This window comes from Mycobacterium sp. 852002-30065_SCH5024008 (genome assembly GCF_001665645.1).
GTDB lineage: Bacteria > Actinomycetota > Actinomycetes > Mycobacteriales > Mycobacteriaceae > Mycobacterium > Mycobacterium paraffinicum.
Window position 1 is genome coordinate 1 of the sequence record NZ_LZSZ01000039.1, and the last position, 55069, is coordinate 55069.

A 55069-nucleotide genomic window follows, 5' to 3' on the forward strand; every position below is an offset into this window, starting at 1 on the left:
CCCCCCCCCCCCCCCCCCCCCCCCCCCCCCCCCCCCCCCCCCCCCCCTTTTTTTTTTCAAGCAGATGACGGCATACGAGATGTAGCTCCGTCTCGTGGGCTCGGAGATGTGTATAAGAGACAGCTTCCTGCGCGACCCGCTCTCCGTGGTGCTGGTCTGCATCATCGTGGTTTGCCTGGTGATCGCCGCGCTGGTCGGGGGCGAGCTGTACGTCCGTCACGTCGCCAACAGCAAGGTCGCCGAGGCGGTGGCGTGCGAGGTCAAGGACCAGGCCACCGCGTCGTTCGGGGTGGCGCCGCTGATGCTGTGGCAGCAGCTCACCAAGCACTACACCAACATCTCGGTGTCGACCGCGGGCAACCAGGTGCGTGACGCCAAGGGCATGAAGATCGACATCAACATCCGCGACGTCCAACTCAGGGACACGCAGGACTCCAAGGGCACCATCGGGTCGCTCGACGCGACCGTCACCTGGACGTCCGACGGCATCAAGGAATCCGTCCAGAACGCGATTCCGGTGCTGGGCCCGTTCGTCACCAACACGGTGACCACGCACCCCAACGACGGCACGATCGAGCTGAAGGGCATGTTGGACAACCTGACCACCAAGCCGGTGGTGTCGGGCACCGGCCTGCAGCTGCAGATCGTTAGCTTCAACGCGCTCGGCTTCACGATGCCGAAGGAGTCGGTGCAGTCGACCCTGGACGACTTCACCTCGCAGTTCACCAAGAACTACCCGCTGGGCATCCACGCGGACAGCGTTCAGGTCACCTCTAGCGGTGTGACGAGCCACTTCTCGACGCGGAACGCGAGCATCCCCACCGGCAACAACAACGACCCCTGCTTCGCCAACCTCTGACGCCAGCTCAGTCGAGCCCGTCGAGCACCGCCCGCGTGCCGGACAGGCCGAGCCGCGTGGCACCGGCGTCCAGCATCGCCAGCGCGGCGGTGGCGTCGCGGATTCCGCCGCTGGCCTTGACGCCCAACCTGCCGCCGACGGTCTGGCTCATCAGGGCGACCGCGCGCACCGAGGCGCCGCCGGCGGGGTGAAACCCGGTCGAGGTCTTGACGTAGTCGGCGCCGGCGTCCTCGGCAGCGCGACACACCTGCACCAGCCCGCGCTCGTCCGGTCCCGATAACAGCACCGCCGACTCCACGATCACCTTGAGCACGGCGCCGGGGACGGCGGCGCGCACGGCCGCGATATCGGCCCGCACCGCCTCGATGTCTCCGGCCAGCGCGGCGCCGATGTCGATGACCATGTCGACCTCGGTGGCGCCGGACGCCACGGCCTGTTCGGCCTCGTGGGCCTTGACCGCCGAAATGTGCTTGCCCGACGGGAAGCCCGCTACGCTCGCCACCGCGACGCCCCCTTCAGCTCGCACCGCGGCAGGAACCATCGACGGCGAGACGCACACGGCGTAGACGCCCAATTCGGCGGCCTCGGCGACCAGGGCGGCCACGTCCGCCTCGGTAGCTTCGGGTTTGAGCAGGGTGTGGTCAACCATGGCCGCCAGCAGAGCCCGGGTGGGTTTGCTCGCCACTAGAACCTTTCCTCGGGTCCGCCCGGATTGCATCCGGACGCGACCATGTCGCTGTCGTCGACGACCGGGCGCCACGGCTCCAGGTTCCAGCTGCTCTTGCCGGGCTCGGCCAGTTCGGCGAACTGCCAATGACAGATGAACTGCGCACGCATCCCGGCGGTGTCGGCGTCCGGCGACAGCGCCAGCACCTCGGCCCACGCCTCGTCGGCGAGGGCCGCGTTGCCGGACTGCATGGCGGCCAACCGCCCCGACGGAGTCGGGAAAACCCGCAGACTGCTCAAGCCGTGCCACTGCGCCCACTCGGTGTGGTCGATGAACGGCGGGGACATCGTGGCCGGGTCCGCTGCGGCGGCGCCCGCTGGGCCCCACAGCGCGACGAGCACCGCGGCGGGCGCCGTCAGCAGGGCCTTCATCCCGCTAGCGCGACTTACCTTGGACTTCAAGAAGTTTCGGCCGCACGTCGACCAGATACACGCCCGCCGCGCACGCGGCGATCGCCATCCCGAGTACCCCGAAAACAAAACTCAGGATGGATGTCAGGGCGACAGCCAGACCGAGGATCACCAGCCACACCGGCTTGGTCAGCTTGTCGGCGGCGGTGTAAGCGTCGGGCCGCTGAAGTGCTGCATGCACGAACGCGTATACCGCCGTTACCAAAACGGCGATCTGCAAGACCAACATGACGGTACCCACGAGGTGGCTCACGCCTTAAGGGTATGCGGGCACCGTCCAAAACGTCGACTCAGAGTGGCCCGAAGGACAACTCCGAGTCGACGTCTTGACTTACTTCTGGGTGACCTTCTTGGCGGACGCCTTCTTGGCGGGAGCCTTCTTGGCCGGGGCCTTCTTGGCGGGCGCCTTCTTGGCGACAGCCTTCTGAGCCTTCTTGGCAGTCTCGTCGGACTTCTTAGGCAGCTCGATGCCGACCAGCTTGGCCGCGCGCTCGCCGACCGCGCGGGTCTGCGATGCGACGGTACCCAGCGCCTCCTGCGTCAGCTCGACGGCCTGGTCCACGTAGCCCTCGGCGCGCGCGGAGGCGTCGTCGATGCCCGTCTGGCTGCGCAGGCGCTGCAGGGCGGCCTCGCCCCGCTCGACCAGCTCGTTGTAGCGGTTGGTCGCCGCGTCCAGGTAGCCCTCGGCAGCCTTACGCAGTTCCTCGCTGGTGAACCGCTCGCGCAGCTCGTCCAGCTGCTCGGGCAGGTCCTCCTGCAGCCGGGTCAGCCGGGCACGGCTCTCCTCCACCCGGGTGCGGGTGTCGGCGCGAGTCTCCTCGGCGCGCTCACGCAGGCTCGCGATCAAGTCATTGACAGTGGCCAGGGCCAGGTCGGCCGCGCCCAGGGCCGCGAGCAGGGGTGCCCGCAAATCTTCGATGTTCGAATTGTCCGCCATGGTTATTCCTTTCATGGTTTTCCGTTATTGGCGTTCTTGGGTGTTGGTTGTGAAAGCTAAGGCGAGCGTCTCCTTCTCCGTGGCGACCGCCGGATTCACGCTCCTGGGTAACCCGTGCGGTCGGTGGTTGATACATCACCACCCACTAGCGTGACGCGGAAGTCCCGACGGCCGGAAGGGCCATTGATCACTCGTCGCCATTGGGTTCGGTGGAACACTCCTCGTCGCTTGATTCGATTGATTCGTTTTGTTGGGTGAACGATGCGTAGACGTCGAGCAGAACCTGCTTCTGGCGCTCGGTAATCGCGGTATCGGTGATGATGGCGTCGCGCACTTGACTCTTGTCGCTGGGCTCGAGGATCCCGGCCCGCACATAAAGGACCTCGGCGGAAACTCGCAGCGCCTTCGCGATTTGATTGAGCACATCGGCGGACGGCTTACGCAATCCACGCTCCACCTGGCTCAGATACGGATTGCTGACCCCGGATCTCTCGGCGAGTTGGCGCACCGAGACCTGCGCGAGTTCGCGCTGGCTGCGGATGAAGCTACCGATGTCCGAGGCCATGTCGGAGGCGGCGTTGGACACCTTGGCGGAGAGCTTCTCCTCGGGTGCCATGGCGTGCTCCTGGTCGGCTGATCGATGTTGACGGCCACCAGATTACTACAAGTGCTTGCTTTTGCAAGCACTTGTTAGCACTACTAGAAAAATAGTTGGGCGACGGCGTAGATCACCAGACCGGCCAGGGAGCCGACCACGGTTCCGTTGATCCGGATGAACTGCAGATCACGGCCCACGTGCAGCTCGATGCGCCGGCTGGCCTCCTCGGCGTCCCAGCGCTCGATGGTGTCGGTGATGATGGCGGTGATCTCCACGCCGTACTGCGAAACCAGGTGCTGGGCCGCCCGCACGATCCAGTTGTCCACCTTGTCGCGCAGGTCGGCGTCGTCGCGCAGCGATTCCCCGATGCGTACGACGGTGTCGGTGATGCGGGTGCGCAGCGTGCTGGAGGGGTCGTCCACGCCCTCGAGCACCAGGCGCTTCAGCGTCTTCCAGGCCGTGGCGGCGGCGTTGGCGATCTCGTCGCGCGCCATCAGCTGCTCCTTGATCGCATCGGCGCGCGCGATGGTGTCCGCGTCGTTTTGCAGGTCGTCGGCGAATTCGAACAGAAAGCGCGTCGCCGACCGGCGCAGCTCGTGGTCGGGATTGCGCCGCACCTTGTCGGTGAAGTCCATCAGCTCGCGGTGGATGCGGTCGCCGACCAGATGGTCGATGAAGCGTGGCGACCACGTCGGGGAGTCACGCTCGACCACCCGCTGGATCACCTCGCCGGCGTTCAGCGACCACTGGAAGGCCCGATCGGCCAGCAACTGGATCAGCGCCTCCTGCCGGTTCTCGGCCAGCAGCGTCGCCAACACCCGCCCGACCGGCGGCCCCCACTGCGGTTCGGCGATGCGGCGCACGATCATCCGGTCGATCACCTGCTGGACGTCGTCGTCGCGCAGTAGCTCCACCAGCACCCGCAGCACCGTGGCCGTCTCGCTGGCCACGCGTTCGGCGTGTGCGGCCTCCGACAACCATTTGCCGAGCCGTCCGGGCACCTCGGCGTCCCGCAGCTTCGTCTCCACCACCGGTGGCGACAGGAAGTTCTCCCGCACGAAGGTTCCCAGCCCCTCGCCGAGCTGATCCTTCTTGCGCTTGATGATCGCGGTGTGCGGGATGGGGATGCCAAGCGGATGCCTGAACAGCGCCGTCACCGCGAACCAGTCGGCCAGCGCGCCCACCATTCCCGCCTCCGCGGCGGCACCAACGTAGCCGACCCAGGCACCCAGGTGGGCGTGGGCCTGGGCCCACCGGCAGGCGAGGAACAGGCCGGTGGCGCCGATCAGGAAGCCCAGCGCCACCGCCTTCATCCGGCGCAGCGCCACCCGGCGCTCCGCATCGGCCTGCGGATCGGCACCCGCGAACGATTCGGCCAACGACGCGTGCGGTCGCCCGGTTCCGGTCGAAGGTGTCATCGAGTCCGGCCCCGCCGCTCGCGGGCCCGGCGCTGCGCCTCGAGGCGAGGCTCTGTGTACCACCACTCCATCATTCATCGTCCCGGCCGATTGGTGTGACGGCACTGCTCGGGAGGCCCGTGGCGGGGTGCGGCCAAAGCCCGGAACAGGCCCGCACACCGTAGTATCGAGTGCGTCTAGTGAATGGGAAATCGGCGACAGTGACAGAGCAAATGTTGGCTGTGACGGCCAAGACGGACGGTCGCAAGCGGCGCTGGCATCAACACAAGGTGGAGCGCCGCAACGAGTTGGTCGACGGGACCATCGACGCGATCCGGCGGCGCGGCGGCACGTTGAGCATGGACGAGATCGCCGCGGAGATCGGCGTCTCCAAGACGGTGTTGTATCGCTACTTCGTCGACAAGAACGACCTGACGACCGCCGTCATGATGCGGTTCACCCAAACCACCCTGATTCCAAATATGGCGTCGGCGCTGACATCCAATCTCGACGGCTTCGACCTGACCCGGGAGGTCATCCGGGTGTACGTCGAAACCGTCGCCAACGAACCCGAGCCGTATCGCTTCGTGATGTCCAACAGCTCGGCCAGCAAGAGCAAGGTGATCGCCGACTCCGAGCGGATCATCGCCCGCATGCTGGCGGTGCTGATGCGCCGCCGCATGCAACAGGCGGGGATGGACACCCGCGGCGCGGAACCGTGGGCCTACCTGATCGTCGGCGGCGTGCAGCTGGCCACGCACTCCTGGATGTCGGATCCGCGGATGAGTCGCGACGAGTTGATCGACTACCTGACGATGCTGAGCTGGAACGCGCTGAAGGGCATCGTCGAGGTGGGCGGATCGCTGGATAAGTTCCGCGAAGAGCCCCATCCGTCGCCCATCGTGCCGCCCCGCGCGCGTGAGGATGAGGAACCGCTTTAGACGCCTTCCGGACCCGGCGCGGCCGGCCGTCTTTTGTCAATTCCAACCGTCCCGTGTGACGCTTATGACTCGCTCGGCCGGACGACTCGCATAGCCGCAGCGACTAGCATGCAGGGATGCATGGGGGGTGACGCGAGGGTGCGTCGCGCTGGTCCAGCCGCCCCTGGCAACGCATAACGAAAGGCTCTACTCGACATGTCCGTGCAGCTCACGCCGCATTTCGGAAACGTGCAAGCCCACTACGACCTGTCCGATGACTTCTTCCGGCTGTTCCTGGACCCCACCCAGACGTACAGCTGCGCCTACTTCGAGCGTGACGACATGACCCTGGAAGAGGCGCAGCTCGCCAAGATCGACCTGGCGCTGGGCAAGCTGAGGCTCGAGCCGGGGATGACGTTGCTGGACATCGGCTGCGGCTGGGGCGCCACGATGCGGCGGGCGATCGAGAAGTACGACGTCAATGTCGTGGGCCTGACGTTGTCGGAGAACCAGGCCAAGCACGTGCAAGCCATGTTCGACGAGCTCGACACCCCCCGCACCCGACGGGTCCTGCTGGAGGGGTGGGAAAAGTTTCACGAGCCCGTCGACCGCATCGTCTCCATCGGCGCCTTCGAGCACTTCGGCCGCCAGCGCTACGGCCGCTTCTTCAAGATGGCGTATCAGGCGCTGCCGTCCGACGGAGCGATGTTGCTGCACACCATCGTTCGCCCGTCCTTCAAGGACGCCCGGGCGCGGGGCATGACACTGACCCACGAGATCGTGCACTTCTCGCAGTTCATCCTGACCGAGATCTTCCCGGGGGGCTGGCTGCCGACACCGCAGACCGTCGGAGAGTACGCGGTCACCGCCGGCTTCGAACTGACCCGGGTCCACTCGCTGCAGCTGCACTACGCGAGGACCCTGGAGACGTGGGCGGCCGCACTGGCGGCCAATCGCGAGGAGGCCATCGCCATCCAGTCCAGAGAGGTCTACGACCGGTATATGAAGTACCTGACCGGCTGCGCGAAGCTGTTCCGCCAGGGCTACACCGACGTCGACCAGTTCACCCTGGAGAAGAAGACGTAGCCCATAGTCGGCTCAGCCGTCAGTACGTGTAGAAGCCCCGGCCGGTCTTCTTGCCGAGCCGGCCCGCCTCCACCATGCGCAGCAACAGCGGCGGCGGGCCGTACTGCGGTTCCTTGAATTCCTCGAACATCTTGTCCGCGATCAGTTTCAGGGTGTCCAGGCCCACCAGGTCGGACAGCCGCAGCGGGCCCATCGGGTGCGACAGCCCGGCGACAACCGCTTTGTCGACGTCCTCGATGGTGGCAAAGCCGGCCTCCACCATGCGAATTGCCGACAACAGATAGGGAACCAGCAGCGCGTTCACGACAAAGCCGGACCGGTCGGAGCAACGCACCACCTGCTTACCCAGGACCGCGCTCGCGAACTCCTCGGTGCGCGCGGCGGCGGCTTCGTCGGTGACCAACGTGCTGACCAACTCGACCAATGGCAGCACCGGCACGGGGTTGAAGAAGTGCAGGCCCAGCACTCGCTGCGGGTTCTTGGTGGCCGCGGCGATCTTCATGATCGGGATGCTGGACGTATTGGATGCGAGCACCGCGTCGGGATCGCTGATGGCGCGGTCGAGTTCGGCGAAGATGTCCGCCTTGACGGCCTCGTCCTCGATGATCGCCTCGATGACCAGCTGGCGGTCGGCGAGGTCCTTCAGATCGGTGGTGAAGGTGAGCTTGCTCAGCGCGCGGTCACGCTCCCGCTCGGTGACCTTGCCCGCGCTGACGCCGCGCTCCAGCGACTTGACGATGCGGTTGCGTCCGGCCGTGATCAGGGCCTCGGTGGTTTCGAACACTGTCACGTCGACACCGGCGCGGACCGAGACTTCGGCGATGCCGGATCCCATCTGGCCGGCCCCGACAACCCCTACCCGTTGAATCGCTGCGTCGCTCACTGTCATCTCTTTCGGTTTCGTATCGTCTTGCACCGCAATAGGCCCCGCCCAGGATCGCTGGGCGGGGCCAATGCTACTTCACGGTGAACAGGGGCAGATTCGCACAATCTGGATCGCAGCCGCGCTGATCCGCTCTGCTCAGCTCGCGGGCCAAGGCCCGCTCGTCCTCAGTGAAACTGACCCTCTTCGGTGGAGCCGGTCAGCGCTGTGGTCGACGAGGTGGGGTCAACCGTGGTGGCGATGCGGTCGAAGTAACCGGCACCGACCTCGCGCTGGTGCTTGGTCGCGGTGTAACCGCGCTCCTCGGCGGCGAACTCGCGCTCCTGCAGCTCCACGTACGCGCTCATCTGGTTGCGGGCGTAGCCGTAGGCCAGATCGAACATCGAGTAGTTCAGCGCGTGGAAGCCGGCCAGCGTGATGAACTGGAACTTGAATCCCATTGCGGCAAGCTCCTTTTGGAACTTCGCGATGGTGGCGTCATCCAGGTGCTTCTTCCAGTTGAACGACGGCGAGCAGTTGTAGGCCAGCATCTGGTCGGGGAACTCGGACTTGACGCCCTCGGCGAACTTGGCGGCCAGGTCGAGGTCCGGCGTGCCGGTCTCCATCCAGATCAGGTCGGCGTACGGCGCGTAGGCCTTGGCCCGGGCGATGCAGGGCTCCAGGCCATTTTGCACCCGGTAGAAGCCTTCCTTGGTCCGCTCACCGGTGATGAACGGCTGGTCACGCTCGTCGACGTCCGACGTGATCAGGGTCGCCGCCTCGGCATCGGTCCGGGCGATGACCACGGTCGGCACGTCGCAGACGTCGGCCGCCAGGCGGGCCGAGGTCAGCGTCCGGATGTGCTGCTGGGTCGGGATGAGCACCTTGCCGCCGAGGTGACCGCACTTCTTCTCCGACGCGAGCTGGTCCTCCCAGTGCGAGCCGGCGACACCCGCCGCGATCATCGCCTTCTGCAGCTCGTAGACGTTCAGCGCACCGCCGAAGCCCGCCTCACCGTCGGCCACGATCGGGGCCAGCCAGTTCTCCACCGAGGTGTCGCCCTCGACCCGGGCGATCTCGTCGGCGCGCAGCAGCGCGTTGTTGATGCGACGCACCACCTGCGGCACCGAGTTGGCCGGGTACAGGCTCTGGTCGGGGTAGGTGTGGCCGGACAGGTTGGCGTCACCGGCGACCTGCCAACCCGACAGGTAGATCGCCTTCAGGCCGGCGCGGACCTGTTGGACGGCCATGTTGCCGGTCAGGGCGCCGAGCGCGTTGATCCACTCCAGGTCGTGCAGCTGCTCCCACAGCACCTCGGCGCCGCGGCGAGCCAGTGTGTGCTCCTCGACCACGGTGCCCTGCAGGGCGACGACGTCCTCGGCGCTGTAGGTGCGGGCGACACCCTTCCAACGCGGGTTGGTGTCCCAGTCCTTCTGGATCTGTTCCGGGCTCTTGGGGGTGCCAACGACAGACATTGGGCATGCTCCTTAACGAATCTTCACTACTGGGTGGATGAAACGCTTCACCGGCGGCAGCTAGAGGCTCAACTTCGCTGGTGTGCTAACTCGAAGATGGCACAGCTATTGACGCAGGTCCAGCCGTTTCATTTGCCAATTTCGGCAACGACTCGGCCCCGATTAGCAAATCTTGCGAAGATGAACGGGAACTTAACCGTTTCAGAAACTACCGGTCAGTAACTCAATATCCGCAGGTCAGCGGCAATTTAGCGGGACGCTTGTCCGGTTTAGCGGTTGAAGAGCGCGGCGACCGCTTTGGTCTCGTCGCCGACCGCATATGTGAGCGTTGTAACAGGGCGGTCGACCAGTCCGGGACCGAACTGGTCGGTCGAACCGGCCGGATGGATGTGCGAGATGATTTCCAGCTTGTCGCCCAGCGCCACCGGCGCCTCGTGCTCGATCGTGATGCGTAGCGGCCGCGCCATCAGTGCCAGGTGCGACGCCAGGTAGTCCTCGACGACGCTCCAGTACACGGAGTTGTTCATGTGGTCGAACAGGTCGATGTCGGTGACGCGGACGGGAAACTCGTGGATCTCCTGCGCGTCATCGCGACTGCCCGGCTTCAGGTAACCCTTCCACCGCAGGCGGTCAACGGAGGTGGTCTTGTGCAAGCCCGCCAGGAAGTCGTCGGAGATGCGCGACGGCATCTGGGTTTCCCGGTTGATGTTGATCCAGAAGGCCTCGGACTCGATCAGTCCGCCCTTGCGCCCGTCGACGCGAACCCGCATCTCGCACCACCGGTTCGAGGTGCCCGAACACCACCGGCGACAGCGCAGCATGTCCTGGAATTCGATCGGACGGATCAGGTCGAGCATCGTGCGGCGAACGATCCACAGCGGGTGGGTTTCCTCGAAACCCATCTCGCGCAGCTGGTCCTGGCCGATGTCCTGGATGTGCCGGCACGCCGCGTCCAGCCGCAGCCGGCCCGTGCGGTCGATGTCGGCCACCCGCAGCGGCCATTCGCGATCGAACACATCGGGGTGGCCGTCGGGAACCGGCATCATTTCTTTGTCCAGGCTCACGGCTGTGGTCCCCGTTTCCTCCTCGTGGGCACCCCAGGCTAACCCTGGGACCTCCGTTGCGAATCATGCCAACGCCCCGGGTCAAAAACCAATCGCGACGCGACCCGAGCCGCTGCGAACTCTGCCAACTTCCGCTTAGCAACCCCGGTACCCTGGGTGAAGTGTCCAAGACCTTCGTCGGCTCCCGGGTCCGTCAGCTGCGCCACGAGCGCGGCTTCTCCCAAGCCGCCCTGGCCCAGGTGCTGGAGATCTCCCCGAGCTACCTGAACCAGATCGAGCACGACGTGCGTCCCCTGACGGTGGCGGTGCTGCTGCGGATCACCGAGGTGTTCGGCGTGGATGCGACGTTCTTCGCCTCGCAGGACGACACCCGGCTGGTCGCCGAGCTGCGCGAGGTGACCATGGACCGCGACCTGGACATCGACGTCGATCCGACCGAGGTGGCCGAGATGGTCAGCGCCCACCCCACCCTGGCCCGCGCGGTGGTCAACCTGCACCGGCGCTACCGGATCACCACGGCGCAGCTCGCCGCCGCGACCGAGGAGCGGTTCTCCGACGGCAGCGGCAGCGGCTCGATCACCATGCCGCACGAGGAGGTGCGCGACTACTTCTACCAACGCCAGAACTATCTGCACGAGCTGGACACCGCAGCCGAAGATCTCACGATCCAGATGCGGATGCACCACGGCGATCTGGCCCGCGAGCTCAACCGCCGGCTGACCGAGGTGCACGGCGTGCACATCAACAGGCGGATCGATCTCGGCGACACCGTGTTGCACCGGTACGACCCTGGGACCAAGACGCTGGAGATCAGCAACCACCTCTCGCTCGGTCAGCAGGTGTTCAAGATGGCCGCCGAATTGGCCTACCTCGAGTACGGCGATCTCATCGATCACCTGGTGGAGGAGGGCAAATTCACCAGCGACGAGTCGCACACGCTGGCCCGGCTGGGGTTGGCCAACTACTTCGCCGCGGCCGCGGTGCTTCCCTACCGCCAATTCCACGACGTCTCGGAGAATTTCCGCTACGACGTCGAGCGGTTGTCCTCCTTCTACTCGGTGAGCTACGAGACCATCGCGCACCGGCTTTCGACGCTGCAACGGCCGTCGATGCGCGGCGTACCGTTCTCGTTCGTCCGCGTCGACCGTGCCGGCAACATGTCAAAACGCCAGTCCGCCACCGGGTTTCACTTCTCGTCCAGCGGCGGGACCTGCCCGCTGTGGAACGTGTACGAAACGTTCGCCAACCCGGGCAAGATCCTGGTCCAGATCGCCCAGATGCCCGACGGCCGCAACTACATGTGGGTGGCCCGGACCGTGGAGCGGCGGGCCGCCCGGTATGGTCAGCCGGGTAAAACCTTCGCGATCGGGCTGGGCTGCGAGCTGCGCCATGCGCACCGGCTCGTCTACTCGGAAGGACTCGACGTCTCGGGAGATTCAGGAACAGTGGCCACACCGATCGGCGCGGGCTGCCGGGTCTGCGAACGCGACAACTGCCCGCAGCGCGCGTTCCCGGCCTTGGGGCGCGCCCTGGATCTCGACGAGCACCGCAGCACGGTCTCCCCGTACCTGGTGAAGCAACCGTGACCGGCGCTCCGAACGGCCGCATCCCGTCGGGGCGGTTCCGCGAACTGGGCCCGGTCAACTGGGTTCTCGCGAAGCTGGCCGCGCGCACGGTCCGGGCGCCCGAGATGCATCTGTTCACCACGCTGGGTCAGCACCGCCTGCTGTTTCTGGCGTGGAGCATTTACAGCGGCCGCGTGCTGCGGGGCCGGCTGCCGGCGATCGATACCGAGCTGGTGATCCTGCGGGTCGCGCATGTGCGCGGTTGCGAATACGAACTGCAGCACCATCGACGGATGGCCGCCAAGCAGGGCCTCGACTCCGACCTGCAGGCCGCCATCTTCGCGTGGCCCGAGCGGCTGGACCGCGTCGAGGCGCGACTGACCGTGCGGCAGCAGGCACTGCTGACGGCCACCGACGAGTTCGTCCAGGACCGCACCATCACCGACGCCACGTGGCAGCAGCTCGCGGAGCACCTGGACCGGCGTCAGCTGATCGAATTCTGCTTGCTGGCAAGCCAATACGACGGACTGGCCGCGACGATGGCGGCCCTGGACATCCCGCTGGACAACCCGCGCTAGACCCGCGCCCGTCAGAGGTAGACGCTGGCGAGCACGGCCAGCGTCAGCAGCAGCGGCGGCACGGAGAGTCCGAACCCGAACCCCGACCAGGCGTATTTCCTGCGCCTGCGCAGCAATGACGCCCACATCGTGGCGCAGACCGCCAGCGCAAGCGACAGCAGCAACACCGTCGGGGCCCACTGCCCCACCGCCGCGTTGTCGTCGGCGATCGAAAAGGCCGCCAACCACAGGACATAACCCGCGGCGAGGCCGCCGACGGCCCCCAGAACGATGTCGCTGCGCATGTGGCCTTAGAAGTTGATCATGTGGCCGACCAGGCCGTGGAAGCACTCCTGCAGCGCCTCCGACAGGGTCGGATGGGTGTGCACGTTGCGCGCCAGCTCGTTGGCGGTCAGGTCCCACTTCTGCGCCAGCGTCAGCTCGGGCAGCAGCTCGGACACGTCGTGGCCGATCAGGTGCCCGCCGAGCAGCTCGAGATGCTTCGCGTCGGCGACCAGCTTGACGAAGCCGCTGGGGTCGCCCAGACCGTGCGCCTTGCCGTTGGCCGTGAAGGGGAACTTGGCCACCACGACGTCGTGCCCTTCGTCGCGCGCCTGCTGCTCGGTCAGCCCGAAGCTGGCCACCTGGGGTTGGCAGAACGTGGCCCGCGGCAACATCCGGTAGTCGCCCAGCGCCAAAGTCTCTGCGCCGGCGATGGTTTCGGCCGCCACCACGCCCATGGCCTCGGCGACGTGGGCGAGCATCAGCTTCCCGGTGACGTCACCGATGGCGTAGATGTGCGGAACGCTGGTGATCATGTAGTCGTTGATCCCGATGGCCTTGCGGTCGGTCAGCGCGACCCCGGTCTTCTCCAGGCCAAAGCCCTCGACATTGGGTGCAAAACCGATGGCCTGCAACACTTTCGCGGCCTTGAGCTCCTGCGCGCTACCGTCCTTGCTGACCACGACGGTAACCTCGGTGCCGTTGTCGGAGATCGACTCGACCTTGGTCCCGGTGAGGATCTTGATGCCCAGCTTCTTGAACTGCTTCTCGATCTCCTTGGAGATGTCGGCGTCCTCGTTGGGCAGCGCGCGCGGCAGGAACTCCACGATGGTCACGTCCACGCCGTAGTTCTGCATGACGTAGCCGAACTCCATGCCGATCGCGCCGGCGCCGGCGATGACGATCGACTCGGGCAGCTCGCGGGAGAGGATCTGTTCCTCGTAGGTCACCACGTTGGCCGACAGCGACGTCCCCGGCACCAGCCGGGTGCTGCTGCCGGTGGCGATGATGGCGTTGTCGAACGTAACGGTCTCGGTCCCGCCGTCGTTGAGGTCGACGGACAACGTGTTGGCGTCGGTGAATCTGCCGTACCCGTTGATCTCGGTGATCTTGTTCTTCTTCATCAGGAAGTGCACGCCCGCGACCCGGCCCTCGGCCACCTTGCGGCTGCGATCGAAGGCGGCGCCGTAATCGAACGTCGCCTCGCCGTTCATCCCGAAAGTCTTGGCTTCTTTGGTGAAGATCTGCACCAGCTCGGCGTTGCGCAGCAACGCCTTGGACGGAATGCAGCCGACGTTGAGGCAGACTCCGCCCCAGTACTTCGGTTCCACGACTGCGGTGTTCAGGCCGAGCTGTGCGGCGCGAATGGCTGCGACATATCCGCCGGGACCGGCCCCGAGGACGACGACGTCAAAATGGGTCACGGCCCCTACCCTAGTGGCCGCCCGGGCCGGGCGTTAATACGGAATGAGGCCGAGCAGGCAGGGGCCCACCCGCGCGCAGTGGTAATAGCCGTGCAGGGGCGCCGCGGCGGCCAGCGAGGCGAACGGCCCCGACATCACCGCGAGCGACAGCGCCGAGACCAGCGGCTTGCCCTCGACCATCGCGAGCAGCACGCCACCGACGGCGCACGCCACGACGTACACCAGGACCGCGAAGAGCGCCGCGGTCTGGTCGATCGAGTGATACCACCAATAGAACAGGCCGAACCCGACGACGGCCGCCACACACCACACGCCGAGGATCACCAGCAGCAGCTTCCACCACTTCAGGTAGAGGTAGCGCCCGGGAACGGTGACGGGTTGCACCGGCGCGACAGCGGATTCGGCGTCGGCGGCCTGTTCGGACGCGGCGGGTTCTGAGGCCTCGGGTTCGTCCTTCGCGGCGGCGGGCTGCTCGCCGCCGTCCTCGGAGTCGTCCGAGAAGTCCGGCACCCACGATTGGGTGCCGGTGTCCTCGCCGGAATCGGAGAAGTCGGGCACCCAGGACTGGGTGCCCGGGCTCGACGGGGTGTCGTCGTCAGCCATGGGAGGTCACCTGGAGGCCGACGAGCACACCGAACCAGCCCGGCGCCACCGCCAGGATGAACGCGCCGAGCATCGTCACCCACCGACGTCCGGAAAAGAGGATCGTCAGCAGCCCGGCCACGCTGGGGATCCCGGCCACCGCGGCGATGGCGAAAGCCGGGCGGAGGCTCGGATGGACGGCCACGGCGAATCCCACCCCCGCCAGTAACCCGACCGCGGCGCCGATCAGCATGGCGCCGGCCAACAACCGCGGACGCGGGAGGGGGATCACGATTTCGACATTACTGCGGTCACCGACCGGGAGGACACGTTCGGAATGCCGCGTCAGTCACCACCTGACCGCGCGCGCAAGGGCGTTCGCCACGTTCGTAGTCGGCGCCGGTGATGACCCGGGCGTCCCGCAACCCGGCCTGTTCGTCGTCGCTGAAGACGCGGCCGCGGGACAGGAACCGCACCCCTTCGGGCGCCTCCAGGCTGAACCCGCCGCCCCGGCCCGGGACCACGTCGATGACGAGCTGGGTGTGCTTCCAGGTCTGATACTGCGGGCCCGAGATCCACACCGGCACCCCGTCCGTTCCGACGTCGAGCACCCCCAGCAACACGTCGCGGTCGCCGACGAGGAAGTCACCGAGTGGGTAGCACATCGGCGACGACCCGTCGCAGCAGCCGCCGGACTGGTGGAACATCACCGGACCGTGCCGGTCCTGCAGTCGCTCCAACAGTTCGGCGGCGTCCGCGGTGATGACGACACCCGCTGGAGGGCCCGGGACCATCAGAAGAAGCCCTGCGCCTTATCGGAGTAAGACACCATCAGGTTCTTGGTCTGCTGGTAGTGGTCCAGCATCATCTTGTGGTTCTCGCGGCCGATGCCCGATTGCTTGTAGCCGCCGAACGCGGCGTGGGCGGGATACACGTGGTAGCAGTTGACCCACACCCGACCGGCCTGGATGTCACGCCCGGCCCGGTAGGCGGTGTTGCCGTCGCGGCTCCACACCCCGGCGCCCAGACCGTAGAGGGTGTCGTTTGCGATCGAGATCGCGTCGTCGTAGTCGGAGAACGACGTCACCGCCACTACGGGGCCGAAGATCTCCTCCTGGAAGATCCGCATCTTGTTGTTGCCGGCGAAGATCGTCGGCTGCATGTAGTAACCGCCGGACAGGTCGCCGCCCAGCTCGGCGCGCTCCCCGCCGGTGATGACCTTGGCGCCCTCGTCCTTGCCGATCTCGATGTAGGACAACACCTTTTCCAGCTGGTCGTTGGATGCCTGCGAACCCAGCATCGTCTCGGTGTCCAGCGGATCGCCCTGCCGCACCGCCTTGGTCCGGATGGCGGCCAGCTCCAGGAACTCGTCGTAGATGTCGGACTGGACCAGGCTGCGCGACGGGCAGGTGCACACCTCGCCCTGGTTGAGGGCGAACATGGTGAAGCCCTCGAGCGCCTTGTCCTGGAAGTCGTCACCCTTGGCCATCACGTCGGAGAAGAAGATGTTGGGGCTCTTGCCGCCGAGCTCCAGCGTGACCGGGATCAGGTTCTGCGACGCGTACTGCATGATCAGCCGTCCGGTGGTGGTCTCCCCGGTGAACGCGATCTTGGCGATCCGGTTGCTCGAAGCCAGCGGCTTGCCCGCCTCGGCGCCGAACCCGTTGACGACGTTGACCACGCCCGCCGGTAGCAGATCACCGATCAGCGACATCAGGTAGAGCACCGAAACCGGAGTCTGCTCGGCGGGTTTGAGCACCACCGCGTTGCCGGCCGCCAGCGCGGGCGCCAGCTTCCAGGTGGCCATCAGGATCGGGAAGTTCCACGGAATGATCTGCCCGACCACGCCGAGCGGCTCGTGGAAGTGGTAGGCGACGGTGTCCTCGTCGATCTGGGACAGCGAGCCCTCCTGCGCGCGGATCGCCCCGGCGAAGTAGCGGAAATGGTCGACCGCCAGCGTGATGTCGGCGCCCAGCGCCTCACGGATCGGCTTGCCGTTGTCCCACACTTCAGCCACCGCCAGCGCGGCCTTGTTCTCCTCGATCCGGTCGGCGATCTTGTTCAGGATCGTCGCGCGTTCGGCCGGTGGGGTCTTGCCCCACGCCCCTGCCGCCCCGTGGGCCGCGTCGAGCGCCTTCTCGACATCGGCCTCGTCGGACCGGGCCACCTCGCAGAACGGCTGGCCGGTCACCGGTGTCGGGTTCTCGAAATAGCGCCCCTGCGCTGGCCGGACCCATTCGCCCCCGATGAAGTTGCCGTAGCGGGCTTCATACGACATCAACGCCCCAGCGGAACCTGGACGTGCGAAAACGGTCATCTGCTCGGCTCCTCGCTCGCCTGTGTAATACACCTCACACTACCGCCGGAGGCCACAATGGCGGTCATGACATCGCAAGCCCCCCCGGCCCCCGACGACGACCGTGACCCCTACCTGTGGCTCGAGGAAGTCTCCGGCGACGAGGCGCTGGATTGGGTGCGGGCGCGCAACGAACCGACACTGGCGACCTTCCGCGACGCGGAGTTCGAGCGAATGCGCACCGAGGCGCTCGAGGTGCTCGACACCGACGCCCGCATCCCGTACGTGGTCCGCCGCGGCGAGTACCTCTACAACTTCTGGCGCGACGCCGACAACCCGCGCGGGCTGTGGCGGCGCACCACGCTGGAGAGCTATCGGACCGATGCCCCCGAGTGGGACGTGCTGATCGATGTCGACGAGTTGGGCCGGGCCGACGACGAGAAGTGGGTGTGGGCCGGCGCCGGCGTCATCGAACCGGAGTACACGCGCGCCCTGGTCGCGCTGTCCAGGGGCGGCTCGGACGCCTCCGTCGTGCGCGAATTCGACATGGCCACACGCGAATTCGTCGCCGACGGATTCGCGCTGCCGGAGGCCAAGTCGCAACTGGCCTGGGCGGATCCCGATACCGTCCTGGTAGGCACGGACTTCGGCGCCGACTCCCTCACCGACTCGGGCTACCCGCGGGTGATCAAGCGGTGGCGACGGGGCACCCCGCTGACCGACGCGGAGACCGTGTTCGAGGGCGCCCGCACCGACGTCCGCGTGTCCGCCTCGGTGGACCGCACCCCCGGCTTCGAGCGCACCCTCCTGGGGCGTGCCCTCGACTTCTGGAACGAAGAGGTCTACGAACTGCGCGGCCCCGAGCTGATCCGGATCGACGCGCCCACCGACGCCAGCTTGTCGATACACCGGGAGTGGCTGCTGATCGAGCTGCGCACCGATTGGTTCTACGGCGCTCAGAGCTATCCCGCCGGTTCCCTGCTGGCGGCCAACTATGACGAATTCCTCTCGGGCACAGCCGAATTGAGTGTGGTTTTCGAGCCCGACGAGCACACCGCGCTGAACCACTACGCGTGGACGCGCGACCGCCTGCTGATGGTCACCCTCGCCGACGTGGCCAGCCGGGTGGAGATCGTCACGCCGGGCACCTGGCGACGCGAGCCGGTCGCCGGCATCCCCGACGCGACCAACACCGTCGTCGTCGCCGCCGACGACACCGGCGACGAGTTCTTCCTCGATTCCAGTGGATTCGTCACCCCGTCGCGGCTCATGTGCGGCACCGGCGCCGGCCCGCTCGACCAGATCAAGTCCGCGCCGGCCTTCTTCGACGCCGGCAACATGGCCGTCGCCCAGCATTTCGTGGCGTCGCAGGACGGCACGCCGATCCCGTACTTCGTGGTGCGGCCCGCCGATGCGCGGGGCCCGGGGCCGACCATGCTGTACGGCTACGGCGGCTTCGAATCCGCCAACACCCCCGCCTACAGCGGCGTGCTCGGCCGGTTGTGGCTGGCCCGCGGCGGCACCTACGTGCTGGCCAACATCCGCGGCGGCGGGGAGTACGGGCCCGGCTGGCACACCCAGGCCATGCGCGAGGACCGGCACAAAGTGGCCGAGGACTTCGCCGCGGTGGCAACCGATTTGGTGAATCGCGGCATCACCACAGTCGACCAGCTCGGTGCGCAGGGCGGCAGCAACGGCGGCCTGCTGATGGGCATCATGCTGACCCAGTACCCCGACAGGTTCGGCGCGCTGGTCTGCAGCGTGCCGCTGCTGGACATGAAGCGCTACCACCTGCTGCTCGCGGGCGCCTCGTGGATGGCCGAGTACGGCGACCCCGACAACCCGGACGACTGGGCGTTCATCTCCGAATACTCGCCCTACCAGAACATCTCGGCCACGCGCCATTACCCGCCGGTGCTGATGACCACGTCCACCCGCGACGATCGCGTGCATCCGGGCCACGCCCGCAAGATGACGGCCGCGCTGGAGGCGGCGGGTCACCGGGTCTACTACTACGAGAACATCGAGGGCGGCCACGCCGGGGCGGCCGACAACCAACAGGTCGCGTTCAAGTCGGCGCTGACCTACTCGTTCCTGTGGCGGATGCTGGCCAGGTCATAAGATCGTCGGCGTGTCAGCGACCCAACGCATCGAACTCACGCTGCTGGCGACCGGATTGATCTTCGTCCTGGTCTCGGCGGCGCAGGCACGCTACCGCTTCATCGGTGACCGCCGCGCCGGCCGGCGGTTCTACTGGGCGACCGCGATCATCGGCACCGTCTGCTTCGCGGCCGGCACGGGCAGGCTCTGGCCCAACGCCGTCTGCGTGGCGGTGATCTTCTCCGGCCTCGTCGTCTTGTCGGCCTACCTGACGACGCCGTATCTGAAGATCGGCGACAGGATCTACGCGTCGTTACCGGAAAACCGTCAGCCCGACCCGTAAGGAAGCCATGCCGACCAGCGACTTCGAGACGCTCCTGTACACGGCGGCCGGCCCGGTGGCCACCATCACGCTGAACCGTCCGGAGCAGCTCAACACGATCGTGCCGCCCATGCCCGACGAGATCGAGGCGGCCGTCGGGCTGGCGGAGCGCGACCCGGCCGTCAAGGTCATCGTGCTGCGCGGCGCCGGCCGGGCGTTCTCCGGCGGCTACGACTTCGGCGGCGGCTTCGTGCACTGGGGCGAGTCGATGATGACCGACGGCAAGTGGGATCCCGGCAAGGATTTCGCGATGGTCACCTCCCGCGAGACCGGGCCGACGCAGAAGTTCATGGCCATCTGGCGGGCATCCAAGCCGGTCATCGCCCAGGTGCATGGCTGGTGCGTGGGCGGGGCCAGCGACTACGCGCTGTGCGCGGACCTGGTCATCGCCAGCAACGACGCGGTGATCGGCACCCCGTACAGCAGGATGTGGGGCGCATACCTGAGCGGGATGTGGCTCTACCGGCTCAGCTTCGCCAAGGCCAAGTGGCATTCGCTGACCGGGCGGCCGCTGACCGGCGTGCAGGCGGCCGAGGTCGAGCTGATCAACGAGGCGGTGCCGTTCGAGCGCCTCGAGGCCCGGGTCGCCGAGATCGCCGCCGAGCTGGCCCGGATTCCGCTGTCGCAGCTGCAGGCGCAGAAGCTGATCGTCAACCAGGCCTACGAGAACATGGGGTTAGCGTCCACCCAGACGCTCGGCGGCATCCTCGACGGCCTGATGCGCAACACCCCCGACGCCCTGGACTTCATCAAGACCGCCGAAACCCAGGGCGTTCGGGCCGCGGTCGAGCGCCGCGACGGTCCCTTCGGCGACTACAGCCAGGCCCCGCCGGAGCTGCGGCCCGACCCCACGCACGTCATCGTGCCTGATCGCGGCCAATGCTGAGATGAACTAGGAACTTGTCCGCCGCCGCCCAAAAAGTGTTACCGTTAACAACTATGTCCCGGCTGAGTTCTGGCCTGCGTGCAGGCGTCGCTGTGTTCGCTTTGGGTATCGCCGCTACGGCCTTCCCGAAAACCGCCGTGGCCGATTCCACGGAGGACTTCCCGATTCCGCGCAGGATGATCAACACCACCTGCGACGCCGAGCAGATCATGGCGGCCACCCGCGACACCAGCCCGGTGTACTACCAGCGGTACATGATCGACTTCAACAACCACCCGAACGTCCAGCAGGCGACGATCGACAAGGTCCACTGGTTCTACTCGTTGTCGCCGGAGGACCGCCGGACGTACTCCGAGAACTTCTACAACAACGACCCGCTGTGGTACGCGTGGCCCAACCACATGAAGCTCTTCTTCAACAACAAGGGCGTCGTCGCCAAGGCGACCGACGCCTGCGCGCAGTACCCGCCCGGCGACATGTCGGTGTGGAACTGGGCCTGAGCGCCTAAAGAAATCCGCGCGTCCCCGAGGAATGGGCGCGCGGATTTCTTTGTGTGACGCCCGTAGGATCAGCGCGGCTGTACCAATCCGCCCGGGGGGTGCTCCTCGACGTTCTTCAGGAGCAAATCGCGCACAGCGGGACGCGGGCCGTACGGTCGCAGCATGGTGCTGGCCGGCCGTGGACGCACGTGCTGCGGCCACCAGAACCAGCGACCGAGCAGGGTGGCCAGCGACGGCGTCATGAACGACCGCACGATCAAAGTGTCGAACAACAAACCCAGCGCGATCGTCGTACCCACCTGGGCCATCACCACCAGCGGGCTGAACATGAACGTGGCCATGGTCGCGGCGAACACCAGACCGGCGGAGGTCACCACCGAGCCCGAACCGGCCATCGCGCGGATCGTTCCCGTTTTGAGCCCGGCGTGGATTTCCTCCTTGAACCGCGATATCAACAGCAGGTTGTAGTCCGAGCCGACCGCCAGCAGCAGGATGATCGCCATCGCCAGCACCATCCAGTGCAACTTCATGCCCAGGATGTACTGCCATAGGAGCACCGAGAGTCCGAATGAGGCGCCTAGTGACAGCAACACCGTACCGACGATCACAACGGCCGCCACGGCGCTTCGGGTGATCACCAGCATGATGATGAAAATTAGTGTGGCTGCGGCAATTCCGGCGATCATCAGGTCGATGTTTGAGCCGTCGTGCATGTCCTTGTACGTCGCGGCGGTACCGCCGAGGTAGACCTTGGCGCCCTCCCAGGGCGTGCCCTTGATCGCCTCGTGCACGGCCTGCTTGATCGGTTCGATGTGGCTGATGCCTTCAGGAGTCGCCGGGTCGCCTTCATGGGAGATGATCAACCGGACGGCGTGCCCATCCGGCGAGATGAACTGTTTGAGACCCCGTGCGAAATCCGGGCTCTTGAACGCCTCCGGCGGAAGGTAGAACGTGTCGTCATTTTTTGCTTTATCGAAGGCATCGCCTTGGGCGGTGGCGTTGTCGGACTGCGCTTTCGCCTGTTCGTTAAGACCCATCGTGGTCGCGTAGTTCGACATGATGGTGTCGAGGTTGCGCTGCTGACTCTCGATCTGCGGCGGTATCAGCGCCACCAGCTTCGGCTGGATCTGATCCAACTTGTCCAGATTCGCGCTGAGGTTCACGATGTTCTGGGCCACCTGGTCGATGCCGTCGAGCGCGTTGAAGATCGACCGGAGCGCCCAGCAGGCGGGGATGTCGAAGCAGTGCCTCTCCCAGTAGAAGAAGCTGCGGATCGGCCGGAAGAAGTCGTCGAAGGTGGCGATGTCGTCGCGCAACGATTCGGTGATCTGCACGGTCTCCTTGGTGAGCCTGGTGGTTTCGTGCGTCGTGTTGCTGAGGTCCTGGGTGACCTGCATCTGCTCATGCAGCGTTGCCATCGTCTTGCGCAGCTCGTCCGCCTGCTTGAGCAGGTTTGCCGCCTGTTCGTCTTGATAGTGCTGGGTCTGGATCCGCCCTGCGGCTTGTGCACTCATCTGAAAACCGAGGGTGCTGTGGTCGAGCGGGGTGCCCAATGGCCGGGTAATGGTCTGCACCCGGCCGATACCGGGGATGTGGAACACCGCCTTGGCGACCTTGTCCAGGATCAGGAAATCGGCCGGGTTGCGCAGGTCGTGGTCGGTCTCGATCATCAACAGCTCAGGATTGAGCCGAGCCTGGTCGAAGTGTCGGTCCGCGGCGGCATAACCGACATTGGCCGGGGTGTCTGCCGGCAGGAAGTGGCGGTTGTCGTAGTCCGTCTTGTAACCGGGCAGCGCGAGCAGACCAACCAACGCGACCCCGATGGTCACCGCGAGAACCGGTGCGGGCCAGCGGACGACCGCGGTGCCGATGCGACGCCAGCCCCGGGTCTGCAGCTTTCGCTTCGGGTCGAGCAGCTTGAAGAACGATGCCACCGTCAGGACCGCCGGTGCCAGCGTCAAAGCCGCCAACACCGCGACCAGCATGCCGACCGCACAAGGCACCCCCAGCGACTCGAAGTACGGCAGCCGGCAGAAGCTCAGGCAGTACATCGCGCCGGCGATGGTCAGGCCCGATCCCAGCACGACGTGCGCGGTGCTGTGGAACATGGTGTAGAACGCTTCTTCGCGGGTCTCGCCGAGACCGCGCGCCTCGTGGTAGCGGCCGACCACAAAGATCGCGTAGTCCGTCCCGGCGGCGATCGCCATAAGCACCAGCATGTTGTTGGCGAACGTGGAAAGCCCCATGACGCCGTAGTTACCGAGCGTCGCGACGACGCCTCGAGCCGCGGCCAACTCGATGAACACCATCGCCAGCATGATCAGCATGGTGGTGACCGAGCGGTAGACGAACAGCAGCATCACCACGATCACCAAAAAAGTGACAAGAGTGACGACCATGACGCCCTTCTCGCCCGCGTGGGACTGGTCGGCGAACAGCGGACCCGCGCCGGTGACGTATGCCTTGATTCCCGGCGGCGCGGGCACCGAATCCACGATCTTGCGAACGGCCAGGGCAGACTCGTTCGCCAGTCCGCCGCCCATGTTGCCGGCGAGGTAGACCTGGACGTACGCGGCCTTTTGATCGTGGCTCTGGGAACCCGCCGCCGTCAGCGGATCACTCCAGAAATCCTGGACGTGCTGAACGTGTTTCTTGTCTTGCTCGACGCGCCTGACGATCTCGTCGTAGTAGCGGTGCGCTTCGGCCCCGAGTGGCTTGTCGCCCTCGAGCAAGATCATGGCCGAGTTGTCGGAGTTGAACTCTTTGAACGTCGATCCGACCTTCATCATCGACTGAAAGGACGCCGCGTCAGTCGGACTCATCGACACCGAGTGGGTTTTGGCGACGACCTCGAGCTGTGGCGAGATGGTGTTGGTGAGGAACACGATGCCCAACCACACCAGGACGATCGGGAGGGCAAGCCGATGGATCATTCGCGGCAGGAACGGCGGGATCAGCGGCTGATCGACGCGCGGCGGAGCCTCGCCTGGCTCGCTCATGCGGACTTGTCCAGGCAGTAGACGAAGGGGTTCACGGTTTCGTTGGAATCTGAGCGATTCGGAGCCTTGATGACGTCACCGTGCCCGTCGTGGTTGTTCACGACGAATCGGCAGGCGATCCAACTACCGTCTCCTTGCGCCACCAGGTTTGCCGGGATGCCGGGCTTCGTTGAACTCAATACCATGCTCCAGGGCAAGGGCACGTTCAGTGCCTGCTGCGGATGGGAGTTTTCGTCAAGGTAGTTGATGGTTGCCGTGCTGCCCGGTGAGCCCCAGACCTCGAGCGTGATCGTCTTGGCGTTGAACTGGTCGAGGACCTCGCCCGAGGTGCCACCACCGAACGAACCGCGGTGAACGCCGAAGACGCCGTGCAATCGGTATACGACGAATCCCGACACCGCGACGACAGCTGCGATCGTGAGCACCAACCAGAAACGCCCCAAAAGCCCCTTTTTCTTGGCGCGCTGCGGAGCGACATCTTTGCCCTCCCTGCCGGCGGAGCCCTGCTTCTTCAGCGGCTCGGTCCTTGGCTCAGTCGTCGTCATGGGCACTCCAAAGTCCTTCCCGTCTTCACTGGTTGGAGTTCGCCAAGCCATAGCTCCCCCGCCTCCTCGTTCATGGCTTCTCCGCGATGAGGCCGACGCACGTCGCAGTCAGCAGGCGGGTCAGGGCGGAAGTGAAGTCCAGATTCCACTCCGGGGGAAGCACTTCGGGCTCCTCGGCGTAGACGTCGGTGAGGCGCTCGGGCGGGTTGGCGACCTGCCACAGCGTGGCCGCCAGCGAGTACGCCGCCAGCAAAATGTCGAGCGACCCCGAGCGGCCCAGTTCCGGCAGGGCGCTCTCGATGGAATCGGCGAGCGACAGCGTGGCGGCGGTGCTGATCCGCTTGACCTCGACCACCCGCTCCGCGTCCACCTCGTGTTCGAGGTGCAGGTGCAGGTTGGCCAGCAGGTCGCAGAAAAGCGGGTCGTCGGCCAGAGCGTTGGCCAGCGTCTCGGCGATTCGCGACGGTGATTTCGGCCCTGGTTCGGCCAACTTCTCCGACACGGTGTTCGACCAGCGCACCCACCCTTCGGCGGAGAGGTGCAGGAGGACTTCCTTGTGCGAGCTGAAGTAGCGGCGGACGGCGGAGTAGTGAATGCCGGCCCGGCTGGCGACGGCGGTCAGCGTGACCGACGCGACGCCGGTCTCGAGCGCCAGTGAACGCGCGGCTTCCACGAGTGCCTCCGCACGTTGGCGCTTTTTCTCCTCGGTGCGGGCGCGCTGGAAAGTGAGTTGCGCCACCGCCAGAGCGTAACGCACGTCGTGTGATTTGTATAACGCACGGCGTGTGATTTGTACCAGGCCACATTGAACCGTCCCGGGCCGGTAAAGGTGTTAGTAACTATGCACACCATCGCGCTCATCGGATTCCTCGGCGGCCTCATCACCGGCATCTCGCCGTGCATCCTGCCGGTGCTTCCCGTGGTCTTCTTCTCCGGCGTCGACGGCACCCAGGCACGCGCCGCCGCCGCCCGGCCGTACCTGGTGATCGCGGGTCTGGTCTGCAGCTTCGGCGTGGTAACCCTGGCCGGCTCGACCATCCTGTCCGCGCTGCACCTGCCGCAGGACGCGATCCGCTGGGCCGCCCTAGTGGTGCTGACGCTCATCGGCCTCGGCCTGATCTTCCCCCCGCTGCAGCACCTGATCGAGCGGCCGTTCGCCCGCCTACCCCAGCGTCAAATGGGAACGGGCAGAAGTGGTTTCGGGTTGGGCTTGACGCTGGGGGCGCTGTACGTGCCGTGCGCCGGACCGGTGCTGGCCGCGATCGTGGTCGCGGGCGGCACCGCCTCGATCGGCCTGCCCATCCTGATCCTCACCGCCACTTTCGCGATCGGCACCGCCCTGCCGCTGCTGGCGTTCGCGCTGGCCGGTCGGGGCGTCGCCGAGCGCATCGGCGCATTCCGACGCCGACAGCGCATGGTCCAGGTCGCCGGCGGCATCACGATGATCGTGCTGGCCGTGGCGCTGGTGTTCAACCTGCCGGCGATGTTGCAACGCGCCGTGCCCGACTACACGGCATCGATGCAGAAAGCGGTCGGAGCCAACAAGATCCGCCAGCAGCTCGGCGCCCCGGGCGGTGGCGCGCTGGGCGACTGCACCGAAGGCGCCGACCGGCTCGAGCAGTGTGGGGCGGCGCCCGCGGTCGGCGGCATCACGGGGTGGCTCAACACCCCGGGCGGCGCTCCGGTCGACCTGGCCTCGCTGCGGGGCAAGGTGGTGCTGATCGACTTCTGGGCTTACTCGTGCATCAACTGCCAACGGGCCATCGCGCACGTAACCGATTGGTACAACCGGTATCACGACGCCGGGTTCGTCGTCGTCGGAGTGCACACCCCCGAGTACGCCTTCGAACGGGTCCCCGCCAACGTGTCCAGCGGCGCCGCCGCGCTACACATCACCTACCCCGTCGCCCTGGACAACGACTACACCACGTGGAACAACTACCAAAACCTTTACTGGCCGGCGGAATACCTGATCGATGCCAACGGAACGGTCCGGCACACGAAATTCGGAGAGGGCGATTACGACGGCACCGAGGAGCTGATCCGCGAACTGCTCGTCGATGCCCATCCCGATACCCGGCTGCCCGCGCCGACGCATTCGGCCGACACCACGCCGCGCACCAGGCTCACCCTCGAGACCTACCTCGGGGTCGAGAGGGCCCTGAACTACGGCGGTGGAGGCGATTACAAGCCGGGCTCGTTCAGCTATCCGCCGCAGTTAGCCGCCGACCGGTTCGCGCTGACCGGCCGATGGAAGCTCGACGATCAGGGCGCCACCGCCGACAGCGATGACGCCGCCATCCGGCTGAACTACACCGCCAAGGACGTCTACGTCGTCGTCGGCGGGACGGGCACCCTCACCGTGACCCGGGACGGCAGGACGACGACGACGGCGATCGGCGGGCCACCCACGCTGCACCCCATCGTGGCGGATGAGGCGGCGCGCAGCGACCAGCTCGACATGCGGGTCAGCCGTGGGCTGCAAGTGTTTTCGTTCACCTTCGGCTAGCCGGCCGGCTTCTTGCGCAGGCCGCCCAACATCGCGACGAGCACACCGCCAATCACCAGCGCGACGCCCACGAGCAGCGTGAGGTTGAGCCATTCGTGCAGGCCCGTCTCGGCGTGGCCGACCATCACCTCGGCGATGCGGCGGATCTCGTCGGTGGTGCGGTTGAGCGCGTCGCCGACATGGCGGCCGGCGACCTCGATGCCCGCCCAGCCGGCGGCGCCGACCAGCAGCGCGGAGACCCCGAGGCTGGTGAGCGCCTTCCCGCGGCGGCGCGCGGTGGCCAGCATCAGGACGGCGCAGACGACGCTGAGGGCGACCGCGCCGACGCTCACCCACGGACCCCACGTGGCGAGCGGGCTCAGCCGCCCCGGCCGCAGCGACCCGTGGGCCGAAGGCGCCGACGCCGTCAACGGAACCGTCAGCGTCGCAGGCACTTTCACGTTGTGGCGGCTCAGGATCCGCTGCATCGAGGCGTCCTTGAGCATCGGCGCCACGTCGATCGCCCACGACTCGCCGGCGCCGTCGGCGGTGAACAACCAGCGGTGCGCCGCCCGGTTCGCCTGGGCGAACAGCGCCGGAAACGTGGGCCCGGCCGTGAACGCGACGGCGGCCAGGTGCACCTCGGCGCCCTCGACCGGCTGGCGTCCGCCGTTGTGCTCCGCGATGAGCGCCATCGCGCGGTTGGCCAGTTCGTCCGCGGCGGCGGACTGCAGGGCGGCGTCGCCGGCGGCCCGCTGGGCCAGCGCGACATACCCACCTTCGCTGACCACGTTCAGCTGCAGCCACGCCGCCGGGATCGCCACGGCCAGCGCGACGGTGGTGGCCAGCCACAGCACCGCCCGGAAGACCGCGGCCACGAATCGCACGCCGGAAAACCCGACGGCCTACGGAGCGATTCCGCGAACGTAGGCGGCCTGCCCGAGGTGCTGAGCGCAGTCGTCGATGATGCTCACCAACCGCGCGCTGGCCGTCACCGGCGGGTCCCAGTTGGTGTCGACCACCCGCTCCAGCTCGGCGGCGGTCACGCCGGCGACGTACTCGAGGGTCAGCTTGTGCACGGCGTGGTAGTAACCGGCCAGCAGATCCGCCGGGGCCTTGACCTTCGCGACCTGCTCGGGCTTGTGCCCGTAGCCGGTGTCGTTGCGCGGCAGGTCCAGGCCGAACCGGTCCACCCAGCCGTCGCGCAGCCACACCTGCTCGACGCCGGCGACGTCGGCCAGCTGGATGTCCTGCACGCGCGCGCTGTGCCAGATCAGCCAGGCGATGCTGTTGGCGTCCGCGGTCACCCGGTACTCGGCGACCGCGTCGGTCAATCCGTCGGCGATCTCGTCGACGTGTTCGATCAACCTGGTGAAGGCGTCGCGAAGCAGTTCCTGGACGGCGGCGTCGGGGCTGGAGGTGTCGGCCATACCAGCGACACTAGATCCTGGCACGACCCACCGGCACGGTCGTAGATTGTTTGGATGACGTATGACCTGATCATCCGCAACGGCACCATCATCGACGGGCTGGGCGGTGAGCCGTATGTCGGCGACGTCGCGGTGAAAGATGGCGTCATCGCGGCCGTCGGTCACGTGAACGGCGAAGGGGCCGAGCGGGAAATCGACGCCGCCGGGCTGCTGGTCACCCCGGGCTTCGTCGACCTGCACACCCACTACGACGGCCAGGCCATCTGGTCGGAACGCCTGACGCCGTCGTCGGCGCACGGGGTGACCACGGTGGTCATGGGCAACTGCGGGGTCGGCTTCGCCCCGTGTCGCCAGGAAGACCACGACGTGCTCGTCGACGTGATGGCCGGCGTCGAGGACATTCCGGGCGTCGTCATGACGGACGGCCTGCCCTGGACGTGGGAGACGTTCCCCGAATACCTGGACGCCTTGGAGTCGCGACAACGTGATGTCGATGTCGCCGCGTATCTGCCGCACTCCCCGTTGCGCGTCTACGTGATGGGCCAGCGCGGTGCCGACCGCGAGCCGGCCACCGCCGAAGACCTCGCCAAGATGCGGGCGCTCGCCAAGGAGGCGGTCGAGGTCGGCGCGCTGGGCTTCGCGTCGTCCCGGCTGACGATCCACAAGACCGAGAGCGGTTCGCCCATCCCGAGCTACGACGCCGGCCGGGAGGAGATCGAAGAGATCGCCCGCGGTGTCGTCGACGGCGGCGGCGGCCTGCTGCAGTTCGTGCCGGACATCCCGGCCGGCGGTTACGAGCCCGTGCTGCAGACGGTGTTCGACGTGGCCGAGGACGTCGGCCTGCCGCTCACGTTCACCCTCGTCGTCGCCAACGCGGGCGACCCAACATGGCCGGACGCCATCACCATGATTGAGAAGGCCAACGCCGCGGGCGGTGACATCACCGCGCAGCTGCTCCCGCGCCCGATCGGGCTGATCATCGGGCTGCAGCTGACTGCCAACCCGTTCGTGCTCTATCCCAGCTATCGGGAGATCGCTCACCTGCCGCTGGCCGAGCGGGTCGCCGAGATGCGCACGCCGGAGGTGCGGGCCCGCATCCTGTCCGACAAGCCCGGCGTCGGTCACCCGATCCTGTACGTGGCGCAGATGTGGGACTGGATCTTCCCGCTGGGCGACAACCCGGACTACGAGCCGGACCCGTCGACCAGCATCGGGGCCCGGGCCCGGGCCAAGGGCGTGGACCCGATGGAGGAGGCCTACGACCGGCTGCTCGACGACGACGGCCGGGCCATGCTGTTGGTGGCCACCAGCAACCTGCAGGGCAACTCGCTGGACACCGTCGGGGAGCTGCTGCACCGCGACGACGTGGTGCTGGGGCTCGGCGACGGCGGTGCGCACTACGGGATGATCTGCGACGCCAGCTACTCGACGTACTTCCTGGCGCACTGGGCCCGCGACCGCAAGACCGGGCGGTTCACGGTGCCGGAGGCCGTCCGCGAGCTCACCTCGGTGCCGGCCCGCATCGCCGGGCTCGCCGACCGGGGCCGCGTCGCGGTCGGCTACAAGGCCGACCTCAACGTCATCGATCACGCGGCGTTGCGGCTGCACAAGCCGGTGATCAGTTACGACCTGCCGGCCGGGGGGAGGCGGCTGGACCAGACCGCCGACGGGTACGTCGCCACGGTCGTGGCCGGCCAAGTGATCGCGGAGAACGGTGTGCCCACCGAAGCCCGCCCAGGCAAGTTGGTCCGCGGCCGGCAACCTCGCCCGCTACCCGCGCAATAACGCCACCAAAACCGCCAAATCCCGGGTAAGTTGAGCCGGTGACGAGCCCGCATTTTGCGTGGTTGCCGCCAGAAGTCAACTCGGCACGAATCTTCGCGGGTCCCGGAGCCGGGCCGTTGCTTGCTGCCGCGGAAGCTTGGGATGGCCTGGCCGAGGACCTGTCGTCGTCAGCATCGTCATTTTCTTCGGTCACGTCAAATTTGGCCAACGGGTCCTGGCAGGGCCCGTCGTCGGCGGCGATGATGGCCCTCGCCACGCACTACGTGAGCTGGCTCAGCGCGGCCGCGGCCCAGGCCGAGGCGGTGTCCAGCCAGGCGTCGGCCGTCGCGCACGCGTTCGAGGGGGCGCTGGCCGCCACGGTCCAGCCCGCGGTGGTCGCGGCCAACCGTGCTCTGGCGCACGCGTTGTCGGCCAACAATCATCTGGGCCAGAACACCCCCGCGATCGCCGACATCGAGGCCGCTTACGACCAGATGTGGGCGTCGGACGTGGAAGCGATGTACGGCTACCACGCCGACGCGTCGGCGGCGGTGGAGAAACTGGCGCCCTGGCAGCAGGTCCTGCAGAACCTCGGCTTCCACTTCAGCAGCAGCGGACAGCTCACGTTCGGCCTGCCCGCGGCGCGGGTTCCGCGCACGCTCTGACGGCCCCTGCCCGCGCCTATCCTGGAGCGTCATGCGCACGAAGAAGAAGGTGGACATCGAGCGGCTCGCCGCCGCCCTCGCCGACTACCCGTACGCGTACCTGGTGACCGTCGACGACGACTACCGCGTGCACACCGTGACGGTCGAGCCGCGGCTGCGCGAGGCGATCGTCGACGTCGGCCTCATCGGCGGCCGCACCCGGCAGAATCTCGCGCATCGGCGCGACGTCACCCTGCTGTGGCCCCCGACCGAGCCCGGCGGCTATTCGCTGATCGTCGACGGCACGGCCGAGGTGACGGATGCGGGGGACGCGGTACGGCTGGGCGTCGTGCCCACCCGCGCGCTGTTGCACCGCGAGGCCGACCCCGACTCCCCCGGTGCGGCCAAGGGCTGCCTACACGACTGCGTGGTGTTCTCGCTGCCGGCCTAGCGCCGTACAGTCTGATCCGTGAGCCGCGTCGCACCGCTCGCCCCGCCGTGGAGCGAGGAAGATGCCACTGGGATCAACAGCTGGGGTCATCCGGACCGCACCTATGAGCCGCTGCTTCTGGTGCGCTGCCTGCAGCGCCACCCGGCGCTGGCCACCCGGCTGCGCAAGCTCGGCGAATCACTCTATGTCGCTGCGCTTTTGCCGGCTCGTACCCGGACGATCGCGATCCTGCGCACCTGCGCGCTGGTCGGCTGCGCTTACGAGTGGGGCGGGCAGGCGGCGTTCTGGGGTCCGATCGCGGGGGTCAGCGACGACGAGTGCGACGCGCTGGTGACCGGCGGCAAGGATGCCGCTGCCGACCCGCGGTGGAGCGCGGCCGAACGGACGCTGATCGGGGCGGTGGACGAACTTGAGCGCACCGGTTCGTGGTCGGAGCCGACTTGGATTGCATTGGGGCGCTTCCTTACCGACGAGCAACGGATCGAATTGCTCACCGCCGTCGGCTGGTATCGCACGATCTGCACGCTGTGTAACGCGCTGGCCCTGCCGGCGGAGGGCTGGATGCGGCGCTGGCCGTCAGCCGGCTGACCGGTCGCGGCTCGGGTCCGTTTTGAGGCCCGGGTGCTGGCTCTTCAACAGCGGCAGCAGCACCCGTCGCGGCATGAACTGGAACAGCCGGGTGCTGAGCTGGCTTGGCAGCCCGGCGATCACGGTGCCGCGGTCGTGCTCGAGCGCGTCGACGCCGGTGCGCGCCACGTCACGCGACGGCATCCACATGAACTTCGGGAACGCGTCGGCGAATTTGCGCTCGTCCATGCCGGCATTCTTCAGGAACTCGGTGCGCACCGGCCCTGGGCACAGCAGCGCGACGGTGACACCGGTGCCGGCGAGTTCGCCGCGCACCCCCTCGGTGTAGGTCCTCACGAACGCCTTGGTGGCGGCGTAGCCCGCCTGCCCCGGGAACGGGTGGTAGCCCGCGGTGGATCCGACGTTGAGGATCGCGCCACGTCCGCGCGGCACCATCTGCTGGACCGCGCGGGTGGTCAGGTCGATGACGGCCTCGACGTTGACGCGCACCTGGGCGATCTCGTCGTCGACACGCGTCTTGGTCACCGATCCGATGGTGCCGATGCCGGCGTTGTTGACGAGGATGTCGGTGGCCAGCCCGCGGCGCTCCACCTCGTCGAGGAGGCCGGCGCGGGCCGTCGCGTCCGCGACGTCGCAGGCGATCACCTCGACACGCACGCTTCGCGCCAGTTCTTCGGCCAGCTCGCGCAGCCGGTCTTCGCGGCGGGCGACGAGCGTGACGCCGTGGCCCCGGTCGGCCAGCTCCCGCGCGATGTCGGCGCCGATGCCCGACGATGCGCCGGTCACGACGGCGGTGCTGGTGGGTGAGGGAGTCGGAAGGGCCACGCGGTTAAACGTACAAGGCGGCCCAGCGCGCCGAACGTGCAACCAGGGCGGAAAAATCGCCGAAATCCCGCCCTGAGCTCACGCTCGGCGGACACGAAAAAGCCCGGCCCCCAGAGGGACCGGGCTTTTTCAGTGCTTGGGACTTTTCCGCTCTTGGACTTAGAAGTCCATGCCGCCCATGCCGCCGGTCGGGTCGCCCGCCGGAGCGGCCGCCTTCTCCGGCTTGTCGGCGACAACGGCCTCGGTCGTCAGGAACAGCCCGGCAATGGACGCCGCGTTCTGCAGCGCCGAGCGGGTGACCTTGACCGGGTCGGCAACGCCGGCCTTGAGCAGGTCCTCGTACTCATTGGTGGCGGCGTTCAAGCCCGTGCCGGCCTTCGAGTTGCGGACCTTCTCGGCCACCACGCCGGGCTCCAGCCCGGAGTTGAAGGCGATCTGCTTGAGCGGAGCCTCGAGCGCCACCTTGACGATGTTGGCGCCGGTCGCCTCGTCGCCGGACAGCTTCAGCTCGTCCAGGGACGGAGCCGCCTGCAGCAGGGCCACGCCACCACCGGCGACGATGCCTTCCTCGACGGCCGCCTTGGCGTTGCGGACCGCGTCCTCGATGCGGTGCTTGCGCTCCTTGAGCTCCACCTCGGTGGCCGCCCCGGCCTTGATCACCGCAACACCGCCGGCCAGCTTGGCCAGGCGCTCCTGCAGCTTCTCGCGGTCGTAGTCGGAGTCGCTGTTCTCGATCTCGGCGCGGATCTGGGAAACCCGTCCGGCGATGGCATCGGGTTCACCGGCGCCCTCGACGATGGTGGTCTCGTCCTTGGTGACGACCACCTTGCGGGCCTTACCGAGCAGCGCGACGTCGGCCGTCTCCAGGGAGAGGCCGACCTCTTCGCTGACGACCTGACCACCGGTGAGGATGGCCATGTCCTGCAACATCGCCTTGCGCCGGTCACCGAAGCCGGGGGCCTTGACGGCCACCGACTTGAAGGTGCCCCGGATCTTGTTGACGACCAGGGTGCTCAAAGCCTCGCCCTCGACGTCCTCGGCGATGATCAGCAGCGGCTTGCCGGCCTGGATGACCTTCTCCAGCAGCGGGAGCAGGTCCTTGACCGTCGACACCTTGGAGCTGACCAGCAGGATGTAGGGGTCCTCGAGGACCGCTTCCTGACGCTCGGCGTCGGTGACGAAGTAGCCCGAGATGTAACCCTTGTCGAACCGCATGCCCTCGGTGAGCTCGAGCTGCAGGCCGAAGGTGTTGGACTCCTCGACGGTGATGACGCCCTCGTTGCCGACCTTGTCCATCGCCTCGGCGATCAGGTCGCCGATCGACTGGTCGCCGGCCGAGATGGCCGCGGTCGCAGCGATCTGCTCCTTGGTCTCGACGTCCTTGGCGGACTTGAGCAGCGTCTCGGTGACCTTCTCGACGGCCTTCTCGATGCCGCGCTTGAGAGCCAATGGGTTGGCACCGGCAGCGACATTGCGCAGACCTTCTTTGACCAGCGCCTGGGCCAGCACCGTGGCCGTCGTCGTGCCGTCACCGGCGACGTCGTCGGTCTTCTTGGCAACTTCCTTGACCAGCTCGGCGCCGATCTTCTCGTACGGGTCCTCCAGCTCGATCTCCTTGGCGATGGAAACACCATCGTTGGTGATCGTGGGGGCGCCCCACTTCTTCTCCAGGACGACGTTGCGGCCCTTGGGGCCCAGCGTCACCTTTACCGCGTCGGCGAGGGCATTCAAGCCCCGCTCGAGGCCGCGACGGGCCTCTTCGTCGTACGCAATTATCTTGGACATTGCGAAGTGATTCCTCCGGATCGGGAATGACACCGGATGACCGCGTGTGGCCACCCCATTTATTTACGCTGGCCGGGTGCAGTGCCCGCGACGGACGACCCCAGGTGTCTGCTGGTCTCACCGTCCCGACCTAGCACTCGCCAGTCGCGAGTGCCAACGTCATTCTTAGCACTCGCCTATGCCGAGTGCAAGGAGAGTTCGCCCTTATCGCGGCGGGCGTAAACCGTCGATGACGACGTCGGTCGCCCGCTCGGCGAGCACCGAGTCGTAGGCCTGCATCGCCTGGCACCCGACCAGGATCGCCTTGAGGTCCCGCATATCGATGTCGCGGCGCGCGGTCCCCGCGTTCTGCGCGGCGCGCAGCAACTCGCCGAGCATGGCCTTGAAGGCGTCTTCGGCCTCGGGCGCGGCGCAGGCGATGTCGATCCCGTAGCCGGCCAGGGCGTCGACGAGGCCCCGGTCCGCGGCGCCCCACTGCAGCACCATGGAGCGCAGAAACGCGAAGAGCGCCTCACCGGGCCCCTCGGTTTGCAGCAGGGCGTGCCCGTCGTCCACGAGGCGCTGCATGCGGTTTTGGATGACCGCCGTCAACAACGCTTCCTTGGTCGGGAAGTGCCGGTAGACCGTGCCGGCGCCGACGCCGGCGCGGCGGGCGACCTCGTCGATCGGCACGGACAGCCCCTCGGCCGCAAAGGTGTCGTAGGCGACGTCCAGCACGCGCGCGCGATTGCGCGCCGCGTCGGCGCGCAACGGGCGTGCGGGCTGCGCCATCAATTTCACCCCTTCCAGGTTGACAAAACGGGGCGCGCGTTCCGTATAGTTTCAATCAACCGGAGCGCTCGCCCCGTTTAGTCTACCGTTCTAGGAGAAACCCATGGCCAAATGGACCGCCGCCGACATTCCCGATCAGACCGGTCGCGTCGCCGTCATCACCGGGGCCAACACCGGCCTCGGCTACGAGACGGCCGCCGCGCTCGCCGACCACGGCGCCCGCGTCGTGCTGGCGGTGCGCAATCTGGACAAGGGCAAGGACGCCGCCGCCCGGATCACCGCCCGCAGTCCGCACGCCGAGGTGGCGCTGCAAGAGCTCGACCTGACGTCGCTGGACTCCATCCGCGCCGCGGCCGAGCAACTCAAGGCCGATTACGGCCGCGTCGACCTGCTGATCAACAACGCGGGCGTGATGTGGACGCCGAAGTCGACCACCAAGGACGGCTTCGAGCTGCAATTCGGCACCAACCACCTCGGCCACTTCGCCCTCACCGGCCTGCTGCTGGATCGGATGCTGCCGGTCGCGGGCTCCCGGGTCGTGACGGTCAGCAGCATGGGCCACCGCATCCGCGCCGACATCCACTTCGACGATCTGCAGTGGGAACGCGGCTACAGCCGCGTGGGCGCCTACGGGCAGTCGAAACTCGCCAACCTGTTGTTCACCTACGAGCTGCAGCGCCGGCTCGCGCCACACGGCACGACGATCGCCGCGGCCGCGCACCCGGGCGGCTCGCGGACCGAACTGACCCGCAACCTGCCGTCCCTGCTCACCCGTGTCGCGCCGCTGATCGAGCCGCTGTTCCAGGGGGCGGACATGGGCGCCCTGCCGACGCTGCGCGCTGCGACCGACCCGGGCGTGCTCGGCGGCCAGTACTACGGGCCCGACGGGTTCGGTGAGCAACGCGGCTACCCGAGACTCGTTGGGTCCAGCGAGAAGTCCCACGACGTCGACGTGCAACGGCGGCTGTGGGCGGTCTCGGAGGAGCTCACCGGCGTCACGTATCCCTTGGGCTGACCCGATGGTGCCGATCCGTCCCCCGCAAGCGGGCGGTACCCCCAGCGCCCGGCGCATGCGCCGCGCTTGCGATCGGCACTAGGGCAGGTCGAGCAGCTGCTCGTAGAAGCCGCCGAAGCCGCGGGCCCGGTCGGCCAGATGGATCTCCAGGATCCAGTGGCAGGCGCGGCCGGCCGGGTCCGTGCGCCGCATCGGCTTGTTCGATCCGGGCATGATGTACCACTGGACGCCGGGGCCGGCGATCTTCTTGTGCGGGAACTCCCCGACCAGGTGGCCGGCGATGGCACTGGCGAACTCGAAGCCCTCGGCGTGCGCCAGCCCGACCACGAAGTCGTACAGCTCGGCGCCGGTGATGTCCGGGCGCGCGTCGAAGTACTCGCGGCCGGCCTGCCACACCCGGGGCAGCGCGTCGCGGACGGCGGTCTTGTGCGGGTCGTCGCCGAGCACGAAGGTGCGGCCGAAGTCCGCCTCCCAGTCCGCGAATATCGGTCCGAGGTCCAGGAAGACGATGTCGCCGTCGTCGACCACCCGGTCCGGCGGGCGCTCACTGAAGGGCTGCAGGGTGTTCTCGCCGGCCCGCACGATCCGCCGATGCCAGTGCCGGGTGACCCCGAGCATTTCCGCGGCGAGCTGGTTGATTTCGTCGGACAACTGCTTTTCCGAGACGCCGGGGCGAATCATGGCGCGCCGCTCGATCTCGTCGAACAGTTGCGTCGCCTTCTCCTGGGCGTCGAGCAGCCGTTCCGCCCGAACTTCTTCGTCCGCCACGCCCGCGATGTTATAGCCGCACACTGGAGGCATGTCCCTCGTCGTGCCGCCCTATCCCCCGCCCCGATACACCAAGGACGAGCCGGAGATCAGCGCCTGGCTCAAGCGGGCCGACTCGCCGGCCGATTACGAAGCCGGCGGCGTGAAGTACCACTACCTGGCCAACCAACAGGCCACCGGCGGCGACTACGGGCTGTATCGGGTCGACCTCCCAGCCGGGGGCGGTGGGCCCGGCCCGCACTTTCACCGGGCGATGTCCGAGGCCTTCTTCGTGCTGTCCGGGACGATGAAGCTCTACGACGGCACCCAGTGGGCCGACGGCCGACAAGGCGACTTCCTCTATGTCCCGCCCGGCGGCGTCCACGGCTTCCGCAACGGGGCCGACGAGCCGGCGTCGATCCTGATGCTCTTCGCGCCGGGCGCGCCGCGGGAGGCCTACTTCGAGGGCTTCGGGGCGCTCGCCGACATGACCGACGACGAGCGCAGGGAGTGGTTCGTCCGCCACGACAATTACTGGGTGCAGTAGACCCGCCGGGTTAATGGTGAGCGAACTTTCGGCGCTCGGTGGCGATGCGCGCCATGTGCGCGACGTAGGGTTTGGCCGTGCAGGTGAGGTCGAAGCGGGCTGCGGCGTGGTTGCGGATGAAGGTCGAGACGGCGTTCAGCGCCCCGATCAGGACCGCGGAGCGGGTCAAACGACCGAGGCGCCCGGGCTTGAGGCGCCTGCCGACGGCGTCCGCCAGGGTCCGCGGGCGGCGGCTCAGGCCGCCGACCGGTCACCGACCGAAGCGGTAGTCGGCGTTGACCAACTCGCGGGTGCGCTCGAAGAAAATCCGCCCGCTGTAAGGCAATTGCGTGACCACCTTCCCGCTGGGATGGCGGAAGTAGTTGCTGCACGCCAGCCAGACCTTGCCCGCCATCGCGGCCTGGATCTCGTCGTTGTAGCGGCGCTGCGCCGCGGGTGTCACCTCCACCGTGCGCGCGCCGCTGCCGTTCATCGCGTCGAGGATGTGGCGGACGAAGGTCGTCTGCGCCTCGTGGATGTAGATGATCGAGTTGACGCCGTTCGTGTTGGGGCCATACAGCGTGAAGAAGTTGGGGTACCCGGCCACCAGCGTGCCCAGGTACGCCTCGGCGCCGCCGCTCCAGTCGTCGGCCAGGCGTCGACCGCCGGTGCCGTACACGTCGATACTCGCCAGATAATCGGCGGCCTTGAACCCGGTGCCGTAGATGATGGTGTCCACGCGGTGTTCGACGCCGTCCGCGGTGCGTACCCCCCGCTCGGTCAGCTCGGCGATGGCGGTGGTCTCCAGGGAGACGTTGGGCAACGCGAAGGTGGGGTACCACTCGCGTGACATCAGCGGCCGCTTGCAGCCGGCGGGATAGTCCGGCATCAGCTTGGCCCGCAGCTCGGGGTCGGCGACCTTGCGCATGAGGTAACTGCGGGCCAGCTCGGTCGCCTCCCGCGTCTGGGCATGTTCGACGTCGAAGCTGGCCGACTCGTAGGCGTCGAAGGCCTCGTCCCTGAGCTTGCGCGCCATCGCGGGGTCGCGCTCGAACAGCTCGTGCTGCTCGGGGGTGAACGGGAAGTCGAATCGGGGCGCGATCCAGATCGGGGTCCGCTGAAACACGGTCAGGTGCGCGGTCTTTCGCGCTATCGCGGGCACGTACTGGATCGCGCTGGCGCCCGTGCCGATGGACGCCACCCGCTCCCCGGCCGTCGACTTGCTGTGATCCCAACGGGCCGAATGGAATTGGCGCCCCCGGAACCGCCGCGCGCCGGGAATCTCCGGGACGTGGGGCACGTCGAGCATCCCGACGGCGCTGACCACCATGTCGAATTCGTGCTCGCGCCCGTCGCCGTCGGTCAGCGTCCAGCGGCGCCGGGTGTCCGACCAGCGCACGGCGACAATCGCGGTGTTGGCCCGCAGGCGCGCGCCCAACCCGTGCCCGGCGGCCACCTTTTCCAGGTACGCCAGGATCTCGGGCTGGTTGGCGTACGTCTTGCTCCACCGCGGGTTGGGCGCGAAGGAATACGAGTACAGGTGCGACGGGACGTCGCACGCCGCGCCCGGAAAGGTGTTGTGGCGCCAGGTCCCGCCGAATCCGTCGGCGCGGTCGAAGATGGCGAACTCGTAGCCGCCCTCGGCCAGCTGGATGCCCATGGCGATGCCGCCGGCGCCCGCGCCGATGATCCCGACGGTCGGCTTCACGCCCATTGCGAGAAGTACGGTCGCTGCGGGCGGCTCTTCTCCACCAGGATGAACACCACGCCCCAGGGGTCGACGAACCACGTGGTGCGAACCCGCGCGACCTCCGCGATTCCCGTGACTAGAAAGCGCACGCCCTTGCCCTCGAGCTCCGCCCGGGTGGCGTCGATGTCCTCACAGATGAGCCCGACGTGGGACAGCCCGTGGTCGGTCAGCGCCCTGCCGTCGGCGCGCCCGTCCGGTTGCGCGCCGAGGTATTCGATGACCTCGAGCACGCGATCGCCGTCCCCCGGCAACCCCACGATGGCCGCCTTCATGCTGGGGTCTCCCACTAGCTCGCCCATGTCGTCGCGAATGGCGTTACCGGTCATCACATAGGGCGGCGAGAGCACACGCAGGCCCAATACGTCTCGGTAAAACGCCACGGCCGCCTCGCAATCCGGAACACACACCCCGGTGTGGGCCATTCCGGTAATCACGTTCTCGACTGTACGTCGAAGCGCCGCCACCCCCAATGAGATGGGTACTTTTGGCGCGCAGTCCCACGACGTGGAGCTGCAACGCCGGCTCTGGTGAGTGTCCGAACAACTCACCGGGGTCAGCTTCGCAATCTGACGGGCCGATAATGGCCGGGTGCGGTCGGTCGAAGAACATCAGCGCGTCGTAGCCGAATTGATCCGTCCCCGGCCGGCGGCCACCGCCGCGCTGGCCGAGGCGCAGGGCCTGGTCCTGGCCGACGACGTGGTCGCGCGGCTGGCGCTACCGGTCTTCGACAACTCCGCGATGGACGGATACGCGGTGCGCGCCGAGGACACCTCCGGCGCCACGCCCGAGAACCCGGTGGTGCTCGAGGTCGCCGAGGACATTCCGGCCGGGCGCACCGACGAGTTGACGTTGCAACCGAACACCGCGCACCGCATCATGACCGGCGCGCCGCTGCCGGCCGGGGCCACGGCCGTCGTGCCCGTCGAAGACACCGACGGCGGCGTGGATGTCGTGTCGATCCGCGCGCCGCGCGAGGCCGGCAAGCACATCCGGCGTGCGGGCGAGGACGTCGCCCCTGGCACCACCGTCCTGCGGCGCGGCCAGGTGGTGACGCCTGCCGTGCTCGGCCTGGCCGCGGCGCTGGGAATGGCCGAGCTGCCCGTGCTCCCGCGCCAACGCGTGCTGGTGATATCGACCGGGTCGGAGCTGGTGGCGCCGGGTAACCCGCTGCGGCCGGGGCAGATCTACGAGTCCAACTCGATCATGCTGGCCGGCGCCGTCCGCGACGCGGGCGCCGACGTGATCGAGGTGGCGACCGCCGAAGACGATGTCGCACAGTTCAGTTCGCTCATCCAGAAGCATGCCGGCGAGGCAGACCTGATCATCACCAGCGGCGGGGTCAGCGCCGGCGCCTACGAGGTGGTCAAGGACGCGTTCGGCCGCGAGGGCGACCAGGGTGTGGAGTTCGTCAAGGTGGCGATGCAGCCCGGGATGCCGCAGGGCATCGGCCGGGTGGCCGGCGCGACGATCGTCACCCTGCCCGGCAACCCGGTCAGCGCCCTGGTGTCCTTCGAGGTGTTCATCCGGCCCGCGCTGCGCAAAGCCATGGGCATGCCCGACCCGGAACGCCCGCACCGGGCCGCGGTGCTCACCGAGTCGTTGACCTCGCCGCGCGGCAAGCGGCAGTTCCGCCGCGCGGTGCTGGACCGCGCCGCCGGCACCGTCACCAGTTACGGCCCGCCCGCCTCGCACCACCTGCGGTGGCTGGCGTCCGCGAACGCGCTGCTGGACATCCCCGAGGACGTCGTCGAGGTGTCCGAGGGGACCGAGCTGCAGGTCTGGGATCTCGCCTGGCCCTAGGCCGCGGGGGTGGCCACCTGCCGGTGGAATTCGTCGGCCCGGTCAAAGGCGGTGGCGCAGCGGATGGCGACGGCGACGACGGTCATCAGCACCGGGATCGTCACCAGGGCCGCGGCCAATCCGACCCGGTCGGCCAGGTGGCCGATCAGCGGCGGCCCCAGCAGGTAGCCCAGCCAGCCAGTCGCCGCGACGATGGCGATCGCCGAGCCCGCGCCGCCCGCGCCGTAGGCCGCGCTGAACGCGGTGGGCACCAGCAGCGCCACGCCGACCCCCAGACACGCGAATCCAACAACGCTGACAACGGAATTGGGTATCGCCAGCGTCACCCCCATGCCCGCCGCGGCGAACAGCGCGAGGGCGGGCAGCAGCCGGCGGGCCGACACCCGCGCGTGTAGGCGTATCGCGCTCAGCCGGGTGACGACCATCGTCAGCGTGTACGCCGCGTAGCTCAACGCGGCGATCCCGGGACCCGCGCCGACGACGTTGCGCAGGTAGTTGGCCGACCAGTCGGTGGCGGCGCCCTCGCACAGGAACGACACGAAGGCCACCGCCGCAAGGATCGCCACCGTCGGCGTCAGCCAGGCCCCTTTCGCGCGCGATGCCGCGGTCCCGCCCGCCCGGTCCGGAATCAGTCGCCGGGTCAGCGCCCCGACGACGACAAGGACCGCGAGCCCGACGGCCGCCAGCTGGGGTGTCAGGCCGATGCCCGCGCCGACGCATGCCGCGCCGATCAGGGCGCCCAGTAACGCGCCGAGGCTCCACATGCCGTGGAAGCGGGCCATGATCGGCGCCCGCGCCCGGCGCTCGACCGTGCCGGCTTGGGTGTTCATCGCGACGTCCAGCCCGCCCTGGAACATCCCCCACAACGCCAGCGCCGCAAACAGCCAGGGCCCGGAGCGGGCGAGCCCCACCGTCGTGCCCGCGAGGGCGTAGCCGGCGGCCGTCACGGGGATCAGCCGGTGGCTCCCCCAGCGCGGCAGCGCCCAGTGGCTGCCGAGCGTGGCCACGACCGACCCCAGGGGCGCACCGAACAGCGCGGTCCCCAGCGCCGCGTCGGACAGGCCGAGGTCGGCCTTGACGGCCGGGATGTGGGCGGCCCACGAGGAGAACCCCACGGCGTGGGCGATGAATACGGCGGTGACGGCGATCTTCGCCGGGCGCAGCCGCGGCGCCCAATCGTCGGTCGGATGCATATCGAAGGTGGGCGTTCCCCGTGCGGGCCCGAACCAACCGGCCGCGCCTTTCGTAAGATGGCCGCGTGGCACGACGCCCCCGCCCTGTCGGCCCTACGGCCGAGGATCCAACGTTCAGCCCGCAGCACGCGTTGGAGTTGGTGCGCTCGACCATTCCGCCGGTACACCCGGCCGGCCGCCCGTTCATCGCCGGCGGCCTGGCGGTGGCGCTGGCCGGCCGCAGGCACCGGTGGATCCGGCGGGCCGGCCTGCTGGCGGCCGGCGCCTGCGCGGGGTTCTTCCGCCATCCGCCGCGGGTGCCGCCGACCCGGCCGGGCGCGATCGTCGCGCCCGCCGACGGGGTGGTGTGCGTGATCGATTCCGCCGCCCCGCCCGCCGAACTCGGCATGGGCGACGCGCCGCTCCCGCGGGTCAGCATCTTCCTGTCGCTGCTGGACGCCCACGTCCAGCGCGCCCCGGTGAGCGGCGAGGTGATCGCCATGCAGCACCGGCCCGGCCGGTTCGGGTCGGCCGACCTGGCCGCGGCCAGCACCGAGAACGAGCGCACCAGCCTGCGGATCCGGACGGCCACCGGCGCGGAGGTGGTGGCGGTGCAGGTCGCCGGGCTGTTGGCGCGGCGCATCATCTGCGACGCGCGCGTCGGCGACAAGCTGACGATCGGTGACACCTACGGGCTGATCCGGTTCGGCTCCCGGCTCGACACCTATCTGCCGCCGGGCGCCGAGCCGCTGGTCCAAGTCGGGCAGCGCGCGATCGCCGGCGAAACCGTGCTGGCCGAGCTGTCATGATCAGCAAGCCGCGCGGCAGGCCGTCGGTCAACCTGCAGATCCTGCCGAGCGCGATGACCGTGTTGTCCATCTGCGCGGGCCTGACCTCGATCCGGTTCGCCCTCGAGCACCAGCCGAAGGCCGCGATGGCGTTGATCGCCGCGGCGGCCATTCTGGACGGCCTGGACGGCCGGGTGGCCCGCATCCTGGATGCCCAGTCCCGCATGGGCGAGGAGATCGATTCGCTGGCCGACGCGGTGAACTTCGGTGTCACGCCGGCGATCGTGCTCTACGTGACGCTGCTGGGGAAGTCGCCGGCCGGTTGGGTGGTGATCCTGCTCTACGCGGTGTGCGTCGTGTTGCGGCTGGCCCGGTACAACGCGCTGCAGGCGGACGGCAGTCAGCCCGCCTACACCCACGAGTTCTTCGTCGGCATGCCCGCGCCGGCGGGCGCGGTGTCGATGATCGGCCTGATCGGGCTCAAATTGCAGTTCGGTGAGGGCTGGTGGACGTCGACGACGTTCCTGTGCATCTGGATCACGGGGACGTCGATGCTGATGATCAGCAAGATCCCGATGCGCAAGATGCACGCCGCAGCGGTGCCGCCCAGCTGGGCCGCGCCGCTGTTGGCACTGCTCGCGATCTGCGCGGCCGCGGCGGTGCTGGCGCCCTACATCCTGATCTGGGTCATCATCATCGCCTACCTGTGCCACGTACCGTTCGCGGTCCGCAACCAGCGCTGGCTGGCCGCGCACCCCGAGGCGTGGGCCGACAAGCCCAAGCAGCGCCGCGCCGCGCGGCGCGCGATCCGCCGGGCGCAACCGAACCGCCGGTCGATGGCGCGGCTGGGGCTGCGCAAACCGGGCGGGCGCCTGCCATGAGCCGGCCGGGTGAGGATGCGGCCCGTCAGCTCACGCTCACCGCGCGGTTGAACACCTCCGCCGTGGACTCGCGGCGCGGCGTCGTCCGGTTGCATCCGAGCGCCGTTGCCGCACTTGGCATTCGGGAGTGGGACGCGGTGGCGCTGACCGGCTCGCGGACCACCGCGGCGGTGGCGGCCCTCGCCGGGCCGGACACCCCGGTCGGCACGGTGCTGCTCGACGACGTGACGTTGTCCAACACCGGGCTGCGCGAGGGCAACCCGGTGATCGTCGGCGTGGTCACCGTCTACGGCGCCCGGTCGGTGACGCTGTCCGGCTCGTCGCTGGCCAGCCAGTCGATCTCGCCGGTCACGTTGCGGCAGGCGCTGCTCGGCAAGGTGCTGACCGTCGGCGACGCCGTGTCGCTGCTGCCCCGCGACCTCGGCCCGCCGTTCTCGACGTCGGCCGCCGCCCGCGCGCTGGCCGCCTCGGTGGGAATCAGCTGGACGTCCGAGCTGCTGACCGTCACCGGCGTCGACCCGACGGGCCCGGTCAGCGTGCAGCCCAACTCGCTGGTCACCTGGGGTGTCGGCGTGCCGACCACGGCCGCGCCGGCGCAGGACTTCGTCGACGTCGCCAGCCCGGAGACCGTCGTCGAGGAGCTCAAGGGATCGCAGCCGCAGGCCGCCAAGCTCGCCGAGTGGCTCAAGCTCGCCCTCGACGAACCGCACCTGCTCAAGACGTTGGGCGCGGGCGCCAACCTCGGTGTGCTGGTGTCGGGTCCGGCCGGCGTCGGCAAGGTGACACTGGTGCGCGCGGTGTGCGACGGCCGCAGGCTGGTGAAACTGGACGGCCCGGAGGTCGGCGCGCTGAACGCCGAAGACCGGCTCAAGACCGTGAGTTCGGCGGTGCAGGCCGTCCGCGACGGCGGTGGAGTCCTGCTGATCACCGACGTCGACGCCCTGCTGCCGGCCACCCCCGAGCCGGTGGCCGCCCTGATCCTGGGCGAGCTGCGAACCGCGGTGGCGACCGAGGGTGTCGCGTTGATCGCCACCTCCGCGCGGACCGACCAGCTCGATGCCCGGCTGCGCGCGCCGGACCTGTGCGACCGGGAGCTGAGCCTGCCGCTGCCCGACGCCGGCACCCGCAAGGCGCTGCTGGAGTCGCTGTTGAAATCGGTGCCGGCCGGCGCCCTGGATCTCAACGAGATCGCTTCGCGTACACCGGGTTTCGTGGTTGCCGACCTGGCGGCGCTGCTGCGGGAGGCGGCGCTGCGCGCGGCGTCGCGGGCCAGCACCGACGGCCGGCCACCCGAGCTGAACCAGGACGATCTCGTCGGCGCGCTGACCGTCATCCGGCCGCTGTCCCGGTCGGGCAGCGAGGAAGTGACCGTCGGCAATGTCACGCTCAACGACGTCGGCGACATGGCCGAGGCCCGGCAGGCGCTGACCGAGGCCGTGTTGTGGCCGCTGCAGCATCCCGACACTTTCGCCCGGTTGGGTGTCGAACCGCCGCGCGGGGTGCTGCTCTACGGGCCGCCCGGCTGCGGCAAGACCTTCGTCGTGCGCGCGCTGGCCAGCACCGGGCAGCTGTCCGTGCACGCCGTCAAGGGGTCCGAGCTGATGGACAAGTGGGTGGGCAGCTCGGAAAAGGCCGTCCGCGAACTGTTTCGGCGTGCCCGCGACTCGGCCCCGTCTCTGGTGTTCCTCGACGAGATCGACGCGCTGGCGCCCCGGCGCGGACAGAGCTTCGACTCGGGCGTGACCGATCGGGTGGTCGCCGCGCTGCTGACCGAGCTCGACGGCGTCAATCCCCTGCGCGACGTCGTCGTGCTGGGCGCCACCAACCGGCCCGACCTGATCGACCCGGCCTTGCTGCGCCCGGGCCGGCTGGAGCGGCGGGTGTTCGTCGAACCGCCCGACGCCGCCGCCCGCCGCGAAATCCTGCACACCGCAGGAAAATCCGTCCCGCTGAGCGACGACGTCGACCTCGACGAGGTGGCCGCCGGGCTCGACGGTTACAGCGCCGCCGACTGCGTGGCGCTGCTGCGGGAGGCGGCGCTGACCGCGATGCGGCGGTCCATCGACGCCACCGACGTGACGGCCGCCGACATCGCGGCCGCGCGCCAAATCGTGCGCCCCTCATTGGATCCCACGCAGGTGGAGGCGCTACGGGCCTTCGCCAAAGCTCCGTAGCACGGCCAGCGCCGACGCCGCGACGTCGCCTTCCAGCCAGTCGGGCATCGGGTCGTCGTGGGCGTGGCGCCGGACCACCGCATAGGGCAGGTCCGCGACCGCACGCGCGACGGCGTCGACGGACCGGGGCTTGTCGTTCCCATACAGCTGCCGGGCCAACACCGCGACCCGCTCGGTCAGTGGGGCGTTCATCGCGGCCAGCGTCCGCTGGAACTCCGCGTCGGGCTCCTCGTCGAGCAGGTCGCCGGGCCGGATCGTCAACAACAGCCGGGCGTCGTCGGGCAGCTCGCGCGCGAAGCTGACGGCGGCCACGGCCATGGCTATCGCGGTGTCCGCCGGGGTTTCGCCGTCGGCGGCCAGCGCCCTTGCCTGGAAGCGTTCGAGCGCGCGCAGCCACGCCGTCGTCAGGATGCCGTCGCGGTTGCCGAATCGGTGATAGAGGGTTCCCGCGGGGGCGCCGCTGGTCTTGGCGATGGCCGCGACGCTGGCCGCGCGCGGTCCGCCGTCGAGGACCAGCGTCCGGGCGGCGTCGAGAATCACATCGGTTTCGTGCTTTCGCGGAGGTGCCACGATCTAGTACATTCCTTCTATATGGAACGATTACCCTATATCGATGAGCATGCCATAACCGTCGACGCGGGGCGCGCGGACACCTGGTCGGCGCTGTTGCGGGTGATGTGCCGGGACCCGGGCGACCCGTCGACCGTGCCGATCGGCTTCGCGCTGGACGAGGCGCGGCCGCCGGCGCGGTTCGCGCTGAAGGGCCGGCACCCCTTCGCGGTGTACCGGTGGGTGTTCGAGTTGGACCCCCTGACCGGCAACCGCACCCGCGTGCGCTCGGCGACCTGGGCGGCCTTCCCGGGCCTGCACGGCAAGGTCTACCGGGCGCTCGTCATCGGCACCGGCGGGCACCGCGTCGCCGTCCGGTGGACGCTCAAACGCATCGCGGCGGCCGCCGAGCGGGCCGACTACACGGACGTCTTCGAAGTCCCACTCCCGCAAGGCGACTCACGCACCGCCGAGCAGATGTTCCGCGATGCGGTCGGGCGGGGCGCGGGCGGCGGCGTCGTCCCGTGGATCCACCGCCACGTGCTGAGATTCCGCCTCGGGCCGTTTTCGTCGCCCGAGCACATCATCGGCTGGACGATCGCGCGTTCGGATCGCGACGAACTCGTGCTGACCGCAGGCGGGCCGTTGATGCTCGGCGAGTTGACGCTGCGACGCCAGGACGGTCGGCGCGCCAGCCTCACCACTCGCGTGCAGTACTGCCGCAAAACCGCCGCCCGAACGGTGTGGGCTTTCGTTGGCCCGCTGCATCGGGCGGTCGCGCCGCGGCTGATGAAGCGCGCCGCGGTGTGGCAGCGTATACCGGCATGACCGCGCCACCGACCGCGTTGGACGTCGTCGACGGAATCGACCTGTCCGGCAAGGTCTGTGTGATCACCGGCGCGTCGTCCGGGTTGGGGCGCGAGGCGGCCCGCGCGCTGGCCGCCGCGGGCGCGCACGTCGTCCTGGCCGCCCGCAACCCCGCGGCGTTGGCGGAGGCGGCGCGGTGGATCGCGGCCAGGGTGCCCGGCGCGCGCACGTCGATCGTCGAGCTCGATCTCAACGCGCTGGAGGCCGTTCGTGCGGCGGCGGCCGCCATCGGCGAGCTCGCCCCGGCCATCGACGTTCTGATGAACAACGCCGGCGTGATGTTCACACCGTTCGGCAGGACGCGCGATGGATTCGAGATGCAGATCGGCACCAACCATTTCGGGCACTTCGAACTGACCCGGCTCCTCGTGCCGCAGCTCGCCGCCGCCGGCGGGGCCCGGATCGTGAACCTGTCGTCTGCGGGCCACATCATGGGCGACGTCGACTTCGACGATCCCAACTGGGAGCGCCGCGAGTACGACAAGTTCGTCGCCTACGGCGCGTCGAAAACGGCGAACATCCTGCACGCCGTGGCAGCCGACCGCCGCCTGCGCGACGCGGGAATCCGCGCCTACGCCGTCCATCCCGGCACCGTGGCCACCTCGCTCGCGCGGCACATGTCCCGGGCGGACTTCTCGCGGCTGCGCAAACCGACGGGCGAGCGGCTCGACGTCACCACGCCCGACCGCGGCGCGGCCACCCAGGTGTGGGCGGCGGTCAGCCCGGAGCTGGCCGGTCGGGGCGGCCTGTATCTCGAAGACTGCCGGGTCAGCCAGGCCGTGGCGCCCTACGCTCGCGACGAGCAGCGCGCGGACCAGTGGTGGGAGCTCTCCGAGGAGCTCACGGCCGGGGCAGCTCGCTCCACTCGCGGGACAGCCGCGACGTGAACGACGGCGGCCGGCGCTCGACAAAGGCGGCCACCCCCTCGCGCGCGTCGGCGCCGCCCATCACCCGTTGGTGCAGTTGGCTTTCCAGTGCGGCGACCTGCCGCGGGGTGTAGTTGTTGATCGCGGTGTCCCACAGCAGCCGCTTACACAGCGCCGCCGACATCGGCGCCACGTTGGCCGCGATGTCGCGCGCCAGCTCCACAGCGTGGTCGAGCACCCGCTCGGCCGGCAGGGCCCGGTTTGCGATGCCGAGCGCCACGGCCTCGGTCCCGCCGAAGGTTCGCCCCGTGAGCAGGATGTCGGCGGCCACCCCCAGCGTGGTCAGCTGCGCCAGCGTCCAGTGCGACATGCAGTCGGGGATCACTCCCCGGCGGACCTGCACCACACCGTATTTGGCGTCCTCGGCGACGACGCGCAGGTCGGCCTGCAAGGCGATGGTCAGGCCGATGCCGATCGCGTGGCCGTTGAGGGCGGCGATCACCGGCTTGCGCAACTCGAACGCGGCCGGGGTGATCGGTGACGCCGAGAACTCCGCGGCCGGGGCGTCGAATGGGCTTGTGTCGCCGGAGAAGTCGGCCCCGGCGCAGAAGGCGCGGCCCGCCCCCGTCACGACGATGGCCCGGACGTCGTCGTCGCCGTCGCACTCGGCGTACGCGCTGCCCAGCAGCGCGCCCATCTCGGCGGTGTAGGCGTTGAGCCGCTCGGGCCGATTGAGCGTGAGCACCGCCACGCCCGCGTCGACGTCGACCGTGAGATCGGGGCTCATCGCAGGGCCGGGGCGCGGTGCAGGGCGCCGATCAGGTCGGCGATATCCGCGGCGCGCGGCGTGTAGCCCGGGAAGTAACAGCACACCTCATCGGCATGCTCGGAGAACCGGGCGGCGATCTGCTCGGCGCATTGCTCGGGCGTGCCGACGACACCGATCCGGGCCACCATCTCGTCGCCGATCAGCCGGCGCATGTCGGCGAAGCGGCCCTGCTTGGACAGCGCGTTGAGCTCGGGCTGCACGTCGCCCCACCCCTCGGCCTCGAGCACGGGCAGGTAGGCCGGAGTCGAGCCGTAGAACGAAATGAGCGCTGCCACACCGTCGACCGCGGCGGCCAGGTCGGCCTCGTCGCGGCCGACGGCGACCATGGCCTGGGCGATGATCTCGAATCCGTCGGAGGATCGGCCCGCCCGGCGCAGCCCCTCGGCGACCGCGGGGACGGTGCGTTCGGCAAAGTGGCGGGCGCTGTTGAACGGCATCACCAGCAGCCCGTCGGCCACCTCGGCGGCGGTGCGCGTCATCACCGGTCCCAACGCGCCCAGCAGCACCGGCGGCGGTCCGAACGGGTTGGGCCCCGGGTTGAAGTTGGGCGCCATGATGGTGTGGGTGAAGAACTCGCCGCGAAAGTCCAGCCGGCGCCGGCCTTCCCAGGCCGCGAAGATCGCCTTGATCGCCGCAATGGTTTCGGCCATCCGCGCCGCGGGGCGCTCCCACTTACTGCCGTAACGCTTTTCGATGTGGGCCTTCACCTGTGAGCCCAGGCCGAGCCGGAACCGGCCGCCGCTGTAGAGCTGCAGGTCGTAGGCGGCGTGCGCCAAGTGCAGCGGGCTGCGCGGCGGGGCGATCGCCACGTTGGTCATCAGGTCCAAGCCGGTCGCGCCGGCGGCGATGATCAACGGAAAGAACACGTCGTGCTGGCCCTCGAAGGTGAACAGGCCGTCGGCTCCCGTCGCGGCGATGTCGGCAGCGCTGGCCGCCGCATCCACCGGTGAGCCGTTGACCTGCAGCTGTACCTTCATGTATTCCCCTGTCGACTTATTCGGAGAGCTGGAACTCCACCACCTCGGCGACCGCGGCCACGGACTCGCGGAGCGCGGCCAGCCGCTCGGTTGCCGACGGCGCCGACAGCACCGTGTACCGGTCGGCGGTGCCGATGGGGATGCGAGACGCCAACGCGTACAGGCGCTGTCCGGGATCGTCGGCCGTGGCGGGGCCCAACAGGTCCGCGCGGTCCGGCAGCGCCACGCCACGCGCGTCGGCGATCCGCTCGAACAGCGCCATCACCCGGTTCTCGACCTCCAGCAGCTGGGCCGGGGTGACCGGGTCCCCCGGCTCGTCGGGCCACAGCGTCACGGTCGCGCGCGGGTAGGGATCGTCGGGCAGCCATTCGGACACCCGGATCCGTTCACCGGTCCGGCAGTGCATGGAGTAGCGGCCCGCGCCGTGTTCGGCGCATTCGGTGATCCGGGACAGCACCCCGACATCGCAGCGCGCGTCGCCGCCGCCGACCTCGCGGCCCCGGGAGATCAGCACCACGCCGAACGGGTCGCCGGTGTCGAGGCAGTGCCGGACCAGCGCGCCGTAGCGCGGCTCGAAGATCCGCAGCGGCAGGTCCTGGTCGGGCAGCAGGGCCGACTCCAGCGGGAACATCGCCAGCTCCATCAGATCTCCAGCTCGCCCACCAGCGCGTCGACGACGGCCCGCAGGTCGCCGTCGTGTTCCTCGGCCACCCGGCGCTGTCGCTGGTACGAGGCGCCCCGCCTGGGGATATCGGCCACCGCGGCCAGCTCGTCGACACAGTTCAACGATTTTGCCACGGGCTCAAGGCGATTCAGCACCTCGTCGAGATCCTCGGTGACCAGCCGCTCGTTGCTGTCGGCGTCCTGGATGATGATCGCGTCCAGCCCGTAACGCGCGGCGCGCCACTTGTTCTCCTGGTTGTGCCACGGCGGCATGGTCGGCAGCGTCTCGTCGGCTTCCAGCCGGCGGTCCAGGTCGACCACCAGGCAGTGCGTCAACGCGACCAGCGCGCTCAGCTCCCGCAGGTTGGACACGCCGTCACAGACCCGCACCTCGATGGTGCCCAGGTGCGGCGAAGGCCTGATGTCCCAACGGACCTCGTCGACATGGTCGATGATGCCGGTCTTCTTCTGGTCGTAGACGAAGCCTTCGAACTCCGCCCAGGTCTGGAATTGGAACGGCAGGCCGGCGGTCGGCAACTGCTGGAACATCATCGCGCGGTTGCTGGCGTACCCGGTGTCCACGCCGGTCCACCACGGCGAGGATGCCGACAGCGCCAACAGATGCGGGTAGTACTTCAGCAACGACGTCATGATCGGCATCACCTTGTGTGCCGAGGAGATTCCGACGTGCACGTGCACGCCCCAGATCAACATCTGGCGTCCCCACCATTGGGTGCGCTTGATCAGTTCGGCGTACCGGGGTGCGTCGGTGAGCTTCTGAGTCGACCACTGCGCGAACGGGTGTGCGCCGGCACAGAACAGCTCCATTCCCCGGTCGCGGACGATCCGGTGCGCGGGGCCCAGGGTCTCGCGCAGATCCTCCATCGCCTCCGACGTGGAATGGCAGACACCGCTGACGACTTCGACCGTGTTGCGCAGCAGCTCCTTGTGTACGCGCGGGTTTTCGCCGATCTCGGCGATGACCGCCGTGGCCTCGTTACTCAGGTCGCGGGTCTGCGCGTCGACGAGCGCGAACTCCCACTCCACGCCGAGGGTCGGCCTCGGCGAACGGGCGAAATCGATGCGCGCGTGGGCCCTGTTAGCCGGCACCGATTACACCGCACGCGACCCGCTTGCCGGCGTCACCGGTGGTCATCGTCATCTGGTCGGGCCCCGGTGTTCCGTTGGTCTGGCTGTAGCGCTCCGGCGGGATGTTGGCGAAGTTGTCGGCGCCCGCGTGAATGATGATCGCGGTCTTCTCGCCGGTGACCAGGTCGTCCATGGCGAAGGCGTCCGTCGTGGTCATCATCATCGCCGACCCGTCCTTGCGCACCTGGAGCGAGGTCAGGTCACCGCTGGCGGGCTCGGCGGCGTGCCCGGACACTTGGAAGTGCCCGCCGGCGGACAGGAAATCACCCGGCGCGCCACCGGTCGGGGCGACGGAGTTGGGCTCGCACTTGCCGGCCTTGTGGATGTGCACCCCGTGGAAGCCGGGCGTCAGGACCCCGTTGGCCGTCGTCTCGATGGTGACGGTGGCGTAGCCGTTGTTGAACTGGAAGGTCGCGGTCGCGACCTGGGTGCCGTCGGGCGCCTTCAGGTGGGTGACGATGCTCGGCCCCGACGGCGCGGCGACGGGCCCGCCCTCCGGGGTCCCGGTTCCCGACGGCGCCGGCGATCCGGTCCAAACCGCCGGCGTGGTGCCCAGCGAGGACGAGGCGTGCTGGGGCGACGAACATGCCCCCAACAGGGCGACGGAAGTGGCTGCGGAAAGCGCGGACATGGTGACGGCGGCAGTGCGGTGACCAGCGAGCTGAGGCATAGCGGAAGCCTAACCGCTTCGGCGGTCGTCAGCCCGTAACGAGCACGATGACCCCGGGCGGTTGGCCGGCCAGCGCGGGAATGCGGGGTTCGACCGGCGCGCCCAGGATCTTGCCCACCGCGTCGGCGGTCGCGTGCTCGTCGTCGGCGTCGGTGAAATACACCGTGGTGGCCGACACCTCCGGCACGGTCAAGTTGTCGACCTTGGTGACGTTGAAGCCGCCGGCCGTGAGCTGATCCTTGGTGTGGGCGGCGACGCCCTCCCTGGCCGAGATGTTGTACACCTGCACCTCGGACCGGTTGCCCGCGGGCTTAGTGCTCGTCGGCGTGGCCGAGCTGGTGGTGGTCGACGTGGAGACCGCGGCCGACGAGTCCTCGTCGGAGCTGCCGGACGACCCCAGCGCCTGCCAGCCGAGCAGCAGGAAAATGACCCCCAGGAACAACAGCACCATCACCATGGCCCGCAGGGGAAGCCCCGTGGAGTCGGGGACTCGCTCTTTCATCGAGCCCACTGTAGCGAGTCAGGTCACCTCGAAGCCGAGGCGCCGCGCAGCCCGCGCCTTCTGGCGGCTGGCACGCAGCCGCCGCAACCGCTTCACCAGCATCGGGTCGGCGGCCAGCGCCTCCGGCCGATCGACGAGCGCGTTGAGCACCTGGTAGTAGCGTGTCGCCGACATCGAGAACAGTTCTTTGATTGCTTCTTCTTTTACGCCCGCGAATTTCCACCACTGACGTTCGAAGGCGAGGATGTCGTGCTCGCGGCGGGTGAGGCCATCTGCGATCTCGGCATCGTCCCCCGATCGATTTGCCCGCGCCATGGCGCTGTCCATATAGCTTCCCCTGGACCCTTCCGGCGAATTCTCGGCTGCTCTGATGACTTGACTTACCTGAGGGCGTGTTTCGGCGAATATTGAACCACGGCGCAAACCCTCAAGCCGTCATCCAGACCCGCGAGTCGGCCGATTGCCTCAGATTGCCCGGGCGAACATGGCCGGCTTCGGCGCGCACGGGCGTGCGGTAGCTTAGCCGACCATGGCAGTCGTACCGATCCGGATCGTCGGGGATCCGGTCTTGCACACCCCGACGCAGCCGGTGCCCGTCGGCGCCGACGGGTCGTTGCCGGCGGACCTGCCGAAGCTGATCGCCGACATGTACGACACCATGGACGCCGCGCACGGAGTCGGCCTGGCCGCCAACCAGATCGGCGTCGCGTTGCGGGTCTTCGTCTACGACTGCGCCGACGACCGCGGCCGGACCGACCGCCGCCGCGGCGTGGTCGTCAACCCGGTGCTGGAAACCTCCGAGGTACCGGAGACCATGCCGGATCCGGACACCGATGACGAGGGCTGCCTCTCGGTCCCCGGCGAGTCGTTCCCCACCGGCCGCGCCACCTGGGCCCGGGTCACCGGCCTGGATGCCGACGGCAAGCCGGTCGAAATCGAGGGCACCGGCCTGTTCGCGCGGATGCTGCAGCACGAGACCGGCCATCTGGACGGCTTTCTGTACCTCGACCGTTTGATCGGTCGCCACGCCCGCAGCGCCAAACGCGCCGTCAAGTCCCACGGCTGGGGCGTCCCGGGCCTGTCATGGCTACCCGGCGAAGGGCCGGACCCCTTCGGCCACTGATGTTCTCGTGGCCGGACCTGGGCACGCGGGTGACGCTTCGCTACCGGCGCCCGAAAGGCTCGGTCCCGCCGCTGACCGATGCGGTGGGCCACCTGCTGGCGGTCGAGCCGGCGGTGCGGGTTCGGACCAAGACGGGCGCGGTGGTCGAGGTGGCCGCCGACGACGTGGTCGCGCTGCGGGTGCTTACCGACGCGCCGGTACGCACCTCGCAGATCCGGGCGCTCGAGCACGCGGCCGCCGCGGCATCGCCCGGCAGAGAGCGGACCTGGCTCGAGGGCTGGCTGCTGCGCGCCGGGGGTGGGGTCGATTACGCTGTGCCGCTCGATGTTTCGGCGCACCTGGGTACCGTTGCGGCCATCGCGGAATGGTATGAGCGTCGCGGCCTGACACCGCGACTGGCGATCCCGGATCGCTTGTTGCCGCTGCCGCCGGGGCTGAACGCCCAACACACGGAACGCGTTCTGGTCCGCGACGTCTCCGCTTCGGCAGCGGTCGAACTCGCCACCGACGGCGCGCTGGCGCTCGCGCGGGCGACCGTGACCGACGCACCCGACGGCACGCGGTGGGTGGGGCTGTCGCCCACGAGGGCCGCCGATGACCCGGCGACCGCGGCGGCGTGCGAGGCGCTGTTGGGCTGGGCCGCGGCACGCGGGGCGAGTCGCGCCTATCTGATCGTGCCGGAAACCGATTCCATGACGCTCGCCTCCGCGCTCGGCTTCCGGGCACACCATCGCCGCCGCTATTTTCCGGCCCGCTCCCTCGGCTGGGATACGGTCTAGCGATGCGGCTGGCCACCTGGAACGTGAATTCGATCCGCAGCCG

General features: G+C 68.4%; 60 protein-coding genes and 1 pseudogene (1 of these 61 cut by a window edge). 25 read left to right on the forward strand and 36 right to left on the reverse strand.

Features of this window, described 5'->3' with window-relative positions; all coding sequences use genetic code 11:
• A pseudogene (locus A5781_RS04660) lies at positions 1-859 on the forward strand (DUF2993 domain-containing protein); the annotation flags it as partial.
• A 7-nt stretch (positions 860-866) separates the two neighbouring features.
• Here the strand turns inward: A5781_RS04660 and deoC are convergent.
• The 6 genes from deoC to A5781_RS04690 all read right to left on the reverse strand — a co-directional run bounded on the left by deoC (position 867) and on the right by A5781_RS04690 (position 5015).
• Positions 867-1544, reverse strand: a complete 678-nt coding sequence (deoC, locus tag A5781_RS04665; RefSeq protein WP_156622538.1) for a deoxyribose-phosphate aldolase — start codon at positions 1542-1544, stop codon at positions 867-869.
• Positions 1544-1957 (reverse strand): DUF2599 domain-containing protein, encoded by a 414-nt coding sequence (locus A5781_RS04670; protein WP_067201952.1) that lies wholly within the window; start codon positions 1955-1957, stop codon positions 1544-1546. The genes deoC and A5781_RS04670 overlap by 1 nt, the downstream gene beginning before the upstream one ends.
• A gap of 4 nt (positions 1958-1961) precedes the next feature.
• Positions 1962-2249 (reverse strand): DUF2516 family protein, encoded by a 288-nt coding sequence (locus A5781_RS04675; protein ID WP_067201955.1) that lies wholly within the window; start codon positions 2247-2249, stop codon positions 1962-1964.
• A gap of 78 nt (positions 2250-2327) precedes the next feature.
• Positions 2328-2933, reverse strand: coding sequence for a heparin-binding hemagglutinin HbhA (gene hbhA, locus A5781_RS04680; protein ID WP_067201958.1), 606 nt, complete (start codon positions 2931-2933; stop codon positions 2328-2330).
• 187 nt (positions 2934-3120) lie between these two features.
• Complete coding sequence (locus tag A5781_RS04685; RefSeq protein WP_067201961.1) at positions 3121-3549, reverse strand: helix-turn-helix domain-containing protein; 429 nt, start codon at positions 3547-3549, stop codon at positions 3121-3123.
• A gap of 83 nt (positions 3550-3632) precedes the next feature.
• Complete coding sequence (locus A5781_RS04690; RefSeq protein ID WP_156624388.1) at positions 3633-5015, reverse strand: DUF445 domain-containing protein; 1383 nt, start codon at positions 5013-5015, stop codon at positions 3633-3635.
• A gap of 146 nt (positions 5016-5161) precedes the next feature.
• Between A5781_RS04690 and A5781_RS04695 the strand changes: the two genes are divergently transcribed.
• Complete coding sequence (locus tag A5781_RS04695; protein WP_369817676.1) at positions 5162-5869, forward strand: TetR/AcrR family transcriptional regulator; 708 nt, start codon at positions 5162-5164, stop codon at positions 5867-5869.
• 195 nt (positions 5870-6064) lie between these two features.
• Positions 6065-6934, forward strand: a complete 870-nt coding sequence (pcaA, locus tag A5781_RS04700; RefSeq protein ID WP_067201970.1) for a cyclopropane mycolic acid synthase PcaA — start codon at positions 6065-6067, stop codon at positions 6932-6934.
• A 19-nt stretch (positions 6935-6953) separates the two neighbouring features.
• Here the strand turns inward: pcaA and A5781_RS04705 are convergent, their stop codons facing one another.
• The 3 genes from A5781_RS04705 to A5781_RS04715 form a co-directional block, all read right to left on the reverse strand.
• Positions 6954-7817 carry a 3-hydroxybutyryl-CoA dehydrogenase gene (locus A5781_RS04705; RefSeq protein ID WP_156622536.1) on the reverse strand — a complete coding sequence of 288 codons (864 nt, stop codon included), beginning with the start codon at positions 7815-7817 and terminating at the stop codon, positions 6954-6956.
• A 167-nt stretch (positions 7818-7984) separates the two neighbouring features.
• On the reverse strand, positions 7985-9271 hold the full coding sequence (gene aceA, locus A5781_RS04710; protein ID WP_067201973.1) for an isocitrate lyase: 1287 nt from the start codon (positions 9269-9271) through the stop codon (positions 7985-7987).
• A gap of 269 nt (positions 9272-9540) precedes the next feature.
• A complete protein-coding gene (locus A5781_RS04715) occupies positions 9541-10335 on the reverse strand; it encodes an acyl-[acyl-carrier-protein] thioesterase (RefSeq protein ID WP_067201975.1) in 795 nt (264 codons plus the stop codon).
• A 161-nt stretch (positions 10336-10496) separates the two neighbouring features.
• On the opposite strand from A5781_RS04715, the gene ramB reads away from it, so the two are divergent.
• A complete protein-coding gene (gene ramB / locus A5781_RS04720) occupies positions 10497-11921 on the forward strand; it encodes an acetate metabolism transcriptional regulator RamB (RefSeq protein WP_067201978.1) in 1425 nt (474 codons plus the stop codon).
• Complete coding sequence (locus A5781_RS04725; RefSeq protein ID WP_067201981.1) at positions 11918-12478, forward strand: carboxymuconolactone decarboxylase family protein; 561 nt, start codon at positions 11918-11920, stop codon at positions 12476-12478. Before ramB ends, A5781_RS04725 begins: the two co-directional genes overlap by 4 nt.
• Positions 12479-12489: 11 nt before the next feature.
• Here the strand turns inward: A5781_RS04725 and A5781_RS04730 are convergent, their stop codons facing one another.
• Genes A5781_RS04730 through A5781_RS04755 form a run of 6 tightly spaced genes read right to left on the reverse strand, consistent with a single transcriptional unit; the run spans position 12490 to position 17062 of the window.
• Complete coding sequence (locus tag A5781_RS04730; RefSeq protein WP_067201985.1) at positions 12490-12762, reverse strand: hypothetical protein; 273 nt, start codon at positions 12760-12762, stop codon at positions 12490-12492.
• Between the two features lie 6 nt (positions 12763-12768).
• Positions 12769-14163, reverse strand: coding sequence for a dihydrolipoyl dehydrogenase (gene lpdA, locus A5781_RS04735; protein WP_067201989.1), 1395 nt, complete (start codon positions 14161-14163; stop codon positions 12769-12771).
• A 33-nt stretch (positions 14164-14196) separates the two neighbouring features.
• Positions 14197-14766: a hypothetical protein gene (locus tag A5781_RS04740; RefSeq protein ID WP_067201992.1), complete on the reverse strand. Its 570-nt coding sequence runs from the start codon at positions 14764-14766 to the stop codon at positions 14197-14199.
• Positions 14759-15037 carry a putative holin gene (locus A5781_RS04745; RefSeq protein ID WP_156624390.1) on the reverse strand — a complete coding sequence of 93 codons (279 nt, stop codon included), beginning with the start codon at positions 15035-15037 and terminating at the stop codon, positions 14759-14761. The genes A5781_RS04740 and A5781_RS04745 overlap by 8 nt, the downstream gene beginning before the upstream one ends.
• Positions 15038-15056: 19 nt before the next feature.
• Entirely contained in the window at positions 15057-15539 is a 483-nt protein-coding gene (locus tag A5781_RS04750) for a DUF779 domain-containing protein (RefSeq protein WP_067201996.1), read from the reverse strand.
• On the reverse strand, positions 15539-17062 hold the full coding sequence (locus tag A5781_RS04755; protein WP_067202000.1) for an aldehyde dehydrogenase family protein: 1524 nt from the start codon (positions 17060-17062) through the stop codon (positions 15539-15541). Before A5781_RS04755 ends, A5781_RS04750 begins: the two co-directional genes overlap by 1 nt.
• 66 nt (positions 17063-17128) lie before the next feature.
• Between A5781_RS04755 and A5781_RS04760 the strand changes: the two genes are divergently transcribed.
• The 4 genes from A5781_RS04760 to A5781_RS04775 are packed head-to-tail and all read left to right on the forward strand — an operon-like array spanning position 17129 to position 20909.
• On the forward strand, positions 17129-19162 hold the full coding sequence (locus A5781_RS04760) for a prolyl oligopeptidase family protein (RefSeq protein ID WP_067202156.1): 2034 nt from the start codon (positions 17129-17131) through the stop codon (positions 19160-19162).
• Positions 19163-19172: 10 nt separating this feature from the next.
• Complete coding sequence (locus A5781_RS04765; RefSeq protein ID WP_066952143.1) at positions 19173-19484, forward strand: hypothetical protein; 312 nt, start codon at positions 19173-19175, stop codon at positions 19482-19484.
• A gap of 7 nt (positions 19485-19491) precedes the next feature.
• Positions 19492-20409 (forward strand): crotonase/enoyl-CoA hydratase family protein, encoded by a 918-nt coding sequence (locus A5781_RS04770; RefSeq protein WP_067202003.1) that lies wholly within the window; start codon positions 19492-19494, stop codon positions 20407-20409.
• A gap of 53 nt (positions 20410-20462) precedes the next feature.
• Complete coding sequence (locus A5781_RS04775) at positions 20463-20909, forward strand: DUF5078 domain-containing protein (RefSeq protein WP_067202009.1); 447 nt, start codon at positions 20463-20465, stop codon at positions 20907-20909.
• 68 nt (positions 20910-20977) lie between these two features.
• On the opposite strand, the gene A5781_RS04780 is transcribed toward A5781_RS04775, so the two are convergent.
• The 3 genes from A5781_RS04780 to A5781_RS04790 form a co-directional block, all read right to left on the reverse strand.
• Positions 20978-23908, reverse strand: coding sequence for an RND family transporter (locus tag A5781_RS04780; RefSeq protein WP_067202013.1), 2931 nt, complete (start codon positions 23906-23908; stop codon positions 20978-20980).
• Positions 23905-24453 carry an MmpS family transport accessory protein gene (locus tag A5781_RS04785; protein ID WP_067202016.1) on the reverse strand — a complete coding sequence of 183 codons (549 nt, stop codon included), beginning with the start codon at positions 24451-24453 and terminating at the stop codon, positions 23905-23907. The genes A5781_RS04780 and A5781_RS04785 overlap by 4 nt, the downstream gene beginning before the upstream one ends.
• Positions 24454-24523: 70 nt before the next feature.
• Entirely contained in the window at positions 24524-25210 is a 687-nt protein-coding gene (locus A5781_RS04790; protein ID WP_156624394.1) for a TetR family transcriptional regulator, read from the reverse strand.
• 84 nt (positions 25211-25294) lie between these two features.
• Between A5781_RS04790 and A5781_RS04795 the strand changes: the two genes are divergently transcribed.
• The gene (locus A5781_RS04795) at positions 25295-26962 is read left to right on the forward strand and encodes a cytochrome c biogenesis protein DipZ (protein ID WP_067202019.1); all 1668 of its coding nucleotides are present in this window, start codon (positions 25295-25297) and stop codon (positions 26960-26962) included.
• Here A5781_RS04795 and A5781_RS04800 read toward each other — a convergent pair.
• Together A5781_RS04800 and A5781_RS04805 are read right to left on the reverse strand one after the other, a co-directional pair.
• Positions 26959-27828 carry a hypothetical protein gene (locus A5781_RS04800; protein ID WP_067202022.1) on the reverse strand — a complete coding sequence of 290 codons (870 nt, stop codon included), beginning with the start codon at positions 27826-27828 and terminating at the stop codon, positions 26959-26961. The genes A5781_RS04795 and A5781_RS04800 overlap by 4 nt on opposite strands.
• 18 nt (positions 27829-27846) lie before the next feature.
• On the reverse strand, positions 27847-28371 hold the full coding sequence (locus tag A5781_RS04805) for a mycothiol transferase (RefSeq protein ID WP_067202025.1): 525 nt from the start codon (positions 28369-28371) through the stop codon (positions 27847-27849).
• Positions 28372-28425: 54 nt separating this feature from the next.
• Between A5781_RS04805 and A5781_RS04810 the strand changes: the two genes are divergently transcribed.
• Genes A5781_RS04810 through A5781_RS04825 form a run of 4 tightly spaced genes read left to right on the forward strand, consistent with a single transcriptional unit; the run spans position 28426 to position 31818 of the window.
• A complete protein-coding gene (locus A5781_RS04810; protein WP_067202028.1) occupies positions 28426-30156 on the forward strand; it encodes an amidohydrolase family protein in 1731 nt (576 codons plus the stop codon).
• Positions 30157-30194: 38 nt separating this feature from the next.
• On the forward strand, positions 30195-30800 hold the full coding sequence (locus A5781_RS04815; RefSeq protein ID WP_082939214.1) for a PPE family protein: 606 nt from the start codon (positions 30195-30197) through the stop codon (positions 30798-30800).
• 31 nt (positions 30801-30831) lie between these two features.
• On the forward strand, positions 30832-31230 hold the full coding sequence (locus A5781_RS04820) for a hypothetical protein (RefSeq protein ID WP_067202033.1): 399 nt from the start codon (positions 30832-30834) through the stop codon (positions 31228-31230).
• An 18-nt stretch (positions 31231-31248) separates the two neighbouring features.
• Positions 31249-31818, forward strand: coding sequence for a carboxymuconolactone decarboxylase family protein (locus tag A5781_RS04825; protein WP_067202036.1), 570 nt, complete (start codon positions 31249-31251; stop codon positions 31816-31818).
• Here A5781_RS04825 and A5781_RS04830 read toward each other — a convergent pair.
• The 3 genes from A5781_RS04830 to A5781_RS04840 form a co-directional block, all read right to left on the reverse strand.
• Positions 31807-32643, reverse strand: coding sequence for an SDR family oxidoreductase (locus A5781_RS04830; RefSeq protein ID WP_067202038.1), 837 nt, complete (start codon positions 32641-32643; stop codon positions 31807-31809). The two genes, A5781_RS04825 and A5781_RS04830, sit on opposite strands and share 12 nt — an antisense overlap.
• A 159-nt stretch (positions 32644-32802) precedes the next feature.
• Positions 32803-34428: a chaperonin GroEL gene (groL, locus tag A5781_RS04835; protein WP_067202041.1), complete on the reverse strand. Its 1626-nt coding sequence runs from the start codon at positions 34426-34428 to the stop codon at positions 32803-32805.
• 204 nt (positions 34429-34632) lie between these two features.
• The gene (locus tag A5781_RS04840; protein WP_067202162.1) at positions 34633-35199 is read right to left on the reverse strand and encodes a TetR/AcrR family transcriptional regulator; all 567 of its coding nucleotides are present in this window, start codon (positions 35197-35199) and stop codon (positions 34633-34635) included.
• 103 nt (positions 35200-35302) lie between these two features.
• Here A5781_RS04840 and A5781_RS04845 point away from each other — a divergent pair, with 103 nt between their 5' ends.
• Positions 35303-36214, forward strand: a complete 912-nt coding sequence (locus A5781_RS04845) for an SDR family NAD(P)-dependent oxidoreductase (protein ID WP_067202044.1) — start codon at positions 35303-35305, stop codon at positions 36212-36214.
• A 78-nt stretch (positions 36215-36292) separates the two neighbouring features.
• Here the strand turns inward: A5781_RS04845 and A5781_RS04850 are convergent, their stop codons facing one another.
• Entirely contained in the window at positions 36293-37015 is a 723-nt protein-coding gene (locus tag A5781_RS04850; RefSeq protein ID WP_067202049.1) for a M24 family metallopeptidase, read from the reverse strand.
• On the opposite strand from A5781_RS04850, the gene A5781_RS04855 reads away from it, so the two are divergent.
• On the forward strand, positions 37014-37508 hold the full coding sequence (locus A5781_RS04855) for a cupin domain-containing protein (RefSeq protein WP_067202054.1): 495 nt from the start codon (positions 37014-37016) through the stop codon (positions 37506-37508). The two genes, A5781_RS04850 and A5781_RS04855, sit on opposite strands and share 2 nt — an antisense overlap.
• Positions 37509-37518: 10 nt before the next feature.
• On the opposite strand, the gene A5781_RS25460 is transcribed toward A5781_RS04855, so the two are convergent.
• The 3 genes from A5781_RS25460 to A5781_RS04865 form a co-directional block, all read right to left on the reverse strand.
• On the reverse strand, positions 37519-37677 hold the full coding sequence (locus A5781_RS25460; protein ID WP_156622532.1) for a hypothetical protein: 159 nt from the start codon (positions 37675-37677) through the stop codon (positions 37519-37521).
• Positions 37678-37758: 81 nt separating this feature from the next.
• Positions 37759-39201, reverse strand: coding sequence for an NAD(P)/FAD-dependent oxidoreductase (locus A5781_RS04860; protein WP_067202057.1), 1443 nt, complete (start codon positions 39199-39201; stop codon positions 37759-37761).
• On the reverse strand, positions 39192-39671 hold the full coding sequence (locus A5781_RS04865) for a VOC family protein (RefSeq protein WP_067202060.1): 480 nt from the start codon (positions 39669-39671) through the stop codon (positions 39192-39194). Before A5781_RS04865 ends, A5781_RS04860 begins: the two co-directional genes overlap by 10 nt.
• A gap of 154 nt (positions 39672-39825) precedes the next feature.
• On the opposite strand from A5781_RS04865, the gene glp reads away from it, so the two are divergent.
• Positions 39826-41037: a gephyrin-like molybdotransferase Glp gene (gene glp, locus A5781_RS04870; protein WP_067202062.1), complete on the forward strand. Its 1212-nt coding sequence runs from the start codon at positions 39826-39828 to the stop codon at positions 41035-41037.
• Here glp and A5781_RS04875 read toward each other — a convergent pair.
• Positions 41034-42230 (reverse strand): MFS transporter, encoded by a 1197-nt coding sequence (locus A5781_RS04875; protein WP_067202065.1) that lies wholly within the window; start codon positions 42228-42230, stop codon positions 41034-41036. The two genes, glp and A5781_RS04875, sit on opposite strands and share 4 nt — an antisense overlap.
• 65 nt (positions 42231-42295) lie before the next feature.
• Between A5781_RS04875 and A5781_RS04880 the strand changes: the two genes are divergently transcribed.
• Genes A5781_RS04880 through A5781_RS04890 form a run of 3 tightly spaced genes read left to right on the forward strand, consistent with a single transcriptional unit; the run spans position 42296 to position 46052 of the window.
• Entirely contained in the window at positions 42296-43018 is a 723-nt protein-coding gene (locus A5781_RS04880; protein WP_067202068.1) for a phosphatidylserine decarboxylase, read from the forward strand.
• The gene (pssA, locus tag A5781_RS04885; RefSeq protein ID WP_067202071.1) at positions 43015-43878 is read left to right on the forward strand and encodes a CDP-diacylglycerol--serine O-phosphatidyltransferase; all 864 of its coding nucleotides are present in this window, start codon (positions 43015-43017) and stop codon (positions 43876-43878) included. The genes A5781_RS04880 and pssA overlap by 4 nt, the downstream gene beginning before the upstream one ends.
• Entirely contained in the window at positions 43875-46052 is a 2178-nt protein-coding gene (locus A5781_RS04890) for an AAA family ATPase (RefSeq protein WP_067202074.1), read from the forward strand. Before pssA ends, A5781_RS04890 begins: the two co-directional genes overlap by 4 nt.
• Here A5781_RS04890 and A5781_RS04895 read toward each other — a convergent pair.
• Complete coding sequence (locus tag A5781_RS04895; protein WP_067202076.1) at positions 46026-46622, reverse strand: TetR/AcrR family transcriptional regulator; 597 nt, start codon at positions 46620-46622, stop codon at positions 46026-46028. The genes A5781_RS04890 and A5781_RS04895 overlap by 27 nt on opposite strands.
• 21 nt (positions 46623-46643) lie before the next feature.
• Between A5781_RS04895 and A5781_RS04900 the strand changes: the two genes are divergently transcribed.
• Both A5781_RS04900 and A5781_RS04905 read left to right on the forward strand, forming a co-directional pair.
• Complete coding sequence (locus tag A5781_RS04900; protein WP_067202079.1) at positions 46644-47429, forward strand: DUF2867 domain-containing protein; 786 nt, start codon at positions 46644-46646, stop codon at positions 47427-47429.
• A complete protein-coding gene (locus A5781_RS04905; protein WP_067202082.1) occupies positions 47426-48355 on the forward strand; it encodes an SDR family NAD(P)-dependent oxidoreductase in 930 nt (309 codons plus the stop codon). Before A5781_RS04900 ends, A5781_RS04905 begins: the two co-directional genes overlap by 4 nt.
• On the opposite strand, the gene A5781_RS04910 is transcribed toward A5781_RS04905, so the two are convergent.
• Genes A5781_RS04910 through A5781_RS04940 form a run of 7 tightly spaced genes read right to left on the reverse strand, consistent with a single transcriptional unit; the run spans position 48309 to position 53451 of the window.
• Positions 48309-49121, reverse strand: coding sequence for an enoyl-CoA hydratase/isomerase family protein (locus A5781_RS04910; protein WP_067202085.1), 813 nt, complete (start codon positions 49119-49121; stop codon positions 48309-48311). The genes A5781_RS04905 and A5781_RS04910 overlap by 47 nt on opposite strands.
• Entirely contained in the window at positions 49118-50140 is a 1023-nt protein-coding gene (locus A5781_RS04915) for a TIGR03617 family F420-dependent LLM class oxidoreductase (protein WP_067202088.1), read from the reverse strand. Before A5781_RS04915 ends, A5781_RS04910 begins: the two co-directional genes overlap by 4 nt.
• Positions 50141-50156: 16 nt before the next feature.
• Complete coding sequence (locus A5781_RS04920) at positions 50157-50783, reverse strand: LON peptidase substrate-binding domain-containing protein (protein ID WP_067202090.1); 627 nt, start codon at positions 50781-50783, stop codon at positions 50157-50159.
• Positions 50783-51913 carry a glutamate--cysteine ligase gene (locus A5781_RS04925; RefSeq protein ID WP_067202093.1) on the reverse strand — a complete coding sequence of 377 codons (1131 nt, stop codon included), beginning with the start codon at positions 51911-51913 and terminating at the stop codon, positions 50783-50785. The genes A5781_RS04920 and A5781_RS04925 overlap by 1 nt, the downstream gene beginning before the upstream one ends.
• Positions 51903-52622 (reverse strand): superoxide dismutase family protein, encoded by a 720-nt coding sequence (locus tag A5781_RS04930; protein WP_067202096.1) that lies wholly within the window; start codon positions 52620-52622, stop codon positions 51903-51905. Before A5781_RS04930 ends, A5781_RS04925 begins: the two co-directional genes overlap by 11 nt.
• 28 nt (positions 52623-52650) lie before the next feature.
• On the reverse strand, positions 52651-53124 hold the full coding sequence (locus A5781_RS04935; protein ID WP_067202100.1) for a LytR C-terminal domain-containing protein: 474 nt from the start codon (positions 53122-53124) through the stop codon (positions 52651-52653).
• Between the two features lie 18 nt (positions 53125-53142).
• A complete protein-coding gene (locus A5781_RS04940; RefSeq protein WP_007167558.1) occupies positions 53143-53451 on the reverse strand; it encodes a DUF3263 domain-containing protein in 309 nt (102 codons plus the stop codon).
• 202 nt (positions 53452-53653) lie between these two features.
• Between A5781_RS04940 and A5781_RS04945 the strand changes: the two genes are divergently transcribed.
• The 3 genes in view from A5781_RS04945 to A5781_RS04955 are tightly spaced (at most 2 nt apart) and all read left to right on the forward strand, a layout consistent with a single transcriptional unit that may run on beyond the window.
• Positions 53654-54247, forward strand: a complete 594-nt coding sequence (locus tag A5781_RS04945; protein ID WP_067202103.1) for a peptide deformylase — start codon at positions 53654-53656, stop codon at positions 54245-54247.
• The gene (locus A5781_RS04950; protein ID WP_067202106.1) at positions 54247-55026 is read left to right on the forward strand and encodes a GCN5 family acetyltransferase; all 780 of its coding nucleotides are present in this window, start codon (positions 54247-54249) and stop codon (positions 55024-55026) included. The genes A5781_RS04945 and A5781_RS04950 overlap by 1 nt, the downstream gene beginning before the upstream one ends.
• Positions 55027-55028: 2 nt before the next feature.
• A protein-coding gene (locus tag A5781_RS04955) for an exodeoxyribonuclease III (protein ID WP_067202109.1) crosses the window boundary here: on the forward strand, positions 55029-55069 show its beginning. 766 nt of this gene lie beyond the right edge of the window; 41 of the gene's 807 nt are visible here — the first part of the coding sequence; it begins with the start codon at positions 55029-55031; its stop codon lies off the right edge, out of view.

Bases quoted from the DNA above. Each gene is read 5' to 3' on its own strand.
- A5781_RS04730 (WP_067201985.1), bottom strand. From the start codon at position 12,762: ATGCGCAGCGACATCGTTCTGGGGGCCGTCGGCGGCCTCGCCGCGGGT.
- A5781_RS04840 (WP_067202162.1), bottom strand. From the start codon at position 35,199: ATGGCGCAGCCCGCACGCCCGTTGCGCGCCGACGCGGCGCGCAATCGC.
- A5781_RS04935 (WP_067202100.1), bottom strand. From the start codon at position 53,124: ATGAAAGAGCGAGTCCCCGACTCCACGGGGCTTCCCCTGCGGGCCATG.
- A5781_RS04755 (WP_067202000.1), bottom strand. From the start codon at position 17,062: ATGACCGTTTTCGCACGTCCAGGTTCCGCTGGGGCGTTGATGTCGTAT.
- A5781_RS04905 (WP_067202082.1), top strand. From the start codon at position 47,426: ATGACCGCGCCACCGACCGCGTTGGACGTCGTCGACGGAATCGACCTG.
- A5781_RS04795 (WP_067202019.1), top strand. From the start codon at position 25,295: ATGCACACCATCGCGCTCATCGGATTCCTCGGCGGCCTCATCACCGGC.
- A5781_RS04910 (WP_067202085.1), bottom strand. From the start codon at position 49,121: ATGAGCCCCGATCTCACGGTCGACGTCGACGCGGGCGTGGCGGTGCTC.
- A5781_RS04950 (WP_067202106.1), top strand. From the start codon at position 54,247: ATGTTCTCGTGGCCGGACCTGGGCACGCGGGTGACGCTTCGCTACCGG.
- A5781_RS04855 (WP_067202054.1), top strand. From the start codon at position 37,014: ATGTCCCTCGTCGTGCCGCCCTATCCCCCGCCCCGATACACCAAGGAC.
- pssA (WP_067202071.1), top strand. From the start codon at position 43,015: ATGATCAGCAAGCCGCGCGGCAGGCCGTCGGTCAACCTGCAGATCCTG.
- A5781_RS04685 (WP_067201961.1), bottom strand. From the start codon at position 3,549: ATGGCACCCGAGGAGAAGCTCTCCGCCAAGGTGTCCAACGCCGCCTCC.
- A5781_RS04810 (WP_067202028.1), top strand. From the start codon at position 28,426: ATGACGTATGACCTGATCATCCGCAACGGCACCATCATCGACGGGCTG.
- A5781_RS04775 (WP_067202009.1), top strand. From the start codon at position 20,463: ATGTCCCGGCTGAGTTCTGGCCTGCGTGCAGGCGTCGCTGTGTTCGCT.
- A5781_RS04850 (WP_067202049.1), bottom strand. From the start codon at position 37,015: ATGCCTCCAGTGTGCGGCTATAACATCGCGGGCGTGGCGGACGAAGAA.
- A5781_RS04915 (WP_067202088.1), bottom strand. From the start codon at position 50,140: ATGAAGGTACAGCTGCAGGTCAACGGCTCACCGGTGGATGCGGCGGCC.
- A5781_RS04780 (WP_067202013.1), bottom strand. From the start codon at position 23,908: ATGAGCGAGCCAGGCGAGGCTCCGCCGCGCGTCGATCAGCCGCTGATC.
- A5781_RS04670 (WP_067201952.1), bottom strand. From the start codon at position 1,957: ATGAAGGCCCTGCTGACGGCGCCCGCCGCGGTGCTCGTCGCGCTGTGG.
- A5781_RS04900 (WP_067202079.1), top strand. From the start codon at position 46,644: ATGGAACGATTACCCTATATCGATGAGCATGCCATAACCGTCGACGCG.
- A5781_RS04845 (WP_067202044.1), top strand. From the start codon at position 35,303: ATGGCCAAATGGACCGCCGCCGACATTCCCGATCAGACCGGTCGCGTC.
- A5781_RS04920 (WP_067202090.1), bottom strand. From the start codon at position 50,783: ATGGAGCTGGCGATGTTCCCGCTGGAGTCGGCCCTGCTGCCCGACCAG.
- A5781_RS04695 (WP_369817676.1), top strand. From the start codon at position 5,162: ATGTTGGCTGTGACGGCCAAGACGGACGGTCGCAAGCGGCGCTGGCAT.
- A5781_RS04770 (WP_067202003.1), top strand. From the start codon at position 19,492: ATGCCGACCAGCGACTTCGAGACGCTCCTGTACACGGCGGCCGGCCCG.
- A5781_RS04940 (WP_007167558.1), bottom strand. From the start codon at position 53,451: ATGGACAGCGCCATGGCGCGGGCAAATCGATCGGGGGACGATGCCGAG.
- A5781_RS04860 (WP_067202057.1), bottom strand. From the start codon at position 39,201: ATGGGCGTGAAGCCGACCGTCGGGATCATCGGCGCGGGCGCCGGCGGC.
- A5781_RS04945 (WP_067202103.1), top strand. From the start codon at position 53,654: ATGGCAGTCGTACCGATCCGGATCGTCGGGGATCCGGTCTTGCACACC.
- hbhA (WP_067201958.1), bottom strand. From the start codon at position 2,933: ATGGCGGACAATTCGAACATCGAAGATTTGCGGGCACCCCTGCTCGCG.
- pcaA (WP_067201970.1), top strand. From the start codon at position 6,065: ATGTCCGTGCAGCTCACGCCGCATTTCGGAAACGTGCAAGCCCACTAC.
- A5781_RS04805 (WP_067202025.1), bottom strand. From the start codon at position 28,371: ATGGCCGACACCTCCAGCCCCGACGCCGCCGTCCAGGAACTGCTTCGC.
- A5781_RS04875 (WP_067202065.1), bottom strand. From the start codon at position 42,230: ATGCATCCGACCGACGATTGGGCGCCGCGGCTGCGCCCGGCGAAGATC.
- A5781_RS04785 (WP_067202016.1), bottom strand. From the start codon at position 24,453: ATGACGACGACTGAGCCAAGGACCGAGCCGCTGAAGAAGCAGGGCTCC.
- A5781_RS04750 (WP_067201996.1), bottom strand. From the start codon at position 15,539: ATGGTCCCGGGCCCTCCAGCGGGTGTCGTCATCACCGCGGACGCCGCC.
- A5781_RS04930 (WP_067202096.1), bottom strand. From the start codon at position 52,622: ATGCCTCAGCTCGCTGGTCACCGCACTGCCGCCGTCACCATGTCCGCG.
- A5781_RS04760 (WP_067202156.1), top strand. From the start codon at position 17,129: ATGACATCGCAAGCCCCCCCGGCCCCCGACGACGACCGTGACCCCTAC.
- A5781_RS04890 (WP_067202074.1), top strand. From the start codon at position 43,875: ATGAGCCGGCCGGGTGAGGATGCGGCCCGTCAGCTCACGCTCACCGCG.
- A5781_RS04820 (WP_067202033.1), top strand. From the start codon at position 30,832: ATGCGCACGAAGAAGAAGGTGGACATCGAGCGGCTCGCCGCCGCCCTC.
- A5781_RS04740 (WP_067201992.1), bottom strand. From the start codon at position 14,766: ATGGCTGACGACGACACCCCGTCGAGCCCGGGCACCCAGTCCTGGGTG.
- groL (WP_067202041.1), bottom strand. From the start codon at position 34,428: ATGTCCAAGATAATTGCGTACGACGAAGAGGCCCGTCGCGGCCTCGAG.
- aceA (WP_067201973.1), bottom strand. From the start codon at position 9,271: ATGTCTGTCGTTGGCACCCCCAAGAGCCCGGAACAGATCCAGAAGGAC.